The following is a 55905-nucleotide window of genomic DNA, read 5'->3' as shown; positions in this document are numbered from 1 at the left end:
CAGTAGCAGTCCTTTGAAGGGTTCCAAGTCGGTCTCCAGCGCGCGGCGGTATTCACTTTCAGCCAGCAAGACGCCCGCCAAAAAGGCGCCCAGTGCCATGCTCAAACCGACCCACTGCATCAGGGCGGCGGTGCCAATGACCAATAGAAGTGACGCTGCGGTGAAGATTTCTGGTGTGTTTGATCGGGCAATCCAGCGAAATAGGGGGCGCATCAGCAAGCGTCCTCCCAAGATGATGCCAGCGATTACTGCTATCACTTTAATAGCTTCAACTGCATGATTGACCGGGGATACGGCCTCATTTGTCATCGAAATGACGCCCAGCAAGGGCAATAAGGCCAGGATGGGGATGGCCGCCACGTCCTGAAACAGCAGAATAGACAGCGCAGCTTGTCCGCTTTTCGTGGGCATCAAATGACGCTCGTTGAGTGTCTGCAAGGCAATCGCCGTGCTGGACAGGGCCAGGCCGAGCCCGGCCACAGTGGCAATGCGCCAATTCACGCCGCAAGCCATGGCCACCCCGCCAATCAGTACGGCGCAGCCGAGAACCTGTAGGCCACCCCAGCCAAAAATCGGTCGACGCAGGCTCCAAAGGCGTTTCGGCTCCAGCTCCAAGCCGACCAGAAACAGCATCAGCACCACGCCGAACTCCGCAAAGTGCAGGATGTCCTGCACATTGGTGACGAACCCCAGTCCCCAAGGGCCGATGGCGATGCCGGCCGCTAAGTAGCCAATGATGGTGCCCAGGCCCAGGGCTTTGCTCAATGGAACGGCAATGACGGCGGCGCTGAGGTAAATAAAGCTGTTGATCAGCCAGGTTGAGGTGTGTTCCATGTCGGGGGTGAAGGGTTGAGCGGTTGGGGGGAGCAGTCTATCTTGGTGAGCTGGGCAAGGGCGGGCTAGTCGCAGAACTGACAGGCCTCAATGGAGGACGTTGTTAGAGTGAGCCGATGAAAACATTTGAAACACTGGCCGATTTGTCGGCTCTGGTCGGGCAAGAGGTAGCGGTCAGCGACTGGATCACGATCACCCAAGAACAAGTCAATTTGTTTGCGCAGGCCACGGGAGACCACCAGTGGATTCACGTGGATCCAGAGAAGGCCCGTGCCGGTCCGTTTGGTGCGCCCATTGCCCATGGGTTCCTGACCTTGTCGATGTTGCCGCGGTTCTTTGAGACCTCCATGCACATCGTTCAAGTTCGCATGGGTGTGAACTATGGGCTGAACAAGGTGCGTTTCACGGCGCCTGTGCCTGTGGGCAGCCGCTTGCGGGCGCGCATGACACTGCTGAACAGCGAGCCCGTGGACCAAGGAGGCGTACAAATGACTTGGTCGGTGGCGGTCGAGCGTGAAGGCGCCGCCAAGCCAGTTTGCGTGGCGGAATCCTTGGCCCGCCACTATCCCTGACCTCAATCGGGCCGATCAGGTCGAGGCTGGGTTGATGTCTGGCATGGCAAAGTCGTTTTGCCGCCAGGCTTCAAATACGGTCACCGCAACGGCATTCGACAGGTTCAAGCTGCGCTGGCCCGCCAGCATGGGCAACTTCAGTCCTTGTTCCGGGGGAAAAGACTGGCGCACGATGTCGGACAGTCCTTTGGTTTCCGACCCAAAGACCAGCCAGTCACCGGGTTGAAATTTTTGCTCATGCGCTCGGCAGGTCGCCCGTGTGGTCAAAGCAAACATGCGGCCGGGGGCGGGTTGCTCGGCGTCCAGAAAGGCTTGCCAGTTGGCGTGGCGCTTGAGTTGCGCATATTCGTGGTAATCCAGCCCGGCGCGGCGCATGTGCTTGTCATCCATGGAGAAGCCAAGTGGCTCAACCAGATGCAGGGTACAGCCCGTGTTGGCGGCCAATCGTATGACGTTGCCGGTATTGGGCGGAATTTCGGGTTCGACAAGGACAATATGAAACATGGGCCGATTGTCGTCGGCCCGCGCGCGGCCGAAAAGGCCTCACGCTGTGCGCGCCACCACAATGGCAGTGATATGGGCCGCGCCTGCGGTGCGAAGGGCAAGCGCGGCCGCAAAGAGCGAGGCGCCGCTGGTCATCACGTCGTCCACCAGCACCACTCGCGCCCCTTTGACCTCTGAAGTACGCAAGGGCTCGACGGCGAAGGCATCTTTCACGCTGCTGAGGCGCTCGGCGCGCGTCAGGCTGCTCTGGGGCGGGGTGTCCTTGATTCGCAGCAGCAGGGCTGCGTCAGCCTTCGGTTTGGATAAGGCCTGTGCAAGCACATGGGCTTGGTTAAAGCCCCTTGTACGCAGACGTTCTTTGGACAATGGCATGGGCAGTACGGTGTCAGCCGCGTCCAGCGCGGGTTCCACCCAAGGCGTGCTGCGCAGCATTAGTGCCAGTGTGCGAGCCAGGCCGGGTTGGGCCTGAAATTTGTATCGAACAATGATTTGAGACCACGGGTACCCATAAGACACTGCGGTGAGGCAGCGATCCAGCGGAGGTGGGTGCTGGAGGCAGGCGCCACAGTGTGGGACGTCGGCGGGCAAGGGCAGGGCGCAACTTTGGCACCGGTGCAGGGGCTGGACAAACCGACTCATGCACGCTTCGCAGATGGTCTGGTTCGGCCAGGCGCGGCAAACAAGGCACTGACTGGGAAGCGCATCTAAAACCCGTTTGAACAACGCGAATCGCATCCGGTCAATATACTCGTCCAAAGCACTTTCAGAACATGTCCCATCAGCGTCCCCCTTCCATTTCCCCAGAGGCCGCCCAGCGTTGGCAGTCCTTGCCCGTCACCCAATCCCCCTGGTTGCACGAAGAGGTCGCGCGCCGCATGGAGGAGCGCCTGGCGTGGATCAAACTCCAGCCAAGCGCCTGGGCTCACTGGTCGCCTCTGAAAGGCGGTCTGCAAGCACACGAGTTGCTCACCCGTCGCTACCCCGCCGCCGCCTGTCATGTGGTGGAGGCCGACGAAATACAAGCGAAATCAGCCAGAAAAATGCTGGAGAAGCCTTGGTGGGCACCCGCGAGGTGGACCGGCGCCGCGATGGAATTTTCCCCGCCTGCTGACGGTGCCGTTCAAATGTTGTGGGCCAATATGTCACTGCACATGTCGGCCGATCCCCTGTCCTTGATGGCCCAGTGGCACCGGGCGGTGGCCGTGGATGGTTTTGTGATGTTTTCCTGCCTGGGTCCGGACACGCTGCGGGAATTGCGGGCGTTGTACTTGGCCATGGGGTGGCCAGCGCCCACGCATGACTTCACCGATATGCATGACTGGGGCGATATGTTGGTCGCTGCCGGGTTTGCCGAACCGGTCATGGACATGGAGCGCATCACGCTAAGTTTTGACTCGCCTGAGCGCTTGTTGCAGGAGTTGAGAGGGTTGGGGCGAAACCTCAATGCGGACCGATTTTCGGGATTGCGCGGGCGCGCTTGGCATGCCCAATTGTTGAAGGCAATGGACTCGCCACTGCAATTGACCTTTGAGGTGATTTACGGCCACGCCTTCAAGCCAACACCCCGTCTCCCCATGCAGGCGCAGACCGAAGTCTCACTGGCCCAGATGCGAGAAACCTTGCATCAACGCAAGAGCTACCCACGCCCGGCTTGAGTACTGGGCTTGATAAGCGATTTTCCCTGTAGGTGTGGGCTACAATCTGCGGGATAAACATGGCTTGGCCGATGGTTTTTTTGTGCCTGCGTTCAGGTCAGGGGAGCCAAATACGGGTATTCAGCATGGTGCGTTGCCGGTTAAGGGTGCAAAGTGCTGTGTTGTTTGAGTCAAGTCACGATGTTCAGTGCGTATACGTTTGAGGGGTGATGAACCCTGACTCGCTAGATGCGGTTAATTTGAGGCAATGAAGAAGTGAACATGATCAAAAGCATTTTCAATAAACTGGGTGGTGCGCTTCTGGCTGCAGGTGCCATGGTCGGCTCTGCACATGCCGTCAATGACCTGCCCGGCGGTCCAGCGGTCAATCAACTGAACCTGGGACCCGCCGTGACAAGTATTGCTGCTGAGCAAGCTTGGCTGCATTGGTTTATGCTGATCCTCTGTACCGTGATTTTTGTCGCCGTTTTTGCAGTCATGTTTTATTCCATCTGGAAGCACCGCAAATCCAAGGGATACAAGGCGGCCAACTTCCATGAGTCTGTGACCGTCGAAATCATTTGGACTATCGTTCCTTTTGTGATCGTGATTTTGATGGCCTTGCCTGCCACCAAGGTCGTTGTGGCCATGAAAGACACCACCAATGCTGACTTGACCATCAAGGCGACCGGCATGCAGTGGAAGTGGGGCTATGACTACATCAAAGGCGAAGGCGAGGGCATTGCTTTCGTCTCTTCTTTGGATACGGCTCAACGTGAAATGTCCAATAACGGTGGCCCCAAGGCCGGCGAAGTGGTCAATGACTACCTGCTGAAGGTGGACAACCCTCTGGTCGTCCCGGTCAATAAGAAAGTGCGAATCATCACCACGGCCACAGATGTGATTCACGCCTGGATGGTGCCCGCCTTTGGCGTCAAGCAAGATGCGATCCCCGGTTTTGTGCGTGATACCTGGTTTCGCGCTGAAAAGACAGGCGATTTTTATGGTCAGTGCGCCGAGTTGTGTGGCAAAGAGCACGCCTACATGCCTATCCATGTCAAGGTGCTTTCGGCTGAAGACTACGCAGTGTGGGTCGACGGCGAAGTCAAGAAAATGGCTGCCAAGGCCGACGATCCAACCAAGGTCTGGACCATGGAAGACATCAGCCAGCGTGGCGCCAAAGTGTATGCCGCCAACTGTGCTGCCTGCCACCAAGCCAACGGCAAGGGCGCTGGTCCCATCAAGCCACTTGATGGTTCCGCAGTCGTGCTGAATGAAGACAAGAGCTTGCAGATTGCGGTCTTGCTGAATGGTCAGAACAACGGCACGATGCCTGCGTGGAAGCAGTTGAGTGACACTGAAATCGCCGCTGTGATCACCTACACCAAGAACAACTGGTCCAATCAAACCGGTCAATTGGTTCAGCCTGCTGACATCACTGCCGCCCGCAAATAAGCCGCTGCACCACGAAAAAGTATTGAGAAGGAAATCAGAATGAGTGCTGTTCTAGACCACCATGACCACGTTGACGGCCATGATGACCACCATGCCCCAGTGGGCTGGCGTCGCTGGGTGTTTGCTACCAATCACAAAGACATTGGTACCTTGTACCTGTTGTTCGCGTTCACCATGTTGATGATCGGCGGTGTACTGGCGCTGATGATTCGAGCGGAATTGTTTCAACCTGGTCTGCAGTTCGTGAATCCTGAGCTGTTCAATCAGCTCACCACCATGCACGGCCTGATCATGGTGTTTGGCGCCATCATGCCAGCCTTCGTGGGCTTCGCCAACTGGATGATTCCGTTGCAAATTGGTGCAGCAGACATGGCCTTTGCCCGCATGAATAACTTCAGCTTCTGGCTGATGATTCCTGCGGCCTTGATGCTGGTCAGCTCATTCTTCATGCCGGGTGGCGCGCCGGCTGCGGGCTGGACCCTCTACGCACCGTTGACCTTGCAAATGGGGCCTTCAATGGATGCTGGCATATTTGCCTTGCACATTCTGGGTGCCAGTTCCATCATGGGTTCGATCAACATCATCGTGACCATTTTGAACATGCGCGCCCCAGGCATGCCGCTGATGAAAATGCCTATGTTCTGTTGGACTTGGTTGATTACCGCTTACTTGCTGATTGCTGTGATGCCTGTTTTGGCGGGCGCGATCACCATGACACTGACAGACCGTCACTTCGGCACCAGCTTCTTTAACCCCGCTGGTGGTGGTGACCCGGTGATGTATCAGCACATCTTCTGGTTCTTCGGTCACCCCGAGGTCTACATCATGATTTTGCCGGCCTTCGGAATCGTCAGCCAGATCGTGCCAGCCTTTGCCCGCAAGAAGCTGTTTGGCTATGCCTCGATGGTGTACGCGACCTCCAGCATCGCCATCTTGTCCTTCATCGTGTGGGCGCATCACATGTTCACCACTGGCATGCCGGTGACCGGACAGCTGTTCTTCATGTACGCGACCATGCTGATTGCGGTGCCAACGGCTGTGAAGATTTTTAACTGGATTGCCACGATGTGGCAGGGTTCGATGACGTTTGAAACCCCGATGCTGTTCTCAGTGGGCTTCATCTTTGTGTTCACCATGGGTGGGTTCACAGGTCTGATTCTGGCCATGGCGCCGATTGACATTCAGTTGCAAGACACCTACTACGTGGTCGCTCACTTCCACTATGTGCTAGTGGCCGGCTCCCTGTTCGCCATGTTTGCGGGCTGCTACTACTGGTTGCCCAAGTGGACGGGTGTGATGTACAGCGAGAAACGCGGTCGTATTCACTTCTGGTGGTCGCTGATTTCATTCAACGTCACGTTCTTTCCGATGCACTTCCTGGGTCTCGCAGGCATGCCCCGTCGTTATGCCGACTACCCCATGCAATTTGCCGACTTCAATATGCTGGCGTCCATTGGTGGCTTCCTATTCGGATTTGCCCAAGTGTACTTCTTCCTGTTTGTGGTGCTGCCCTGCATGCGCGGCAAAGGTGAGAAAGCTCCACAGAAGCCTTGGGAGGGAGCTGAAGGCCTGGAGTGGGAAGTTCCTTCGCCAGCACCGTTTCACACTTTTGAGACACCGCCAAAATTGGATGTGACTGCAACCAAGGTGATCGGTTGATCTCTTACAAGGACACACTAAATGACGCCTGAACAAAAGAAAGCCAACTTGAAGCTGGCATTGATTCTCGGATCAGTGGCCATTGTGTTTTTCGTTGGATTTTTCGCCAAAATGGTTTTGTTAAGCCAGTGAGCATGAGTTTGCGGCAACAAAATATTCGGATGGTGGGCAAACTGGTAATCGTGACCGCTGGTATGTTTGCCTTTGGGTATGCATTGATACCTCTTTATCGCGCAATTTGTGAGGTGACGGGCATCAACATTCTTGCGCTGGGTGACCGGAATATTCCTGGTGCTCAGTCCAAGATGCCGCTAAACACACAGGTTGATACCAGCCGCACGATCACGGTCGAGTTTGATGCCAACGCCAGAGGACCTTGGGTATTTAAGCCGGCCAAGCGATCCTTGCAGGTTCATCCGGGCGAGATGGCGACGGTGATGTATGAATTCCAGAATGTGCAAGATCGGCGAATGGCCGCTCAGGCCATTCCGAGCTACGCACCACAACAGGCTAGTCCCTACTTCAACAAAGTGGAGTGTTTTTGCTTTAATCAGTACACGCTTGAGCCTGGTGAAAAGAAAGAGTGGCCAGTGACCTTTGTCATTGACCCAAAGATGTCTAAAGATGTGACAACGATTACTTTGTCCTATACCTTCTTTGAAGTCGGTGGCAAGGTTCCAGCGGCGCCGACGGCAGCCGTGGAGGCAACTGGGAAATCTGGGTCTGGCGCGTGAGTGACGAAGAGACTCGGTCCCCTGATCGGCCAAAGGCGTCTTTTTTTCGCAGCGTCAAGATGGTAGCGTGGTCGTTTTTGGGCATTCGAAAGAACAGTGAGTACAAGGACGATTTGGCTCAAGTCAATCCGTTTCACGTGATCATTGCCGGATTGCTTGGCGCGATATTGATGGTGGTTGGTTTGATTGTGTTGGTGAAGTGGGTTGTGGCCAGTTGAGGCGCCCCTGACACCCGGAAAAATATTAAAAAGTTTTGGAAAGACTGGAGCTGAAATGAGTTCAACAACACACGGTACAACACCGCACTACTTTATTCCCGGGCCGTCGCGTCACCCCGCGATGGGGGCGTTCGGCCTGTTTTTTGTCATCCTGGGCGCGGGTCAGTGGATCAATGGTACTGAATGGGGCAAGTGGTCGCTGGCATTCGGCATGGTGTGGTTTTTGACGGTTTTGTTCCAGTGGTTCAAGGAATCGGTCACCGAGAGTGAAGGTGGGCAATACGGGCACAAGATCGACCTGTCCTTCCGCTGGAGCATGAGCTGGTTCATCTTTTCCGAGGTGATGTTCTTTGGTGCCTTCTTCACCGCCTTGTGGTGGGCCCGTGCTCACTCGGTACCGGCGTTGGGAAGTTTGGACAACGCCTTGCTCTGGCCGGGTTTCAAGGCGGTTTGGCCGAGCGTCGCCGCTGGTTTCACCGCATCACCCGCCGGCATCGTGGAGCCCTTCACCACCATGACACCGTTCTGGTTGCCGACCATCAATACCGCTTTGTTGTTGACCTCCGGGGTAACTCTGACCATTGCGCACCATGCGCTTGTGGCAGGCAACCGCAGCAAGACCATTGCCTTTATGTGGATGACCGTGCTCCTCGGGACCGTGTTCTTGTTTGTGCAAGGTTATGAGTATTACCATGCCTACACTGAGCTGAACCTGAAGATGACCTCCGGCATTTTCGGATCGACATTCTTCCTTCTCACAGGCTTCCACGGCTTCCACGTGTTTGTTGGTATGTTGATGTTGCTTTTCATCACCTTACGTCTGCAAAAGGGACATTTCACCGCTGAGCGCCACTTCGGCTTCGAAGGTGCTGCTTGGTACTGGCACTTCGTTGACGTGGTTTGGTTGGGTCTCTACATCGTGATTTACTGGATGTAGTCGACTAACCGGCCAGCAAAAAGGCACCGCGCGCGGTGCCTTTTTGCTTGTTTAGGGCCGCACGCGAATTAAGCGCCCGTTGGAATGCCCGTAGGGTGAAGATAGCCAAGTTTCCAGCCGATCAAGATGGCCAGGAACAAGAGAATTGAAAAGCCGATACGCAACATTAACGCCCGCGCCATTTTCTTTCCCCCTTTTTGGTTGTCCGTCGTGTTCTTCATCATGAAAAAAAGCGCGGCAGCCAAGCTAGAGAAAATAAGCACAAAGCCAAACAGGACCATATATTTCATGACCGGGATTATCGCGTGACCACACCTGGATGGCGTTTTTGGCTAATCACCGCTGCGGCCATGTTGGCGACGCTCTCAACGATTTCTTTGGGGCGTTGGCAACTTAACCGTGCGGCAGAGAAGGTCGCACTGCAGGAACAACTTGACCAGCAAGGAACTCGCCCCGCGCTGGATGGTGCGGCCTTGGTGGCGCTCACTGATCTCACGGCCGATATGCACCGTCCGGTACAGATCCAGGGTCAATGGTTGCCCGATCGCACTGTCTTTCTGGACAACCGGCAAATGAACGCAAAGCCTGGCCTCTATGTCGTCACGCCATTGAAAATTGAAGGTTCTAGCGGCGTCGTGCTGGTTCAACGTGGCTGGGTCGCGCGAAACTTTGAAGACCGCACCCGCCTGCCATCTTTGACGACTCCGTCCGGTACCGTGACAGTGGAGGGTCTTATTGCCCCATCTCCCGCCAAGTTATATGCGATGGGCGGTGAGGACTCGGGCGTGATCCGGCAAAATCTGGAATTGGCCCAGTTTTCCATGGAAACCGGGTTGCCTCTGTTGGCCATGTCCGTTCAACAAGTCGGTGTTGCCAGTGAGGGCTTGTTACGTGAGTGGCCGGTCGTTGGTACCGGCGTCGAAAAACACTACGGCTATGCCTTTCAGTGGTTTGCTTTGAGCGTGTTGATCGCTCTTCTTTATGTCTGGTTTCAAATTGTTAGACGATTCTTCTCCCCGCGGCGCGCCTGACGCCGGATCCCGTTCGAAGCCTTCGGACCAGCCCTTGGGCCTGACGGTTCACGACCTGCCAACCCCAAGTCAGGCCATGCACGGCGCTGCGCTGCGCCCAGGCCCGGGTCGCTGGAAAATGATGTTGGTCCTGTTGGTGTGTGCAGCACCTGTGGTCGCGTCGTACCTCACGTTCTACGTCATCAAACCCGAAAGTCGCCAGAATTTTGGTGAACTGATTGAACCGCAAAGCCCTCTGCCCGATGTGAACGGGACAACGCCTGCCGGAGAGGTCGTTAAATTGCGCTCGCTCAAGGATCAATGGCTGCTGATCAGCGTGGCTGGTGGCGCCTGCGAGGTGGCGTGTCGAGACCGGCTTTACATGCAACGCCAATTGCGCGAGGGCTTGGGCCGTGAAAAAGATCGCCTGGATTGGGTTTGGCTGGTGTCGGACGATGCACCGATTGACCCTAGTCTGTTGTCTGGGCTGAGTACCGCGACCGTGTTGCGTGTGCCCGCCGCAGACTTGACGAATTGGTTGCAGCCCGCCAAGGGCCAACAGTTGGCAGATCATTTGTACATGGTTGACCCGTGGGGCAACTGGATGATGCGCTTTCCCGCCAACCTGGATCTTGCCAAGGCACCCAAGGCCAAGCGGGATGTGGAGCGTCTATTGCGGGCTTCAAACTCCTGGGACAAACCGGGTCGGGAAGGCAGTGAGTAAGTCAGTATGAGTGCGCAAGACCTTTACGATCTGTCCCCCTTGCTGCGCCTGCTGTTGGTCGGTACGCTGCTGGCCGGTGGGCCGCTGGCTTGGGTGTGGCTGCGCAATCGGCGTGGAACCCCACTTCGTCGGGCGCAAGTCCTGACTTTGCTCACGCTCTTTCTGACTTTCGATCTCGTGCTGTTTGGCGCCTTCACTCGCCTTACCGATTCCGGTTTGGGCTGCCCGGATTGGCCTGGCTGCTATGGTCATGCCAGTCCAATCGGTGCCAGCGTCAGCATTCAGGCCGCGCAGACGGCCATGCCAACCGGCCCCGTGACGCATGGAAAAGCCTGGGTAGAGATGGTTCACCGCTATTTGGCGAGCAGCGTTGGTTTCCTTATATTGGTGCTAGCCATCCTGGCGTGGCGCCGTTGGTCGAGTGACAAAGGCAAGGCAACTGGCTCACCAGTTTCCCCGTGGTGGCCCACATTGACCCTGATTTGGGTTTGTATCCAAGGGGCTTTTGGCGCCTTGACTGTGACCATGAAGCTGTTCCCAGCCATCGTGACCTTGCACCTGGCTGGTGGTGTTATTTTGTTGGTTTTATTGTGCATACAGGCGGTGCGCTATACCCAGTTTGAAAGTGGTCGGCCTCCCGTCGGTATTTCCGGCGGCGGGCGAGCCTTGTTGTGGATGGGGGCCATTCTTTTGGCCGTGCAGGTTTTGCTGGGCGGTTGGGTTAGTACCAACTACGCCGTGTTGGCCTGCAGCGAATTTCCGCGTTGTCAGGGAAGCTGGTGGCCGCTGATGAACTGGCAGCAGGGCTTCGAGATCTGGCGTGAGTTGGGCATGACCGGGGCCGCTGAAGTCATCGGTTTCTCTGCGTTGACCGCCATTCATTACGCACACCGCCTGGCGGCCTACTTGGTTTTGGCTGTTCTGGGCCTGTTGGCCTGGTACTTGAACCGGATACCGGCCTTGCGAATTCAGTCGCGGTGGCTGGCGGGGCTCACCGGCCTGCAGCTGGCTACTGGATTGAGCAATGTGGTGCTGGACTGGCCCTTGGTTGCCGCCGTGCTTCACACCGGTGGCGCCGCCGCCCTGGCCGTTACATTGACTTGGGCCATCGCCGCCAGTCGCGTTCGGACTTCCACTCAGGCACTGTCCAACCTGAATCCTTCTGAATCGAGATTTTCCGCATGAGTGCTACTTTGCTTACCGATGGGGCTTCTGTGTTTCGGCAGTTCTATGCCTTGACCAAGCCACGAGTGATCCAGTTGATTGTTTTTTGCGCCTTGATTGGCATGGTGCTCGCTGTGCCCGGTGTACCAACATGGCAGGAAGTTCAATTGGCCTTGATTGCCTGCGCGGGCATCTGGCTGGTGGCTGCTGCGGCCGCCGCATTCAACTGTATTGTCGAAAAAGGCATTGACGCCAAGATGAAGCGTACGGCTTGGCGGCCCACCGCCAAGGGCGAGTTGAACGATCGCCAGACCTTGCTCTTCTCCGCGAGCTTGTGTGCAGCGGGTTCCGCGCTGCTGTATTTCTGGGTCAACCCGCTCACCATGTGGCTGACCTTTGCGACCTTCGTCGGCTATGCGGTGGTTTACACCGTAATTCTTAAGCCCCTGACCCCTCAAAACATCGTGATTGGGGGCGCCTCTGGCGCCATGCCACCCGTGCTGGGCTGGTCCGCTATGGCGGGCAACGTTGGTCCTGAGGCCTTGATTCTGTTCTTGATCATCTTCTTGTGGACGCCACCCCACTTTTGGGCATTGGCCTTGTACCGCGTCGAGGACTATCGAAAATCAGGGCTGCCAATGCTGCCCGTGACGCACGGCAATGAATTCACCCGCCTGCAAATTCTGCTGTACACGTTTGTGCTATTTGCCGCCTGCCTGCTGCCCTTTGTTTACGGCATGAGTTCCTGGATTTACCTGGGCGTTGCCGTGGTTTTGAGTTTCGGGTTTTGCCTCTACGGTTATTGGCTGTGGCGCGAGTACTCTGACGCATTGGCGCGCAAGACTTTCCGCTTCTCCTTGATCCACCTGAGCGTGCTGTTCGCCGCTTTGCTGGTGGACCACTACGTACTGTGATTGACGATGAACAAACGAAATACTCTTAAATTGATAGCTTCCGCTGCATTGTGGACGGGGGCTACAGGTCTTTTAGCTGCATGTACTGACAGTGCGCCGAAGTTTGCGGCGGTTGACGTGACCGGCGCCGACTATGCCCATGATTTCGCCTTGACTGACCACAACGGCCAACCGCGGACGTTAAAAGACTTCGCAGGCAAGGTCGTGGTCATGTTCTTTGGTTTCACCCAATGTCCCGACGTCTGCCCCACCTCCATGAACGAGCTGGCTGAAGTCAAGAAGATGCTGGGTAAAGATGGCGACCGCCTGCAGGGGCTGTTTGTCACCGTTGATCCGGAGCGCGACACCCCTGAAGTGCTGAAGGCCTATATGGGTAACTTCGACCCGTCGTTTCTGGCGCTCTACACCACGACGACAGGGCAGTTGGCGGCGCTGGCCAAAGACTACAAGGTCTACTACAAAAAGGTGGATGGCACGACGGCGACCAGCTACACCATGGATCACTCAGCGGGCAGCTATGTGTATGACACGCAGGGAAAACTGCGCCTTTACACCCGCTACGGCTCTGGGGTGCAGCCGCTCGTCGACGACATCAAGCTCCTGCTCAAGTAGAGTCCAGCCACTGCGGCGAATACTCAATCGATGCTGGGTCGTTTCACCGCGGCAGTCAATTTTCAGTAAAAAAATGCCCCTGCTGGTGAAACCGGCAGAGGCACCTGTGAAGCAGGATCAGATTAGCTGTATTCGACCAGTGTCTTCTTCATCTTCTTCATGGCAGCGACTTCGATCTGGCGAATGCGCTCGGCGCTCACGCCATAGACCGCGGCCAACTCGTGCAGCGTCATGCCGCCTGAGGAGTCGTCATTGACCTTGAGCCAGCGCTCTTCCACGATACGGCGGCTGCGCTCGTCAAGAGCTTCCAGTGCCGTGGCAATACCATCGCTGGCCAGCACGTCGCGCTGTGTCGCTTCGATCATGGCTGTTGGCTCGTGGCGGGTGTCCGTCAGGTAGGCAATGGGGCCATAAGACTCTTCGCCGTCGGCAGAAGGGCCCGGGTCCAGCATCACATCGCCGCCTGACAGGCGCGTTTCCATCTCGATGACGTCTTCGCGCTTGACGTTCAGCGTTGCCGCCATGGCCTCGATCTGCTCTTCGTTCAGCGTCTCGCGGTGGGTGCCTGCATCGGCTTCGGCGTCGGCGGCCTTGAAACGTTGCTTCATGGAGCGCAGATTGAAAAACAATTTGCGCTGTGATTTGGTCGTCGCAACCTTCACCATGCGCCAGTTCTTCAGGATGTACTCGTGAATTTCCGCCTTGATCCAGTGCAGCGCATAGCTGACCAGCCGCACGCCGTGGTCGGGGTCAAAGCGTTTCACCGCTTTCATCAAACCCACATTGCCTTCCTGAATCAGGTCGCTGTGGGGCAGGCCGTAGCCAAGGTACTGGCGCGACACGGACACGACTAAACGCAGGTGCGACAGCACCAGCTTTCCAGCCGCATCCACGTTGTTGTCTTCTTTGAGCTGGCGGGAAAATTTTTGTTCTTCTTCGAGCGTGAGCATCGGCAAGCGGTTGGCGGCCGAAATGTACGCGTCCAAATTGCCCAGTGGCGGCACCATAGCCCACGGGTTGGCAACTGTCAGCGCGGCGCCGGATGCGCCTGTTGAATAAGTCATAAGGGACTCCTTTTCTTCCTAGACTTAATGTTAGCACTCTGTATGAGCGAGTGCCAATTCATAAGTTCAATCTCCCTCATAGTCAGCGCAAAGTTGTGCAAAGTAAGGTTAACTTACTGATTTTTTGAACTGCGTTCGTCGGATAAGCTGTGGGTTTATACCCGTTGATATTCCTCAACTCGTTGATTTGAAACAATTTTTCATCGAGTTGACTGTGTGATGGCCAGTTTTGCTATCGGCGCAGCTCAGTGGCTCAAGGTCCGCCTGAGTCTCAAAGCCCTCGTTGATTCAAGGGAGCCGGCGCCGGCCACTTACCGCGTCAACCACCGCCGGTAGCCAAAGCTCAGCGAATCCACCAGCGCCACCAGCAGCAGCATGGCGATGAGTACCGAGCTGGTTTCGCTCATCTGGAACAGGCCCATGTGGTACATCAGCATTTGCCCGAGGCCGCCGGCACCTACCACGCCAAGTACGGTGGCCGCGCGGATGTTGTTCTCCCAGCGGTAAAGCGTGTAGCTCATCAATTGCGGCAGCACCTGAGGCAGGGTGGCGTACAGGAACACACGGCTTTCGCCCACGCCGCGCATTCGCAGCGCAAAGGCCGGCTCAGGCGGGGCGTTTTCAATGGCTTCGGCAAACAGACGACCGAGCACGCCCGAGGTGTGCAGGCCCAGCGCCAGCGTGCCGGCAAACGGGCCCAGACCTGCGGCAATCAACAGCAAGACCGCCCAGACCAGTTCAGGCACGCTGCGCAAGGCGTTCAGCACCAGTCGGGTTGCCGTGCGCCAGCGCGCCGGGTCCTCGGCGTTGGTTTTGCTCGCCGGCAACGCCAGGGCCAGGCCCAGCACCACGGCCAGCACTGTGCCCAGCGCCGACATGGCCAGCGTCTCCAGCGTGGCCCACAACAATTTGCTCAGGAATGCGGGGTCGGTTTGCGGCACCAGCAACTCGCCCAAAAAACGGCCCATCTTGACTAGGGCCCTGGCAGACAGAAACTGCGCCCACTGCAGGTCCAGCGACCAGAAGCTGGCGACGATCAAAGCCAGCACCGCCAGCACGAACCAGCAGGCTTTGCAGCGGGCATCGAACAGTTTGGGCGGCAGCTTGTAGGCCTCGTTGGCCGCCGGTTTGGCGTTGGTTTTCATGCCAGGCCCTTGCGCAACCAGGCGCTGATGCGGTCCGCCAGCCAGACCAAGGCCATGAAAACCAGCAGCATGGTGGCCACTTCCGAGCCGTTGAACATCTTCATGGAGGCGTCCATTTGCTGGCCCAAGCCGCCTGCGCCGACAAAACCGAGCACGGCAGAGGAGCGAATGGCGCATTCCCATCGGTACACGGTGTAGCTGGTCAGCTCACCCGCGTTTTGCGGCAAAAGTGCGTAAAAGAACGCCTGCACGCGGCCAGAGCCATTGCGCAGCAGGCTGGTGGTGGCATGGGTGTCGCCACTGTCCAGAATTTCGGCGTACACCTTGCCCAGCATGCCGCCGTAGGTGAGACCAATGGCCAGCACGCCCGAGGTGGGCCCCAGGCCCACCACGCGCACAAACACCAGCGCCCAGATCAACTCCGGCACGCTGCGCAGCACGATCAGCACCCAGCGCACAATTTGCCTCACTACGGTTGGCAGCAGCGCCATGCGCCCGCTCAGGGCCGAAACGGAAAGTGCCCGCACCGACAGCAGCGTCAGCGGCACCGCCAGCACCATGGCTAGTGTCAGCCCGGCAGTGGCAATGGCCACGGTGCGCCAGGTTTCTCGGGCGACCATGCTCAAAAAGTCGGGGTTGAGCTTGGGTGGGAAAAAATCACTCACGAAGCGCAGCGTGGGCCGCAAAGACTCAGGGTCCAGCAAGAGCCAGGGTTTGAATTCGGTGAGCACCAGCGCTGGCCATAGCAGCACCAAGCCACCCAATGCCCAAAACACCCGCGATAGCCAGGCAGGGTCACGCAGCGCCGGTGCCGGGTTGGGTCCAAAAGGTAGGGGCGCGGAGGGCGGCATTGGGCGCAATGCTTATCGGCAGTGCATAACCACCGGCGCTGGCGTGGTGCGCGCCTCAGACGGCGGTGGGGGCGTGGTTTGAGTCAGCTCGTCCAGATGCTGGTCGTACAACGCCTGCAGTCGGGCGGGGGTGACTTCGGCAGAGGGCAGGTCAAAGGCCAACGCGCCGTCACGCAGGCCAATGATGCGCGGAAAGTGCTGCAAGGCCATTTCAACATGGTGCAACGTGGTGACCAAGGTGGCTCCGCGCTCACGCGCGGCCTGGGTGAGCGAAGCCATGGCTTGCTGCGCCCGGGTCGGGTCCAGCGCGGAGAGGGGTTCGTCCACCAAAAACAGACTGGCTTGCGTGGCCAGGGCGCGGGCCAGGCCGACACGCTGGCGCTCGCCGCCAGACAGTCGGTCGACCCGCTCAAACAACTTGTCGCTCACATCAAAATGCGCCAAGGCGCGCTCGGCCATGGCGATGTCGGTAGGGTAAAACAGGCTGCGCACGCTGGCCCACAGGCTCTCATTGGGCAGTCGCCCGGCCAGTACGGCGATCACCACACGCTGGCGCGGCGGCAAAGGCGGTACTTGCGGGGCTAGAAACAACTCGCCCCGCAGGGCCTGCAACTGTCGGCGCGGCAGGGTCCAGGGCGAGCGATCGCCCAGTTGGAGCACGCCGCTGGCGGGTTTCAAGGCGCAGGCCAGCAGGTGCAGCAAGGTTGTTTTTCCCGCGCCTGAGGGGCCAATCACGGCCAGTTGTTCGCCCGGTGAGACCTGCAGACTGAAATCGCGCAGCGCCGCCGGTGCCGAAGCCCGGGCGGCTGGGTGCCAGGCGTTGCAATGCTGCAAGGTCAATTTCATAAGCGAATAATGGCTGTGGCGCCCGTTTTAGCTGCGCAAGCAGCTATTGTTTCAGTAGCGGTTTAAATTTACTTCAGCAAACCGGCGCTGCGTGCCGCAGCTTCAATGCCGTCATAGTTGGAGGCCTTGGTGGCCACAAAACGCGTGGCCCGTTGTAACTCCAGAATCTCTTTACCTTCAGGCGTGGCCGGGCTTAAGGCCAGGAAGGCTTTGGTCAGCTTCTCGCGCTGGGCCAAGGGCATGTCCGCATGCACGGTCCAGTTGTAGTCGTAGTAAGTGGGGGTGGTGAAGATGACCTTTACTTTGTCAGTGTCAACCTTTTTGTCGGTCACAAACTTTTCCCACACCGAGATGTTGAGGGCGCCCGCGTCCACCTTGCCAGCAGCTACGGCGGCAATGGTGGCGTCGTGCGCGCCTGAGAAGGCAACGCGTTTGAAGTCTTTGTCGGCGTCAATATTGGCTTTCATCAGATAGCTGCGCGGCATCAAATGACCGGAGGTGCTCGATGGCGAGCCAAAGCTGACAGTTTTGCCTTTCAGATCGGACAAGCCTTTAATGGCCGGGTCGCCGCTGATGAACACGGAGCGGAATTTCTCGTCTTCCTCGCGCTGAACCAGTGGCACTGCCTTGCCGCCAGAACGCACATTGGCCTGCACAAAGGTAAAGCCACCAAACCAGGCCATGTCGACCTGCTTGTTGGCCAGTGCCTCGACAGCGGCTGCGTAATCAGACACCGGGGTGAACTCCACCTTCATGCCCAGTGTGGTTTCCAGGTACTTGACCAACGGTGCCGCTTTGCGGGCCAACTCGGTGGGGGACTCGTCAGGAATGGCAGTGATCTTGAACACGGCCTGTGCCTGCGCCAGGCCGCCCAGGGCGACGATGGCCGTGGCAGCCACGGTTTTTAGAAAGCGGGCGCAGGTGAAGGGGGTGAAAGTAGCCACTGATAACTCCATGAATGTATATTGGGGAGTCTGCAATTAGACGCGAAGTTGGAGCAGCCTGCTGGCAGGCAGCGGGCAGCTCCAGGCACTTGAGCAGAAACAGCGCACGAGTCTTTTGACTTGCCAAGCCGCTGACCAACCCGAGACCCGTGCGCCATGACCCTGCCTCATTTCATTCAGCTTGATCACGAAAACGCCGCAGCCACCCAAGCCGAACTGGCTGCGGGCCTGCTGGCCACAGCCGCGTCGATCGCCCCCAAGTACTTTTACAATGCGCTGGGCTCCCGGCTGTTTGACGCCATTACTGCCTTGCCTGAGTACTACCCCACGCGCACCGAGGCCCGTATTTTTGACGCCCACGCAGCGGACATGGCAGCTCAGCTGCCCGGCGGCTGGCCGCTGATTGATCTAGGTGCGGGCAACTGCGCCAAAGCGGCTCGCCTGCTGGGGGTACTGCGCCCTTCGCGCTATGTGGCGGTCGACATTTCAGCTGCCTTTCTCCAGGACGCGTTGGGTCAATTGCAGCGCCAGCACCCGGATTTGCCGATGGTCGGCGTGGGCATGGACTTCTCCCATCATCTGGACTTGCCGCTTGAGGCTGGTGACGGGCCCCGGCTGGTTTTTTACCCCGGCTCCAGCATTGGCAATTTCACCTCTGAGCAGGCGGTGGATTTCCTTAGCCAAATCCGCCTGGCCGCACAGGGTGGGGCGCTGTTGATTGGCGTGGATTTGCTCAAACCGGCCTCCTTGCTGGTGCCCGCCTATGACGATGCGCTGGGCGTGACCGCAGCCTTCAATCGCAACATGCTTTTGCATCTGAACCAGCGGCTGGGCAGTGATTTTCAGGTGGCGCAGTGGCAGCACATTGCGCTGTTCAACCAGGAGGCTTCGCGCATTGAAATGCATCTGCAGGCCGCGCAAGATCTCACGGTGCGTTGGCCCGGCGCCGAGCGGCGTTTTCGCGCGGGGGAGCGTATTCACACGGAGAACGCCTACAAATACACCCTGGCCCAGTTTGAAGGTCTGCTACGCGAGGCCGGGTTTGTGAACACGACCCATTGGTCCGAGGCGCTACGCCATTTCGCCGTGTTTTTGGCCCGTGCTTGAAGGAGGATCTTATGAATGCTTCCAAAATAATAGCGGCTTGCACCGAGCGTACAAGGAGTGGCGCCCAATTTGTTGTAAAAATGGAAGCTATTGAGCGAGGACACTGACACCATGAGCAAACCCCATGTCCTGATCATTACCCCGGCGCTGGCGAAAGCCAACAACGGCAACTGGCAGACGGCGTTGCGCTGGTCACGCCTTTTGCAGCCGGCGTTTCGAACCACGATAGGCAACCGCTGGCAAGGCGAGGGCGCCGACGTGATGCTCGCCTTGCACGCCCGCAAATCCGCCCCCGCCGCACTCGCTTGGGCGCAGGCCATGGGCCCCCAGAAGCTAGCCGTGGTGTTGACCGGCACGGACCTCTACCGAGACATCCAGACCGACACGGACGCGCAACACGTGGTGCAAGTTGCCGGTCATTTGGTGGTGTTGCAAGAGCGCGGGCCCGACGCCCTGCCACCCGGCCTGCGGCCCAAAGCCCAGGTGATTTTTCAGTCCACCCCCCGGCGCGTCACGCTAAGCAAGCCCAAGGGCCACCTGCGCGCGCTGATGGTGGGGCATTTGCGTGATGAGAAAGACCCGCTGACTTGCCTGCGGGCGGCCTCTCGCCTGGCCGAGCGGTCTGATGTGTTGCTGGACCATATCGGCGAGGCGCTGGAGCCGCACTGGTTGCAGGCGGTGCAACATGCCGCCCGGTGCTGCCCGGCCTACCGATGGCTCGGCGGGCTACCCCATGCCGACACCCGGCGGCACATTCAGCGCGCCCATGTGCTGGTGCACCCCAGCAAGATGGAAGGGGGTGCCCACGTTATCCTGGAGGCGGTGCAAAGCGGTACACCCGTGCTGGCCTCGCGCATTGACGGCAATGTGGGCATGCTCGGGGCCGACTACGCGGGCTATTTCGACCTGGGTGACGACGCCGCCCTGGCCGAGTTGCTGTTGCGCTGCCGGGACGACGCTGCTTTTCTGCCGCTGCTGCGCGAGCAATGCGAAGCCCGCGCCACTTTGTTTGAGCCCGCGCGTGAACAGGCGCTGCTGCACCAGCTGGTCAAAACCATGCTGGCCGCCTGAGGCGCCCATCACCTCTAAACTCGACCCTTCACTGGAGATTGACATGACGACACCGACCCCCCCCTCACATCCCGCCGCGAATTTGCCCACCGAGCCCCGCCTCACCAGCCTGTCACACGGCGGTGGCTGCGGCTGCAAGATAGCGCCCGGCGTTTTGTCTGAAATTTTGAAGGGCATCACGGCCATGCCTATGCCCAAAGAGTTGATGGTCGGCATTGAAACGGCAGACGATGCCGCCGTCTACAAGCTCAACGATGAGCAGGCGCTGATTGCCACCACCGACTTCTTCATGCCCATCGTGGACGACCCGTTTGAGTTTGGCCGCATTGCCGCCACCAACGCCATTTCTGACGTGTACGCCATGGGCGGCACGCCCATCATGGCGCTGGCGCTGGTCGGCATGCCCATCAACGTGCTGTCAACCGCCACCATTGCCAAGGTACTTGAAGGCGGCGCCTCGGTCTGCCGCGCGGCGGGTATCCCGATTGCGGGCGGCCACACCATTGACTCGGTCGAGGCCATTTATGGGCTGGTGGCGATGGGGCTGGTTCACCCCGCGCGCGTCAAGCGCAATGCTGACGCCCGCGTGGGCGACCGGCTGATTCTGGGCAAACCGCTGGGCGTGGGCATCTTGTCGGCCGCGCTCAAGAAAGAAAAACTCAGCGCCGAAGGCTACGCGCAGATGATTGCCGTCACCACCAAGCTGAACACCCCCGGCCCTGAACTGGCCGCACTGGACGGCGTACACGCCCTGACGGATGTGACCGGTTTTGGACTCGCCGGCCACACGCTGGAACTGGCGCGCGGCGCCCAATGCACCGTGCAAATCGACTGGGCCCGTGTGCCACTTCTGAGCGGTGTGCGTGAGCTTGCCGCCCAGGGCATGGTCACCGGCGCATCGGGTCGAAACTGGGCAGGTTATGGGCACGACATTCAGTTGGCCGCTGGTTTTGACCCCGTCAACCAGGCCTTGCTGTCCGACCCGCAAACCAGCGGCGGCTTGCTGGTGTCCTGTGCACCAGAGGCGGTTGACGCCGTGCTGGCCATCTTCAAGGCCCACGGTTTTGACGACGCCGCCGAGATTGGCGAAATTTTGCAGGGTGAAGGCGCTGGCAAATTGCGGGTTCGCTAAGACGGGCCCATGGCGGAGATTGGTGTGACAACCTTGGGGGGCGTGATTGCGCTCACCCTGTTGGCCGGCTTGGCCATGCCGCTGGGGGCGGTGTTGGCCCATGTGGAGAAAATTCGGCCGTTGTGGCTGGAACGGGAGTTTCGGCACAGCATTTTGGCCTTTGGTGGCGGGGCCTTGTTGGCTGCCGTCATGCTGGTGCTGGTGCCGCAGGGCATGGCCCACTTGCAGCCGGCCTCAGCCGGTTTTTTTCTGATCCTGGGCGGGTTGCTGTTCATGGCGCTGGATTGGGCGCTGTACCGTCAGGGCACGCCAGCCAGTCAGTTTCTGGCGATGCTGGCCGATTTTTTGCCTGAGTCTATTGCCTTGGGCGCCGTTTGCGCGGTGGTCGGCGAGCATGTGATTTTGCTGGCCGCGCTGATTGGCATGCAAAACGTGCCCGAAGGTTTCAACGCCTACCGTGAGCTTCGTCAATCAGAGGCCTTTGGCTCTCGCAAAATCATTCTCATGTTCGCGCTCATGGCGTTGTTGGGGCCAGTCGCGGGCGCAGCGGGGTATTTGTGGTTGTCGGCTTACCCGCAGGTGGTGTCAGCCGTCATGCTGCTGGCCACGGGCGGAATTTTGTACTCGGTGTTTCAGGACATCGCGCCCCAAGCCAAAATGCGCCGGCGCTGGGCACCGGCCATGGGTGCCATACTGGGCTTTTCGGTCGGCGTGGTGGGGCAGATGCTCGAAGCGCTTTAAGGCATCTGCGCCTCTGCTTAGTCTTCCGGGTCGGAGAAAAAAGCGGCCCGGCTGTCGGGCTTGTGGCGGGAGCGGGTGCGCAGCACGCGCTGAAAGAAAAAGTTGTTGGGCACGTTCAACACCGACGGCCTGTCGGGCGAATCACCTTCAGCCACTGGCAGCGTGAGGGTGGTGAACATCAGGTTCATGTCGGTGACTTCCCCGCCCATGGGTTCCCCCGTGGGGTCCATCAACTCCACCGTGTCACCGATGCGGAACGGGCGAAGAATCAGCACCAGCACCGCCGAGGTGGCATTGCTCAAAATGCTCCAGGCCGCCACAAAGCCCAGCGCCACGGCCAGCAGCGCCGTTGAAAGGAATGCCCAGGCGTTGTCAAAAACACCGGCTATTTGCATCAGCACCAGCAAGGTAATAAAAATGATCGTCCGTTGGCGAAAATTTTGCAGGCGCTTGGCCATGGTGGACGAGAGGCTGTGCGATTCCCGCAGAGTGTTGATGACCCGGCGCAACACGCGTGAGATCAGAAAGGCAACAAGAACAACAATCGCACCCGCCCCCAATTCGCGGGCGAAGGTTTTCAACATGATGATGTAGTCAGGCATAGACAGAAGCAAGGCAGGCAATCCAGGGAATTCAAAGGGGATGACGTTAACACGGGCTTTGGCGGCTCGTCTATGGTCAATAAAGTAGGGGGCAAGCTGCTTTTACAGCGCGTTGACCGGCTTCGATGCGGGCGAAAGAGAGGGTGTAAGAAGTTTTGTGTAAACGGTTATTTGGCAGGAAACTGCTGTCTTGCATGGAGCCGAGATGACCGTAGAGATGAAACCCTTACCCGCCGAGCTGATTGACGCCCTGTTGGCCGACTACAAAAAGCCCGAAGACCTGATTGGCCAGAATGGCCTCTTGACGCAGCTCACCAAAGCCTTGGTCGAGCGAGCTTTGCAAGCCGAATTGACCGGCCACCTGGGTCACGGCAAGAACCAGTTGGTTGCCAATGAAGCGGGCAACACCCGCAACGGGTGCAGCAAGAAAACGCTCAAAGGCGATTTTGGCCAGCTACCCATAGAAATCCCCCGTGACCGCGCCGGCACCTTCGAGCCCCAACTGATTGGCAAACACCAGACCCGCTGGAGCGGCTTTGACGACAAGATACTGTCGCTGTATGCCCGAGGCATGACGGTACGCGAGATTCAAGGCCATCTGCAGGAGATGTACGGCGCCGAAGTGTCTCCTGCCCTGATTTCATCCGTGACCGACGCCGTCATGGACGAGGTCAAAGCCTGGCAGTCGCGCCCCTTGGAGGCGCTGTACCCCATCGTCTACATGGACTGCATTCACGTCAAGGTGCGCGACAACGGTACTGTGCGGGTCAAGGCCCTGTACTTGGCCATTGGCGTCAACCTGGACGGCCTCAAAGAGGTACTGGGCCTGTGGATGGCCCAAACCGAAGGGGCCAAGTTCTGGCTGCAGGTGGTGACTGAACTGAAGAATCGGGGCGTGGCTGACATCTTTATCGCCTGCGTAGATGGGCTCAAAGGTTTCCCTGACGCCATTGAGGCAGTCTTCCCCAAGGCGACGGTGCAGCTTTGCATTGTTCACATGGTGCGTCACAGCCTGAACTTCGTGGGGTGGAAACAGCGCAAGGAAGTCGCCGCGGATTTGCGGCTGATTTACGCTGCGCCCACTGAATCCGAAGCTGAGCGACAACTCACGGCATTCGAGGTCAAATGGGACGATTCCTTCGCTCCGATTGGGCGCTCCTGGCGGCGCAACTGGACACACTTGATACCGTTCTTTGAATACCCGCCAGACATCCGAAAAGTGATTTACACGACCAACGCCATTGAGTCCGTGAACATGAGCCTGCGCAAAATAACCAAGACCCGCGGCTCGTTCCCATCTGAGGACGCAGTGTTCAAGCTGTTCTATCTGGCACTGAACAACATCAGCCAGAAATGGACGATGCCGATTCGGGATTGGAAGGCTGCTCTGAACCGCTTTACCATTCAGCTTGACGAGCGCATGCCGCGCGTCTAACTTAACCGCCGTTTACACAAAATTCGGGACACCCTCGCGAAAGACCGTTGACATAAAACTTCTTGCACCCTCGTCAGTCGCGCCTGTCGCCCGGTTTTCTAATGTGGGCAATAGCGAGTCGCCCAGGTTGCATACGCCAGGTCAAACTTTTTGGTATTGCCAGCTTATTGGCTTACCAGGGGCCGAAAAGGTGGTTGTTACACTGATTTCTCAGATCATGAGAATCCATTGTGAAGTGACGCTCGGATGCGCTTTGACCCTAAGGTCGTATTCACTTCGCGACGAAAGACTTGCCAGGCGGGTTTTGCCTGCAATCCGAGAATGAAAAAAAGCAGCGCCGATCATTGAAACGACTCCGCACTTATGAATCGACTAGCTCTTTCCGCAACAGTTGCAATGACCTATGCCGTCGTCGGTCCTTGCACATCAACACAGGCCGTCGCTCAGAATCTCGACTCAATTGAGATTAAGGACAATTCGGTAGCGCCTGAAAGTAGTCAAACTATGTATACGTATGTCGAAGTTGGGCATACGGTATTCATCTGATGCCCCGAATGTCTATTTATCTTGGTCGAAAGGTCGCATTGCTGACCCAGCACGGTAAAGAACAAGTCCTCGCACCAATTCTGGACTCGGGTCTAGACTGCGCTATTCACCATGTCACTGGCTTCGACACCGACCAACTCGGCACGTTTACGCGGGAAACCCCTCGCCTTGGCACGCAACTCGACGCCGCCCGGCGCAAGGCCCGCAAGGGTATGGAGCTGTCAGGACTGTCAATCGGTATGGCCAGTGAAGGAAGTTTTGGTCCTGACCCATTCACTGGGCTGTTTCCGTGGAACGTTGAGCTCCTGGTCTGGATCGACGATTGCCTAGGCGTCGAGGTCGTTGGCATGGCGCAGGGAGCTGCGCGCAGTGGTCATTTGCAGACCAGTGACTGGGGTGAAGTCGAGACCTTTGCAGCAAATGAGGATTTTCCGCAGCACCAATTGGTATTGCGGCCTCAGAACCAGGAAGACTCGCGTATCTACAAAGGCATTGCCGATTGGGAACACCTGAAGTCCTGTTTCCACGATTGCATCGCTCAAGCGAGCAATCGGCAGGTCTGTGTCGAGACGGACCTGAGGGCCTTCGCCAACCCTAGTCGAATGCAGATCATCGAGCAAGCAGCGCGAGATTTGCTTCAGCGCATACAGTCTTGTTGCCCCGCCTGCGATTCCCCTGGCTATTGGGTGACCGAGCGACGGCCTGGACTTCCGTGTGCAGCCTGTGGACTGCCGACCTCCGGGTATCGAAGTGAGGTATGGACCTGTCTGTGTTGCGAGCACAAGTCCGTGCAGCCAAGGACAGACTGTGCCGTCGCGGAGCCCAAGCATTGCCCGCGCTGTAATCCGTGATCGGTTTCCATCAAATACATCCAGCAACCCAATCGAATGCATGGGCTTTCACCGGTCTGCTTAGACAGTGCTGGCTAAGACCTACTCATAGGAGAAAACGAGAGGCATTCCCCGTTTTCCTCCCGAATTCAAGCTCTTTAGCGGTATCTGATTTTGCCTTGGTGACTGACTACGGCCCGGAAGGACGGCTGTAGCGCTTGATAAACCCCCGGTCAATCCAGTCTTTCAACCACCAGACCCAGCGCCCTTGGGCGTTGTAGTCGCCCCAGGTGGCGATGGCGTAGTGGTCGCCGCAGGACAGCAGATTCAGCGTATTTTTGGGTGGCAGGTGGGCCACAAGGGACACGCGGGCCAGCGCGGCATAGATGCCGCTGCCAGCGTGCGGCAATCAATCGGCTGCAGTCAATTTTCTCGGGCGCAGCGTCACGTTATCGGCATTCGTTGGGCTGCGGCGACGTCAAGCGCTCCGTGAGCGTGCCCTTCAAGCGATTGACCGTCGCGCATATTCAGCCGCAGAATACTTATTTCGCCCACGGGTGCAAACTTGACCACTTCCGACGGAAGTACACCCTGGCCGAACAACTTCTCCAGCCGGTGATCAGCCGCTCAGTTCAAATTCATCCAGTGGCTTTCGAGCTTTTTCCAGTATTGCTCGACGGCCCTTCTCCTCTGACTTGACTCTGGAAACCATGAAAAAAAATACGGCCGTCGCCGCAATTCACTTCCCTTATCGATTCGACAAACGTTGGAGCGCGTTGTTCTTGGCACTTGGCGTTCGCAAGGACGATGGCGTGTCGATCTGCGACAACGGCGATCTCGTCGCCACCTTTGGACGGTTCAAGGTGAAAACGACGAAAGACAACGTTCGCCGCACGCTTGTCACCGGTCCGCACCGTTGGTACACCGCTGTTGGACTTCGGCTGAGCTTGACTGACGACAGCATCACCTTTGGCACCAATCATAAAAAGGGGCTGAGCATCGAGTTCGTCCAAAAAGTGCCCCGTGTCATTGGGTTCAGAAAGCACTCGAAGCTATGGGTGAGCGTCGCCGATCCTGAAGGACTTGCCGCCGCTATCGAGAAGTAGCCGTGGTTGTCACTGCTTGGCCGCAGTGCCGAATTCTGAGCAAAGCAGGCACCGGAGCCGATGCCACTGCCTTGGTGGGGCTAACGCAGCCTTATACGCCTATTGATTGCGTTGACGCGATACTTGCATTTTTTGGGTCGTTGTCTCCGACTCTGTCATGCTGGACGCCCAACAAAAGACATGTCACTTCATTGGTTGGCATGTCTCAAGCGATTTTGGCCATGATCCCCCTTTAGCGCCCTCAAGGCCGGCTGTAGCGCTTGATAAATCCCCGGTCAATCCAGTCTTTCAGCCACCAGACCCAGCGGCCTTGGGTGTTGTAGTCGCCCCAGGTGGCGATGGCGTAGTGGTCGCCGCAGGACAGCAGATTTAAGGTGTTTTTGGGCGGCAGATGGGCCACGGGGGGCACGCCGGCCAGCACGGCGGTGAGGTTGGTTAGCAGGGCGGGGCCGGCTCGCACGGCGTAGACGCCGCTGCGGGGCAGGGGCTGGTCGATGCGGGTGCAGACGTCGCCGGCGGCAAAGATGTGGTCGTGGCTGGGTGATCGCTGAAAAGCGTCCACCGCCATGAAACCTTGTTCGTCCAAAGTGAGCCCACTGGTGGCGAGCCAGGCGGGGGCTTGGGCGCCGGTGGCAATGATGGGCACGTCGCAAGCCAGGGTGGCGCCGCTTTCCAGCGTAACCTCGCCGGCCTGAATGCGGCTGGCTCGTTCAAGCAGGACGATGATGCCGCGTGCTTTCAGGGCCCGGCCAACGCGCTGTCGCACGCCTTCGGGGTAGGTCGCGGCCAGTTCGCCACTGCCGTTGATGAGGGTGACCGAGGCTTTGGGCAGGCGCTGGCGCACCGCCATGCACAATTCAATGCCAGCGGCGCCGCCGCCAATCACGGCCAGGCGCAGGGGTTTGGTTTGGGCCATTTCCAGCACTTGGGGCCACAGGGCGCCGAAGGATTCGATGGGGCGCACAAACAAGCCGTGCTCGCGGGCGCCGGGCATCATGGCGTCGGTCTTTTGGCGGTCTTGCACCGGCCCGGTGTTGACAGATATCCAGTCAAAGTCGACGGTGCTGCCGTCGTCCAGGGTGACGGTTCGGGCGTTGGCGTCCAGTGCGGTTACGCTGCGGGGCAGCCAAGTGATGTCGGTGCCTTTGAGCAGCGGTTCAAGCTGAATGACGCACTCGTCCAACGTGTAGTGGCCAGCCACAAAACCCGGCACCATGCCAGAGTAGAGCTGGCGCGGAAACGGCGCCACCAGCGTGACCTGCACGCCGGGCAGCGGCTTGGCCGCCAAAGTCGAGAGAACGTGCACATGGGCGTGACCCGCACCCAACAACACCAGTTTTTTCATGTCAACAATATCCGTATCAAGGCCGATAAGCGCGGCGGGTTGCCGCGACTTGAATTCATCAGGGCAACCAGCGCAGCTGGCTGATGTAGGCCAGGCTGTGCCCCCGCGTATTGTCGCTGTCGGCCCCAATCGCCACATCGGTGACGGGCGGGGTGCGGGGGCTTTCTTTGCCGAAAAGGCGTTGAAAGTCATCTGCCACCCGGCGCGTCTGGGTGGTCCATTGGCCCAGCGTGGCGCCGGGGCCGCCCAGCACGATGTAGCGCACGCGTGCCGTGTAGGGGTTGGCGCCCAGTGTGCCTTCGCTGTAGCGCTGGTCCCACACGTAGCAAAGCGTGGCGTTGGGCAGGTCTTGACCAGTCACCGACTTGGCAAGGGCCAGGCCGGTTCGCTGGAAAAAGGGGATTTCTGAGGTGGGTTGGTCGAACATCACACACACTTTGAGTGCCGCGTCGTCGCCGGCCTTGGCGCTCAGATCAGCGCCCGCCAGGGGCTGATCCACCCGCCAGCGCCAACTCAAGGTCGCGGGCGTGGCGCCGTGCCAGGCATGGGACAAGACGCCGTAGGACGCATCGGTGCTGACCTTGAGGCCGGCCACGCCGTCCACCACCGCTCGCTCGAAGCGGCTGGGCGCAATGCCTTTGTCAGCGGGCAGAACGCTTAGTCGCCAGGCGGGGTTCAGGTCCTGCTGGCCTTCGCCCTCAAAAGAAGCCAACTGGGTTGGGACTGATTTTTCCAAGGAAAAAGAGGTGCTGCCGCCCGTCAGTAATGCGCAAGCAGCTATTAAATGAATAGCATCTCTATTTAGACGGTGGGGCGTCATCAGCAGATGTCGATTCAACCGCGCTTCCAGTCGTGGTACTTGGCGACCCATTCCAGCAGTTTTTTGGGTTGGTGGGCGCGCTTCCACTCCCCGGCGGCGTACTTGTTGGCCTCGGCCAGCGTTGGGTAGGTGTGGATGGTGCCCAGAATCTTGTTCAGGCCCAGGCCGTGTTTCATGGCCAGTACATACTCGGCCAGCAAGTCACCGGCATGAGTGCCGACGATGGTGACGCCCAAAATCGTGTCTTTGCCAGGCACGGTGAGCACCTTCACAAAGCCGTGGGCTTCGCTGTCGGCAATGGCGCGGTCCAGGTCGTCGATGCCGTATTTCGTCACCTCATAAGGCACGTTCTTCTCTTGGGCGTCGGTCTCGTTCAGGCCCACCCGGGCGACCTCGGGGTCGATGAAGGTCGCCCAAGGGATGACACGGTAGTCGGCCTTGAATTTCTTGAAGTCGCCAAACAGCGCGTTGACTGCCGTGTACCAAGCCTGATGCGAGGCCACATGGGTGAACTGGTAAGGTCCGGCCACGTCGCCGGCAGCGTAAATGTTGGGGTAAATGGTTTGCAGGTACTCGTTGGTGGGCACGGTGCGCTGGGTTTCAATGCCAAGTTCTTCCAGTCCGTAGCCGGTGAGGCGGGCCACGCGGCCTACGGCGCACAGCAGGGCGTCAAATTCGAGGCGAATCTCTTGGCCTTCGTGTTCCACGATGATGGTTTTGACATCCCCCACTTTTTCACAGCGCAGTGCCTTGTGGCCGGTGAGCACCTGCACGCCATCGGCCTGCAGGGCAGCTTTGGCCAGGGCAGAGACCTCTTCGTCTTCACGCCCCATGATGCGCGGCGCCATCTCTATCTGCATCACTTGCGCACCCAGGCGGGCAAAGCTCTGCGCCAGCTCGCAGCCAATGGGGCCACCACCCAACACCACCAGGCGCTTGGGAATGTCGTCCATCTTGGCAAATTCGTCCCACAGGTTGTCACTGGTCACGTAACCCACGTCGTCCAGACCGGGGAGCGGCGGCACAAAGGGGCGAGCACCAGCAGCAATCACGATCGCGCGGCCGGTCAGCACCTGCTTGCTGCCGTCGTTCAGGGCAATTTCCACTGTCCAAGGGTTCACAATTTTTGCGTAGCCCTGCAACACTTCGACGCCCAGGCTGGTGTAGCGCTCCACGCTGTCGTGCGGCTCAATGGCGGCAATCACATCGTGAATACGCTGCATGACGCCCTTGAAGCTGAAGCTGGGTGTGGTGTCGGACAAGCCGTACCGGGCGCCGTGCTTCATCTGATGGGCCAGCTTGGCGCTTTTGATGAGCGCTTTGCTCGGCACGCAGCCGTAGTTCAGGCAGTCACCGCCCATCTTATGCGCTTCAATCAGGGTCACCTTGGCCTTGACCGCTGCGGCAATGTAGGCCGACACCAGTCCGCCCGCGCCGGCACCAATGACGATCAGGTTGCGGTCAAACGACTTGGGTTTGAGGTGGGCCCACCGGGCATAGACTTTACGGCCTTTCAATGCCTCTGTGACTTTGCGAGCCAGCAGGGGAAAGATACCCAGCAGCACAAACGAGCCAATCAAGCCGGGGCTCAAGATGCCCTTGAGGGATTCCAGCTGGGCCAACTGCGTGCCAGCATTCACGTACACGGCGGTGCCGGCCAGCATGCCGAGCTGGCTCACGCCGTAGAAGGTGAGGGTCTTCATCTTTGTCAGACCCATCAGCAGGTTGATGACAAAGAAGGGCACCAGCGGCACCAGGCGCAGGGTAAAGAGGTAAAACGCACCTTCCTTTTCAACGCCTTTGTTGAACTCGGTCAGGCGCGCGCCAAAGCGGGCCTCAATGCTGTCGCGAAGCACAAAACGCGCGGCCAGAAAAGCCAGTGTGGCGCCCAGGCTGGAGGCAAACGACACAATCACCGTGCCCCACAGCGTGCCGAAAATGGCACCACCGGCCAAGGTCATGATCGCGGCGCCCGGGACGGACAAAGCGGTCACGGCGACGTAGATGGCGAAATAGGTGCCCGCCACGATCAGGGGTTTTTCAGCGTAAATGGATTCGAACGCGGACTGGCTGCTTTTTATGTAATCCAGACTCAAATAACGGCCCAGGTCCAGGACGAAGAACGCAGCCAGCAGGGCCAGCAGCACAACGATCAGACCGATTTTTTTCTTATTCATCATTATTCACTCGGTTGTAGAAAAGGGTCACGCAAAGGCGCGCCATCCCCACCAGAGACGGGTAGCGATGGTGACGACGCACAGGGCGGCAAAAACGTAGGCCAGTGTGGCGAAGTGCTCAGGCCAGACGCACATGGCTGCGAAGAAGGCCAAGGTTTCGGTGGCTTCGGTCAGTCCGCCCAAAAAGTAAAACGATTTGTCGGGGTAGTCCAGACTGTTCAGACCGCGCTTGGCGGCAATGGCCGCAAAGGCCAGAAAGCTGGTGGCGGTGCCAATGAACGCGGCCAGAAGCACGGCGGCGGGCAGGGCGTTTCTGGGTGGATCGGCCACCGCGAAGGCCAGGGGAATGCTGGCGTAGAACAAAAAATCCAGCGCAATGTCGAGAAAGCCACCTTGGTCTGTGGCCTGGCTCATGCGGGCCACGGCACCGTCCAGTGCGTCCAGAAGTCTGGAGGTCAATAGGGCCACAGCGCCCAAAACGTATGCACCATTAGCTATCAAAACCGCAGAAAAAATACCTAACGCGAAGCCGGCCACTGTGATCTGGTTGGCGGTGAGTCCGACACGGAACAAGACCGTGGCCATTCCTTGTACGGCGGGCTTGATCAGGGCGGTGGCAGTTCGGTCGAGCATGGGTGGCTTAAAGCTGGGTCAGGTGGCTGGGGTCGGCGATGTCAGAAACATCGTGTGTGACCATTAGTACGGGGATGCTGCGTTTTCTTACAGTTTTGAAGACAAAGTCACGCATGCGTTCGCGCAAGGCAGCGTCCAGCTTGGAAAACGGCTCATCCAGCAGCAGTGCCTGGGGCTGGGCCAGCAGCGCCCGCATCAAGGCCACCCGGCCTCGTTGCCCACCCGACAAGGTGGCTGGGTCGGCCTGGGCAAAGGCGGCCATCTCCAGATCTTCAAGACCTTGCGTCACAGCGGCCGCACGCTGGGCCTTGGGGCCGGGAGGCAAGGCAAACAACAGGTTCTCAAACACTGTCATGTGGGCAAACAGCAAGTCTTCTTGAAACAGGATGCCCACCTGGCGTTTCTCGGTGGGCAGGGTATCAATGCGGGTGCCGTTGAGGGTGATGGTGCCCTCAAACTGAACGGGGTCGGGCAGGGTGCCGCACACCGCAGCCAGCAGGCTGGACTTGCCGGACCCGCTGGCGCCCATGACGGTGTGAATCACGCCGGGGGGCACCTGCAGCGTAAAACCCCGGAGCAGGGTGCTGGTGGGGGTGCGAAGCTGGATCAGCGCGATGTCAAGACTCATGAGGCTCTCGTTGGAGGGGGAAGGGACTGTGCGCGCCGGCAGGGCTGAGAACCGGCAGGCTTGGCAGGAGGATAATGGTTTCACGCCCGGCCATTCTGGATCGGGGCATTTATGTGGATTTACCTTTCGGGAGAACAGCAAATGAAAAAATTGATCGTATTGGCCATGGTGCCCTTGATGGCCCTGAGCGGTGTCGCTCAAGCTGAATCCAGCGCCGCAAAAAAAGAGCTGGTGACCAAGTTGTTGCAACTGCAACAACCCGGCATCGAAACGGCAGCCCGCGCGCTGGCCGAGCGCCCTGCTGCCGTGATGGTGCAACAAGCCGGCCTGGCCTTGCAGGCTCGCGTGACCTTGGACAAGCGTGAAGCCGTGGCCAAAGACATGCAGGCTGACCTGAAAAAATACTTGGATGAAGCTGTGCCTTTGGTGACCGAGCGCGCCCTGAAGCTGGCACCTTCTACCGTTGGCGCTCTGATCGAAGAAAAATTCTCCGAGCAGGAGCTCAAGGAGTTGATCGCCATCATCGAGTCACCGGTGAACCGCAAGTTCGTGGCGCTGGGCGGCGACATGCAAAAAGCACTGGTTGAAAAACTGGTGGCTGAAACCCAGGATGTGATCAACCCGAAAGTCAAACTTCTGGAGCAGTCACTCTCCAAGCGCCTGGGCATCACGCCTGCCAAGTCGCCCGCCATCAAGTAAATCGGCTGGCCACGCGGCGCGGTGGTCAGGTCTGGCTGGTGTCAGACTGACCGCAGCGGCCGCTGACAAAACTTTCAAAGGCGGACGGGGTCAAGGGCCGGCTGAAATAATAGCCCTGCACCTCGTCACAGCCCTCACTGCGCAGAAACTCCAACTGCCCCTCGGTTTCCACCCCCTCAGCAATGGTTTGCATGCCCATGCTGCTGGCCAGACTAATGATGGCGCCCACAATCGCCTTGTCGTCCGGGTCGGTGGTGATGTACCGCACAAAGGTCTGATCAATCTTGAGTTTGTAAACCTTGAATCGTTTCAGGTAGCTCAGTGAGGAGTAGCCAGTTCCGAAATCGTCAATGGACAAGCGAACCCCTCTCTGGTGAAGGTCGTCCATGACCGCGATGGCTTTCTGGGGGTTGTTCATGGCCACCCCTTCGGTAAGCTCCAGCTCCAGCAGCTCGGGGGGCAGACCGGCATCGCTCAGGATGCGCGACACCAGTTCTGGCAGCTCTGCGTGCCTGAATTGAATCGCCGACAGGTTCACCGACATGGTGAGCGCTTGCATACCCCCCTTGAGCCATAGCGCGAGTTGATTCACGGCCGTGCGCACCACCCACTCGCCGATGGAAAGAATGTGTCCGTTGCTCTCTGCAATCGGTATAAATTCTGCCGGTGAAACCGGACCCAGCTCAGGGTGGTGCCAGCGTAGCAAGGCTTCGGCGCCAATGACCCGATTTGTTTTTATGTCTATTTGAGGCTGGTATTGGAGCGTCAATTGGTCGCGTTCCAGCGCTCGGCGCAACGCGTTGTCCAGCATCAAGGTGCGGTCTGATACGGCTTGCAGCTCGGAAGTAAAAAATCGGTAACTGTTGCGACCTTCCTCCTTGGCCCGGTACATGGCGGCATCGGCGCATTTGTACAAAGTGTCCAGGTCGGCCCCGTCTTTGGGGTAGATCGCAATACCGATTGAGGGAGTCACCGTGAGATCGTGCTGTCCAATGTGCAGCGGCTTCATGGCGGACTGAAGCAACTTGTCGGCGACGTGAGCCGCCCCCAGCATATCGGCGTTGGGCAATAGCAAAATGAACTCATCGCCGCCAAAGCGGGCCACGGTGTCCTGATCGCGCACATTGGCTTTCAGGCGCTGCGCCAGTTGGACCAACACCTCGTCGCCCACATGATGGCCAAGGGAGTCGTTGATGTTCTTGAAGTGATCCAAATCAATGAACATCAAGGCCACGGACCGCTGGCCGCGATCGGCCAGGCTCAGGGCTTGAACACAACGGTCTTTGAGCAGCAGGCGATTAGGCAAGCCGGTCAACGGGTCGAAATGGGCGAGTTGTTGAATTTTTGCTTCAGCCGCTTTTTGCTCAATGGCCCTTTGCTCCAGTTCCGCAACGGTTCGGCTGAGTTCTTGCGTGCGGCTTTCCACCAGTTTTTCCAGACTGTCACGGGCGTCTTCCAGAGCCAGTTCTGCTTTTTTTCTGGCATTCACGTCCAGCACGATCCAGATGGAGCCTTTGCTCAAATCATGGGGGTCAATGGCTTTGGCGTTGACCGCACAATGAACGGGCGAACCATCCTTTTTGCGCAGCACCATTTCGTCCTCAAATGTCTTGCCTGCCGCCATGGGTGCGTAACACCGGGTGCCGGCGTCCAGCCATTCTTGCTCGCTTAAGTACCACGCTCGCGAGGAGAATCCTTTCAACTCGCCCGGCGCGTAACCGAGCATGGATTCAAACTGGCCGTTGCTCCGGGTGAGGTGTCGGTCATGCAAAAACACAATGCCGACCATGGCGTTGTCCAAAATCAGGTTCTGTTCAGCAAGGCTGGCCTGGAGCCGCTCCTGGGCCTTTTTTTCTTCATGAATGTCATCGATGATCCAGATCGAACCCTCGGCGGTGTCGGCCGGGTTCACCAGCTTGCCAGTCAAGTGCGACCAGAACAGCGAGCCGTCAATGCGACGCATCAACACCTCGGACTTGTAGGTCAGCCCCTGGGTCATCACGGTAAACGCAGATTTACCCAAGCTGTAAAAGGATTCAGTGTCGGGGTAGAGCGAGACGCTGGTCCGGCCCAGCATGTCGCTGGCCTCGGCGTGGCCATAAATCTGCGCAAACCGCTGATTGCAGCGAATCACCGTTCGCTGTTTGATGAACACAATGCCGACCCCGGCGGTCTCCAGAATGACGTCTTGCTCGCGCAACGCCAATCGCAACTGGTCAGGCGCACCAGATGGAATGGCGTTGGGGGACGGATTTTCAAGCATTGAGAATGAGCGGTCGTTTGCCCTGTATTGTCCCGCATGTGAATCCCACCCGCCAGTGGTCGGCGATAGCAAAAACATGGGGACTTTTTTTCTGACTCTCACCTGTAATTAGGCATCGAGCTTGGGCCGGATTATTCACACATCAAGGGTGCGTGGCGTTGGCGGTTGTCGAAAGCGGCGCGCCTGCCCCAGCCAGGCAGCCAGACCAAACACCAATACCGGTAGGATCCACTGCAGCCAGGCGTAGGAAGCGGTCAGGGACCGCTGTGCGCCTGCAGCCAGCGTGATTGCCTCGGTGGTCACCGTGCCGAAGCGTCCGGCACCCACAAACAAGGTCGGCAGGTACTGCGCGACGCTGACCGAAAAACCAATGGCGAAGGCTGCCGTGAGCGATGCCCGCAAGAGCGGCCATTTGACTCGCCACAAAAACGTCCAGCGGCCCTGCCCAAGGGAGGCGCACAGTTGGCGAAAACGAGGGTCAAAGCCGGTGTAGGCCGGGCTCAGTGCAATCAACACATAGGGCAGTGCGGCCAGGGTGTGGGCCAGCCACACACCGGTCCAGGTGGCATCCAGCCCCCAAGTCAACGTGAGGCCATGCACCCCCACGACCCACAGCACAGGAGGCAGGATGAGTGGCAGGTATATCACCCGGCGCATCGGCTCAATCCATCGTGGCGGGGCGCACTCCAGCCAGGCGACCGACCAGGCCAGGGCGGTCACCGCACTGGCCATCGCCAGGGTCAAGGTGGTGCCTACAGTGTCCAGACTATTCCACACCGAGTTCCAGGCCCGCCACGTCCATGTTTCTGGCAGAAGGGCCGGGAAGGGCCAAAACCCCGACACGCTGCCCACGGCCAGCGCGAGCATGACGGCCAGGTACAGGCCGAGCACACCGCCCCAAGCGAAACGCCCCATGCTCCCCCGAGTCGGCGGCGAGGCGCCACGAGCTCCGTTGGTGCACCGATTGCGCCAATGCGCGAGTCGGGGCAAGGGCCACAGCAGCAAGGTCAAGCTGACTACCAAAGCGGCCAGCAGCCAAGCAGCGGCTGTGCCCTGGGCGTTGCGTGCCACGTCGGCGTCCAACAACCATTGCCAGGCCAGCACAGCCAATGTCGGCGGTGAAGTGGGTCCAATCACCAAGGCCATGTCCACTACCGTGAGGTTATAGGCCAGCACGGCCAGCATGGGCCAGCGCAGGCGTGGCCATAGTTGCGGCCAAAGCACGCGCCACCAGGCGGTGCGAGGTGAGTAACCCATGCTGCGGGCGGCTTGCAGTTCGCGCATCCAGGTGTGGGCCACATCGGCACGCTGCAGCTGCGTAGCGGCTGCCCAGAGCAGAAAAGGCACCTCTTTGGCCACAAGCACCATCACCAAGCCCAGGCCCCAAGGGTCTTGGGTGGTGGGCCACGGGGGCGGCGCGTCAAGTCCGCTGGCCCACGGGGACAGGGCCCGCAAAAACCAGCCGCTGGGAGCAATCAGGAAGGCCAAGCCAATGGCGAAGGCCGCGTGGGGAACCGCCAGCAGCGGCCCCAAGGCTCGCACCAGTCGGGCCCAGTGGCGACCCGGGAAATGGTGCGACAACAGCCAGGCCGCCAACGCCATGGCCAAGCCACTGGCCAGCAAGCCCGTGACCAGTGTCAGGTAAACGGCGGGCCAAGTCTGGGTGTCGGCCCACAAATCATGCCAAGCCGTCAGGTCAAAAGCCCCGCGAAGAGCCGCCAGGATCGACCAAAGCAATGGAACGGCCAGCGCCACCAGAAGCACCAACGCCACCCGCAGGTCTGTACGGCGGACCGGCGTGGTGCTCATTCTCAGTGGGCGCCAGCGACGTGTCCAGCCCAGGCCAGACCGGCAGCGACGCCGCCAAAGCGGTCGCCTTTGACCGTTTCTGCGCCGGGAAAAGCGTGTTGCAGTCCCTGCATCAACGGCGCCAGTGCCGATGAGCCACCGGTAAGGTAAACCACGTCGATGCTGGGTACGCCAGCCAGTGCGACGCAGTCCTGGGCACAACGCACGATGGCTGCCAAAGGCTGGACCAGCAGTGACTGCAGGGCCTGAGGCGACAACTCGGCTGTCAACGCCGACTCGATGCAGTCCAGATCAATGCCGGCCGACGCGTTTGACATGGAACAATCGATTTTGGCGTTTTCGACGTGCGTCAGAATTTGATGGCCCTGACGCTCCTGCAGCACATGCATCAGGCGTTGGTGAAGATGCCGGTCAGAGTACGAGCGCCACAACTCGGTGGCATGGTGCATGCTCTTGCGTGAGTAAGCGTGGTGAATCAGGTGCCACGTCGACAGGTCAAAGAAGACGCTGTTGGGTACCTCGCGCCCATTCGGCCCGGTGTGGGCGAGGCCTAAAAACGGCATCACGCAACCCAGATTCAGCAGCCGGTCAAAGTCGGTGCCACCCAAGTGCACGCCGGTGGTGGCCATGATGTCTTGACTGCGGTTGCTTTGTTGCTGCCGGTCGGGGCCCAGTTGAATGACGGTGAAGTCCGAGGTGCCCCCGCCAATGTCCACCACCAGCACGGTGGTATCGCGGGTGACCCGGCGCTCGTAGTCGAAAGCGGCCGCAATGGGTTCCAGTTGAAACGCCACTGACTGAAAACCCGCCGAATGGGCCGCTTTGGCCAGTGTCAATTGGGCGAGCGCATCACGCTCCGGCTTGTCGTCGACAAAATGCACCGGGCGACCCAGCATGGCTCGGTACACCGGTTGACCGACATGGGCTTCGGAGCGTGCTTTCAGTTCCTTGAAAAACAGAACCACGATGTCAAAGAAGCTCAGCAACTCTCCGTTGACCAGGGTTTGCTCGTCCATCAGCTTGCTGCCCAGCAGGCTCTTGATGGAGCGCATCAAGCGCCCCCCCATCACCTGTTCCTGCGCGGCCTTCAGGTAGGTGGCCAGAGCCACTGACCCGTATTCAATGCGTCCGTCTTCTTGTGAAAAATACAGCGCCGTGGGCATGGCGTTGGTGTGCCCCTCCAGGGGAATCACGTTCAGCTGACCGTCAGCGCCAATCAATGCCGCTGCGGAGTTGGAAGTGCCAAAGTCGATGCCCAGCACCGCTTCATTGCCTTGATGTGTCATGTATCTCGAAGGCACCAATCAGTGAGGGATCGGGCGCTGGGCCAGTACGGTCGTCAAAAAGGTGGAAATGTCAGCCACTTCCCGAGGATGCACGCTGTGCGGCATGGGATAAGTGTGCCAATGCACAGCGTAGCCCAGGCTGCTTAGCAGGTCGCGAGAGGCCTCGCCACGGGCGGGCACCACCACCGGGTCCTGGCTGCCATGGGCCATGAAAATGGGCGTGGCGGCGTTGGCCGGATGGCGCTCGGCCGCAAACGTCTCGGCCAATGGCAGGTAGCCCGATAAGGCCATGACACCGGCCAAGCGCTTCGGAAAACGCAAGCCGGTGTGCAGGGCCATGGCGCAGCCTTGTGAAAATCCGGCCAGCACAATGTTTTCTGCCGCAATGCCACGAGATATTTCATTCTCAATCAAGGCCGAAATCGCGAGTGCAGATTTTTGAATGCCTTCAGTGTCCTGACGGCTGACGAGGTCGGCCCCGCGAATGTCGTACCAAGCTGGCATGACATAGCCGCCATTGATGGTGACGGGCAGGGTCGGGGCGTGGGGAAACACGAAGCGGATCGGTGGGCAGGCGCTCAAATCCAGTTCAGGAACCAGGTTGGCAAAGTCGTTGCCGTCCGCGCCCAAGCCGTGCAGCCAGATAACGGCAGCCGTGGGTTGGGGGGCACTTTCAATTTCAATTCGGGGCAGCAGGGTATTCATGGCGGGCAAGTGTACCCAGTTGACCCGGCCCGCATCGTCAAACCACAGGGTTAGGTCGGGATTGCTGGCCAGTCAAACTCCGGCCATTGGGCCAACTTGCCGTCACTAGAACAGCTCGATGTCACCTTCGTTCGCGGTTTGTTCGAGCAGATCGCCGCGTGCGACCATCGAGCCATGGCTGCACACCTGGTTGCGGCCGTGCTCTTTCGCGAAGTAGACGGCTTTGTCAGCCCGCTCAAATGCGCCGCTGGGGGTGTCGCCCGATCGGACTTCAGAAAATCCGACGCTGATGGTGATGCGGCCCACCTGGGGAAACAGGTAGCCTTCAGTGGTCGTCCTGAGTCTCTCAAGCGCACCAGAAGCTTGCTCCTCGCCGTTGCAACGCATCAACACGACAAATTCCTCACCGCCGAAGCGATAGAGCTGGTCATTGAAGCGAAACGTCGCGCGCATGATTCGTGCCAACAACAGCAATACCTCGTCACCAATGAGGTGCCCAAAGGTGTCATTGACTCGTTTGAAGTGGTCAATATCAATCATCGCCAGCCAATAGCTGCCCGCCGGACCGGTTTCGCGGCGCTGACCTACTGCATCAGGCAACACTTGCTTTTGCTCTACCGTGGCCTTGAGGAAGGCGCCATCAAATGTTTTGCGATTCAGGAGCTCAGTGAGCGCGTCACGCTCGCCGTAGTCCAGCAGGCTATGGAAGTTGGCATACAGGCGCAGAACACCCTGAATGACCCGAATTGTCTCGTCAGTCAAGGGGTCCTGCGTCTCCAATTCCAGAACGCCGGCTGAGCCCGGAGCACCAATAACCGAAAAAGTGGTTGTATCCGGTTGAGTGGACGCACGGGTCATCTTTCCAGTCAGGCTGGTTTGCTGGCGAAGTGGGTAGTCGGTCAGGAGCGGCAGGGTCTCCAGATTCGTCCAGGTCGAGTCAAAGGTGGGAACCGCTTGTTCGCTCGACATTTTGGCGCTGGACAGCCAACGTTCTCGGCCCTCCTCACCGACCACTTGGTAAATGGCAGTTGATTGGGGTTGAAGCAAGTCATTGATGGCACTGACGAGGGCAATATCCAGCGCGTCCCGATCTCGCAGCGACGTTAAATTGGCAAGTGAGTCGACTAGTTGAGACATAAGTGGAGTGTAAGCATGCGACCGCTTTTCCGGTCTAGTGCTTTTACCTACCGTAACGCTTTAGCCACTCCTGCTCCAGCGCGCTGACCCAACTGCCGTGCGGTTCAGGCAAGACCGGCGCCACTTGGGTGACTTGGCCTGGCACCGGTTTGCCGGTGAAGCGCGCCCGCTCTGCTTCGGGCAGCTTGTCCAGCGCCAGCACCGTGGGGTCTCCCCACTGGGTGATATCGGCCTTGCGGGCTTGGGCTTCGGGGCTGAGCAGGAAATTGATCAAAACCTGAGCGCCTTCTTTGGCTGGGGCGTTGAAAGGAATCGCCAGAAAGTGCGTGTTGCCGATGGTGCCACTATCGAATTGATAGCTGACTACACTTGTCGGTAGACGGCTGGCGGCAATTTCGTTGGCCGCTTCGTTGGGGTTGAAGGTGAGAGCCAGCATGAGCTCGCCGTCAGCCATCATCTGACGCACCGCGGACGCGTTTTGCGGGAACTGCTTGCCCGAGCGCCACAGGTGAGGGTGCAGTGCGTCCAGAAAAGCCCACAGCGGAGCCCCTGCTTTGGCCAGCGCCTCGGGCGTGACAGGTTTGTAAATCGCGCTGCGGTCCGGGTTGGTATCCAGCAGGGCCTGCTTGATGAACGTGGTGCCATGAAAGTCTGGCAAGCGGGGGTAGCTGATGCGGCCCGGGTTCGCCTTGGCAAAGCTCAGCAGCTCATTCATGCTGCGCGGGGGGGAGGGGACGCGCTTGCTGTCGACAAAGAAGGTCAGTTGTGCCATACCCCAGGGCGCTTCCAGTCCTTCAACCGGCTCGGAAAAATCCAGCCGTGTGGTTGGCTTGCCCTTGACGTCAACGTAGACGAAGTTCGGCAAGCTCTCGGCAAACGGTCCAAACAGAAGGGCTTCGCGCTTCATGGTGGCAAAGTTCTCGCCGTTGATCCAGACCATGTCCACCGATCCATCGGTCAACTTGCCCGCCGCTTTTTCACTGCGCACCCGCTTCACCACTTCAGCGGTGTCAGTGATCTTGACGTGCTCCAGCTTTACGCCGTAGCGTTTCTGGACTTCCGCGCCCGCCCATTGCAGATAGGCGTTGATGTTCTGGCTCCCTGCCCAGGCGTTGAAGTACACCGTTTGGCCGCGGGCCTTCTTCTCAATGGTGGTCCATACCGGCGTCATCTGGGCCCACAAGGGCGTAGACAGCGAAGCGGCCAACAGGGTTAGCGCGCCGCGACGGTTGATTGAATCCGCGGCAGTGAGAGTGCTGGGTAGGCGAGAGGTTGGGGTCATGGTCAATTCACAAGTAGTGGGGCAAGCGATGAGTCGCCCCATGAGCCGATTTCTTACAGTGGTGGTGAGGAGCCGAGTCAGGCCAGCAAGGCCTGCGCAAATTCCCGGGCGTTGAAAGTCTCAAGGTCTTCGAGCTTCTCGCCGACGCCGACGAAGTAAACAGGAATGGGTCGTTCGCGCGCAATGGCGGCCAGCACACCACCTTTGGCAGTGCCGTCCAGTTTGGTCACGATCAATCCGGTGAGTTGCAGCGCGTCGTCAAAGGACTTGACTTGGGAGAGCGCGTTTTGTCCGGTGTTGCCGTCAATGACCAGCAGCACCTCGTGGGGCGCGGAGGCATCTGCTTTTTGCACCACGCGCTTGATCTTGCGCAACTCTTCCATCAGGTGAAGCTGGGTGGGCAGGCGCCCGGCCGTGTCCACCAGCACCACATCGCGGCCACGGGCCTTGCCGGCAGCGACGGCATCAAAGCTGACGGCGGCGGGGTCACCGCCTTGCTGGCTGATGATCTCGACCGTGGTGCGCTCAGCCCAGACGCTGAGCTGCTCCCGTGCCGCGGCCCGAAAAGTATCGGCCGCAGCCAGCAGCACCGAAGCCCCTTGGCTGGACAGATGGCGGGTGAGCTTGCCAATCGAGGTGGTTTTGCCCGCGCCGTTGACGCCCGTCACCATGATGACCGTGGGTTTGAATTCACCCACTACCAACTGCTTCTCAAGTGGCGAGAGCAATTGGGTGATAGATTCAATCAACAAGCCCTTGACGGCGGCCGGATCGGTTGCCTTGGCTTCTTTGACCCGGCGTTTCAGGTCTTCCAGCAGGTGTTCGGTGGCTTTGACACCTGTGTCTGCCATCAGCAGGGCCGATTCCAGATCTTCGTAAAGTGCATCGTCAATCTTGGTGCCGGTGAAGACGCTGGCGATGCTGGCGCCGGTCTTGCGCAGACCCGCCTTGAGTTTGCTCAGCCAGGATTGACGCTCGCCCGTACTCAAAGGCGTCACAGCGGCCGTTGGCAGGGTGAGTGTGGACGTCACCACAGCGGGCACAGTGGGTTCGTGCGGCTTGACCGGGGAAGGGGTTGCCGCAGGAGGCGATGGGGTCGTCTGGGTTGGGGGAACGGGCGTGGCAACCGCTGGGGTTACCTCAGTCGGCGCGGTGGGTGGCGTCGGGGCAGGGGGCTTTTTTTTGAAAAAACTGAACATTTGGTGGGTTTTTAGAATCACACCATTCTATGAAACGACCACTCCATCACCTACTGCCTTTTTTACCTTTGTTTTTCAGCCTGTGGTTCAACCCCACTGCGCAGGCACAAACGCCTCCTCCGGTTCAGCAATTCACGCTCTCCAACGGTTTCACCTTGATCGTCAAGCCCGACCGGCGTGCGCCCACGGCCGTGCACATGCTCTGGGTGAGGGTGGGCTCCATGGACGAGGTCGACGGCACCTCCGGCGTGGCGCATGTGCTGGAGCACATGTTGTTCAAAGGCACCAAAACCTTGAAGCCGGGTGAGTTCTCACGCCGGGTGGCGGCCTTGGGGGGGCGAGAGAACGCCTTCACCAGCAAGGACTACACCGGCTACTACCAGCAGATTCCAGCCAACAGGCTGGAAGACGTGATGCAGTTGGAGGCAGACCGCTTTGCCAACAATGCGTGGAGTGATGAAGAGTTTCGCAAAGAGCTCGAAGTGGTCAAGGAGGAGCGCCGTCTTCGCACCGAAGACAACCCCCAGGCACTGATGAATGAAGCGTTGAATGCGACGGTGTTCGTGGCCTCGCCTTACCACCGCCCCATCGTGGGTTGGATGAGCGACCTGGACGCGATGACGCCCGATGACGCCCGCGCTTTCTACCAACGGTGGTACGTGCCGGCCAACGCGGCCATTGTGGTCGCCGGTGACGTGGACTTGGCCCAAGTGCGGCAATGGGCTGAAAAATACTATGCGGCCGTCCCGGCCCGGGCAGTACCCGCGCGCAAGCCGCGCACCGAACCCGAGCAGGTCGGCATGCGGCGCCTGGCGTTCAAGGCCCCGGCCGAGCAGGCTTCTTTGACGCTGGCCTTCAAGGTGCCGGGCGTGCATTCTTTGCCCGAGTCGGCCGCCCCGTGGGCTGCGGACGATTGCGACGCCTTGGCGCTGACGGTGTTGGCCGCCGTGCTGGATGGCTACAGCGGTGCCCGTCTGGAGCGTGCATTGGTCCAGGGCGAGGGGCGGGTGGCTGACCGGGCTGGCGCCTACAACGGCCTGTGGGGCCGGGGACCGCAACTGTTCATGCTGACCGGCGTGCCGGCAAAAGGCAAGACTGCGGTGCAGGTGGAGCAAGCGCTGCGAGCGCAGGTCACCCGCATTGCGACCGAGGGTGTGTCTGAGGCGGAATTGGCGCGGGTCAAAACCCAATGGGTCGCCAGTGAAATCTACAAGCTGGACTCGGTGTTCAACCAGGCCCGCGAACTGGGCAATCAATGGATTCAGGGCCTGCCGCTGGACGCCGGGGAGCGTCTGGTTGAGCGCCTCAGGGCGGTGACTGCCAACCAAGTTCAGTCGGTGGCCGCACGGTATTTTGGTGACGACCAGTTGACCGTCGCCGAGTTGCTGCCGCAACCCTTAAACACCCAGCGCCCCGCCCGAACGCCCACAGCCAGTTTGCGCCATTGAGACTTGAGTGACGATATGAATACTATTAAAAAGATAGCTGCTCCCGCAATAGCTGCCTTCGCGATCGGCCTAATTGGCTCACAAAATGCCATCGCTGGCATTCCCATTCAGCACTGGGTTCAAGCCAGCGGTGCCAAGGTGTTTTTGGTGGAAAGCCCGGTGATTCCCATGGTGGACGTGCAACTAGACTTTGACGCCGGCAGCCGGCGCGATCCGCGCGAGCAAGCCGGATTGGCCAGCACCATGGCCGCCATGAGTGACAAAGGGGTGCTGGCTCAGCAGGGCAACGCTGCGCTTGATGAAAATGCCTTGAGCGAAGCATGGGCCGACCTCGGGGCTGGTTTTGGCGCCACGGCCACGCAAGATCGGCTGAGTTTCTCATTGCGCTCGCTCACCTACCCGGACCTTTTGCCCAAAGCCGTGCAGCTTGCGGCCCGTCAGCTGAGCGCCCCGGCCTTTCCCGACCCTATTTGGCAGCGTGAGCGCGAGCGTTTGAGCGCCGCCATCCGCCAAGCCAACACCCGCCCTGCCACCTTGGCACAGCAGGCCTTTTCGACGGCCGTGTACGGCACGCACCCCTATGGCTTACAAGTCACGGAAGCCAGTCTGGCACGCATTAATACGACTGACATACGCGAGCGTTACGCGCGGTCAGTGCTTCCCTGCCGTGCACAGATCACCGTGGTGGGGGGTGTGAATCGGGTGCAAGCCGACGCCATGGTGACTGAGCTCTTGGCGGGCCTGCCCGGCGCCGACTGCCCGGCTTTGCCCGCGGTGGCTGAGGTTGCGCCCTTGGAGAAAGCCAGCGAGCAGCAGATTGCATTTGACTCGGCCCAGGCTCATGTGTTGATTGGGCAACCCGGTGTTCGCCGGGATGACCCGGACTACTTCGCCCTCACCGTGGGTAATTACATTTTGGGTGGCGGTGGATTTGTGTCGCGTCTGACGAATGAGGTGCGCGAAAAGCGGGGTCTGAGTTATGGCGCGTACAGCTACTTTTCACCTGCGCTGCACGCCGGCGCCTTTACCGTGGGCCTGCAAACCCGGCCAGACCAGGCCGCGCAAGCCGTGCAGCTGGCGCGGGACGTGGTCGCCCAATTTGTGGCCGACGGGCCGACTGAGGCCGAATTAAAGGCCGCCAAAGACAACCTGATCGGCGGCTTTGCGTTGCGCATTGACAGCAACCGCAAGCTGCTGGACAACGTGGCCAATATCGCCTGGAACGACCTGCCACTGGACTACTTGGATACCTGGACGCAAGCAGTGGCCAAGGTCAGCGTGGCGGACATCCGGCGGGCGTTTGGCCGACACCTGCAACCCGAGCGCATGGTGACAGTCGTGCTGGGCGGGACCGAGGCCGCCCGTTAGCCAATGTGCAGGGGTTTGCGCTCTGGCTGCATCTGTGCTGGAATGTTTGGTCCCGCAGCGGCAGGAGTGTGTCTACGCAGCGGGCCTGCTACTTAGCTTAAAGGAGCGATGTGATGACCCCCAATGCAGTCGGTTGGTTTGAAATCTATGTGCAAGACATGAAGCGGGCCAAACCGTTCTATGAAGCCGTGTTTCAACGAACCCTGGAAAAGCTGGACAGTCCGGGCATGGAAATGTGGGCGTTTCCCATGCTCATGGATCGAATGGGTGCCGCGGGGGCGCTGGTTCAAATGGATGGCGTTCCTTCTGGCGGCAACAGTACCCTGGTTTATTTCAACTGTGTGGATTGCGCGGTTGAGGCGGCTCGTGTGGCGGGGGCCGGTGGTCGGGTTGAGCGGGACAAAACTTCCATTGGTCAATACGGCTTTATTGCGCTGTGCTTTGACACGGAAGGCAATAAGTTCGGCCTGCACTCCATGGCGTAGGGTGAACGATGCGTGGTCCGGGTTTGATTTTTTGGCGTGCCGTCTTCGGTAAGCTATAGGTATGAAGCAAAAGAAATCTGAATTACCTCGCAAACCCCGCGTCCCGCGCCATGCCACGCCATTGGCCAATGAAATTCGCATCATTGGCGGTGATTGGAAACGCACCAAACTGGCCGTGGCAGACCGCCCCGGCCTGCGCCCCACGCCGGATCGGGTGCGTGAAACCTTGTTTAACTGGTTGGGCCAGGATTTGACTGGCTGGCGTTGTATTGACGTGTTTTCCGGCACGGGCGTGCTCGGCTTCGAGGCGGCGTCGCGCGGCGCCAAAGAAGTCCAGTTGGTGGAGTTGGACACCGCCTTGGTTGCGCAACTCAAGCGCACCCAGATCCAATTGGGAGCGAATGCAACGCAAGTGGTCCGGGGTGACGGCATCGTTACCTTGAAGCAGATGAATCCCGCCAGCATGGACGTGATCTTTCTGGACCCGCCTTTTGATTCGGTGCTGTTCGAGCCTGCCTTGGCGGCGGCCGGTCGGGCAGTGGCGCCAGACGGGTTTGTGTATCTGGAAGCGCCCATTCTGTGGAAGGATGAGCAACTCAAAGACCATGGTCTGATGGTCTACCGGCATCTGAAAGCCGGGGCGGTTCACGCGCACATTCTCAAGCGACTGGCGCCATTACCGGCTGCCTGATCGTTCCTTTTCAACCCAATACCTGCGAGTTATTTCAACCATGTCAAACAACGTTATCGCTGTGTACCCGGGCACATTTGATCCGATGACACTTGGCCACGAAGACGTGGTGCGACGAGCCACGCAGTTGTTTGGGCGCGTGATCGTGGCCGTGGCGGCGGGCCACCACAAAAAAGCCATGTTCTCCCTGGCGGAGCGCATGGAGATGGTGAGCGAATCGGTCAAGGACTACCCCCATGTCGAAGTAGCCAGCTTTTCCGGCTTGTTGCGTGACTTTGTGCTTGAGCGCGGTGGCAAGGCGATGGTGCGTGGCTTGCGCGCGGTGACCGACTTTGACTATGAGTTTCAGTTGGCAGGCATGAATCGCACCCTGATGCCGGACGTGGAAACGGTGTTTCTGACGCCCAGCGACAAGTACCAATTCATCTCCAGTACCTTTGTCCGTGAAATTGCCACCCTGGGTGGCGAGGTTGATAATTTTGTCTCACCGGCAGTGCATGCCCGTTTGCGTGAGAAGGTGCTGCAATTAAAGGGGTCCTGATTTGCGACGGCTGTCCACGCCTGACGCGCTGACGTATATTGACCCAAGTCATTTTGGACTTCTTACCTCTGGGTTAACCTGAAGCCAGTTCTTAAGCCTACTCATCGGAGAAAAAATGAAAATACTGTTACCCATTGATGGCTCGGATGTGTCGCTAGAAGCGGTTCGTGTGATGATTCGCCTGTCAAAAGACGGGTTGGCAACCAGTGCGGTGCTGGCCAACGTACAGGAAGCGGCCACTTTGTATGAATTGGTGGTGGCACACGACCCCGCGGTGATTGAGCAGGTGAGCGCGGCCGCTGGTGCGCACACTTTGCAACCAGGCGAGGCCTTGTTGAACGAAGCCGGAATTGCCTATGAAACCGAAGTGGCCTCGGGCGACCCGGCTCACACCATCATCGATATTCTCGAACGCTATGGCTGTGACATGGTCATCATGGGCGCCCGTGGCATGAGCACGTTGCGCGGCGCTTTGCTGGGCTCGGTGTCCAACGAGGTGTTGCACACCGCCAAGGTGCCGGTAATGATTGTCAAACTGGTCGACGCATCGTCCGAAGACAGCGCCATCGACGGCTGAGTGATGAGTTCGGGTCACCGTTTGGCGTGAGGGGTGCGCCTGGTGGTCACCCTGATGGGGTAAGGGTGTTTCGCCGGATGTGGCTGCGCGTCGATAATGCCTCCATGACCTTTCGCCTGAATTTTTTCGAACTCCCGCGGGGTGAGCAGCCATGGCGCTGATCATTACTGACGAGTGCATCAACTGCGATGTCTGCGAGCCCGAGTGTCCCAATGAGGCCATTTACCTGGGCCAGGAGATTTACGAGATCGATCCCAACAAGTGCACCGAATGCGTCGGCCACTTTGATGAGCCTCAATGTGTGCAGGTCTGTCCTGTTGCCTGTATCCCGGTGAACCCCAATTGCATTGAGGATCAGGAAACTCTGTGGCAGAAATACCGCCGTTTGCAGGCCGCATCAACATAGACTGGTTTGAGTCGATGCCGTTCCTTAATGCGCGTCGATCTGGCTGCTGATGGGTCTAAGAGTCAGTAGACGAGTCAGCTTTCTTTTTGGTGTGTTTTTTGAGCGGTGTAGTCCCCGGTACGACTGCTCGAAACTCTTCCTTTTTTCCTTGGAAGGTGTTTTTCTTCGGTGCCGGGACTGGTTTTTCCTGAGTTGCGGACTTTGGCACCGGTCGCTTGATGTCTGGCGAGTTGGAGGCAATCTCCTTCTTCTCCTGAATCAGGCGAGATTTCTCCATGCGGTCGGCGGTCAATGTGTCGCGGCGAGTCGCTTGATCTGCCGCGCTTCGTTGAGCTACATCGGGGACGGGCGTCGCCGGCAGCGCGGCGCCATCAGGGCATGGCTGCTGGGTGTAAGTTGTCCCACATTTGTAGATCTTTTGAGCTGAAGCCCCCGTGGACACTGCAGCAAGCGCTATAAAAAAAATACTAATCAAGAGACGAGTGTGCATGGTGGGTCCTTTGGTGGCTGAGGCCTGTCAATGTCGATCTGCGCTGGTGTGTTGGCAGGCTTTGCCGGTTTGGGGCGGGGCGGCTTGCTCGTATGAATCTGCATCGTCGCCTTTTCCATCTCGTTCGAAAAAAAGTGAGGCAAAGCTTTGACGGCCCGGTCAATGGTTTGATCAATGGCGATGCGGTGGTCCAGTGACGGTTTCTTCAGAACCCAGTTCACCACTTCCGCCTTGAGTCCTGGGTGCCCCACCCCCAGCCTCAACCGCCAATAGCGGTCTGAACCCAACTGCGCATGAATATCGCGCAATCCATTGTGGCCCGCATGGTTGCCTCCCAGTTTGAGTTTGGCCTCGCCAGGGGGGAGGTCCAACTCATCGTGGGCCACCAATATTTCTTCCGGTTGAATCTTGAAGAAGCGCGCAAGCCCGCCCACTGACTTGCCAGACAGATTCATATAGGTCTGAGGTTTAAGTAGCCAAACGGTTTGTCCATCAACAGTGGTTCTGGCAAGCAGGCCATGATAATTTTTATCCATGGAAAGCGTAGTTTTAAGCGCTCGCGAGACTTCGTCTACAAACCAAAATCCCGCGTTGTGGCGCGTGCCTTCATATTCAGGGCCGGGGTTTCCCAAGCCAACAAAGAGTCTGATCATGTCGCAATTATCATGGCGCGGCTACAAAAAAAAGGCCCACTTGCGTGGGCCTTTTGGCAAGAAGCGAATCTAAAGCAGATTATTTCTTCTTGGCGGGAGCAGCTTTGCCACCTTTGCCGGCTGGTGCGGCAGGCGCAGCAGCGGCAGCGTCACCTTCAGCTGGCAACTCGGTACCGGCCACAACCATCACGGAAACCAGTACGGGGTTGTTGTTGCCGCGGGTGATGACGGTTACGCCTTTTGGTAATTTGATGTCCGACAGATTGAGTGTGGTGCCCTTTTTCAGCCCGCTCAAATCGACGGCGATGAACTCTGGCAAGTTACGTGGCAGGCACATTACGTCCAACTCGGTCATCACGTGCGATGCAACGCAATGGTCAATCTTGACCGCAGGAGACTCTTCGTCACCGCTGTAGTGCAATGGCACTTTCAGGTGCAACTTGGTGCCGGCTGTTACACGCTGAAAGTCAACGTGCAAAATCAGCTGCTTGTAGGGGTGCATTTGCACGTCGCGCAAAACGACGCGAGAAGCCTTTCCGTCGACTTCCATGTCCAGAACGCTGGAATGGAAGGCTTCCTTTTTCAGGGCGTGCCACAAAGCGTTGTGATCGACTTCGATCTGTTGAGCTTCGACCTCACCGCCGTAAACAATTCCGGGTGTGCGACCGGTGATGCGGAGACGGCGGCTCGCACCCGTGCCCTGCTTAGCGCGCTCAAAAGCGACAAAATTCATAGTAATACTCCTAGAGAAGTCCACCGCGACCAGTGTGACTCCGATTTTTAAAAGACTCGCAGCACGCTTGAGGCAGCTGCGGGCCCACTTTTGCTCAAATCAAAAAAGATTTTCCTGATCCGAGAACAAACTCATGACTGACTCGCCTTTAGCAATGCGCTGGATTGTTTCCGCAATCAGCGGCGCCACAGAAAGCTGACGGATTTTGGCGCACGCCTGTGCTTCAGCGCTCAAGGGAATCGTATTGGTGACCACGACTTCGTCGAGTGCGTCACCACTGGCAATGCGCTCAATGGCGGGTCCCGAGAAAATGGGGTGCGTGCAATAGGCGTAAACCTTTTTGGCGCCACGATCCTTCAACACCTCAGCAGCTTTGACCAGCGTACCGGCGGTGTCGATCATGTCGTCCATGATGACGCAATTGCGTCCTTCGATCTCGCCGATCACATGCATCACTTCGCTGACATTGGCTTTTGGGCGACGCTTGTCGATGATGGCCAAGTCGCAGTTCAGCTGTTTGGCCAACGCTCGGGCACGAACAACACCGCCAACGTCAGGGGAGACAACGATCAAATCGTCGTAATTCTTTAGGCGCAAATCACCCAGCAAAACGGGTGACGCATAAATATTGTCAACGGGAATGTCGAAAAATCCCTGGATCTGATCGGCATGCAAATCCATGGTCAAAACGCGGGCGACACCCACAGCTTGAAGCATATTGGCCACGACTTTTGCCGTGATTGGCACACGGCTGGACCGAGGACGACGGTCCTGGCGAGCATAGCCAAAGTAGGGAATCACGGCACTGATGCGCTCGGCGGATGCTCGTTTCAAGGCATCGACCATGATGAGCAGTTCCATCAATGAGTCGTTGGTGGGAGAGCAGGTGGACTGAACCACAAAAACGTCGCGAGCGCGTACGTTTTGGTTAATCTCGACGGTGACTTCACCGTCCGAGAATCGTCCGACTGTGGCGGCACCTAAGGTAATGTTCAGGTGGCGGGCAATGTCAGCCGCCAAGGCGGGATTGGCATTGCCAGTAAAAACCATGAAATCAGGGGGAGGAGCAGCCTGCATGAGAATTCCAGCGATTGAGTGACGATTGTGGTTGTGAGCCCTTTGTCTGGACAACACAGCGAGATATTTGGCAGGGGAAGAAGGACTCGAACCTTCGCATGCTGGAATCAAAATCCAGTGCCTTAACCAACTTGGCGACTCCCCTACACGGGTTAGCAACAGAAGCTGCTAACCGATAACCTTAACTCTTTGCCCATCCCGACAAAGGGTGGACGTCCAGCATATTACATGCCTTGATTTGAAAGCCGCTTGGTGCGCCTCTCAAATCCAAATTCTTTGGCATATGTGCAAACACTGCACTGCCTGATCCTGTCATTCTTCCACGTAGCCCGATCGTTGAAAGCCAGCCAATGGCTTCTTGAATCCCCGGGCATAGCCTAAGAGCAACATCTTGCATGTCGTTTTGACCAAAATCAAAATCTTCTTCAGCGAAGCCTGAAATTATAGCGCGCTTTGTGTCTCTTTTTAAAGAGGTGTCCATAAAAATTGCTTTTGTCTCCACTCCGTTTTCGGGTTTGATCACCAAAAACTGGGCGGGCGTCAGCTTGACGGGTGAGATTATGTCACCGATTCCTTCGACCCAGGCATTGCCCCCACTCAGAAAAAAGGGGACGTCTGCTCCCAATTGGAGTCCAATTTGCATGAGATGCTTGACGGAAAGTTGAGTGTTCCACAGTTGATTTAAGGCAAGCAAGGTCGAAGCCGCATCAGATGAGCCACCACCCATTCCTGCTTGAGCTGGAATTTTTTTCTCAATTCCAATGTGCGCACCCAGCGATGTCTTGGTGGCGGCTTGCAAGGCACGCGCAGCTTTGACAATCAGGTCATCTGGAGGCAACGCTGTGCAAAGATCCTCGCGGGTAATTTTTCCGTCAGCACGAGTTTCCATATGTAGTGTGTCGCACCAATCCACCAGCATGAACACTGATTGAAGTAAGTGGTAACCATCGTCGCGGCGACCGGTGATGTGTAGAAACCGGTTGAGCTTCGCGGGGGCGCAAATATCGTAGATCGCTTTCATGACCGCAAGAAATTGGTTTATTTATCCAAGACGACCCGCAGTTCGGCGGAGGGTCCAGGTGTGGTTCGCTGTGCCGTGATTCGCCCGTTGGCGTGGCCCGATAGATCAGCCGTCCACCCGTCGGCTGACGCGGCAGTTCCATTTAGCCATGCAAATAGGGACTCAACAGGAATGGGCGTTCCAACGATGTGATTGATTAAGGCTTCCAACGATGGGAAGTGACGTTGATCCGAGGGAGATGTTAGTGAGGCGTCGTTTTTGGACCATGCCAAGACCGCTGCGGTGCCACCAATGGGGGTGAAGAGGGTGAGTCCACCCTCTTTGGTGTTACCTGTCAGTTCAAACCCTGCTGATACCGAGCGCGCAGCGCCGTTTTGCTCGTCGGCAGCAATGCGCACGGCCAATCGACCTCGCCAAACTGGCAATTCAGGGTTCAAGTTCGGTGACAAGGGGGGCAGAGCACATCCGGTGGCCAACAATGCCGATGAATAGAGAAACGATTGAAGGATTCGTCGCCTGCTTCGACTTACCACTTCACACCCAAGCGTTTCAGCGTGTCAGTCAACGTGTCGTTCTTGGGGTTGATTTGGTTGCCTTGTTTCCAAATCTCAATGGCTTCTTGTCGCTTGCCCATCGTCCACATCACCTCTCCAAGGTGCGCGGCAATTTCCGCATCTGGTTTTGAATTGAATGCGCTTTGGAGTATGCGTATTGCTTCTTCATGGTTGCCGCTTCGAAACTCGACCCACCCCAAGCTGTCCATAATGAATGGATCTGCTTTGGCGTACTCCAGCGCCTTCAAGATGAGTTGCTTTGCTTCGGGAAGCAGGTGGCCTCTGTCCGCCAGTGAGTAGCCGAGTGCGTTGTAGGCGTGGTGGTAATCGGGTTTGCTCGCAATGATGGATCGCAAAAGGCGCTCCATTTCGGCCAAATTCCCCATTTTTTCAACAACCATGGCCATGTCGTACACAAAATCCCAGTCATTTGGGTTTTGCTCAATGGCGCTCTTTAGAACTGAATAGGCGGCAGCAAATTGCTTCTCTTCCCGAAGAATTTGTACCTCAGTTGCAATCTTCATTCGAGCATCCGAATCGGAGTCTTCGCTTTGATTGTGAATGAGTTGCAGCGCGGCGTTCACCTGGCCTTGCTTTGCCATCAAAACAGCACGACGCAATTGAGCACTGAGGACACTGTCTTTGCTATCGATGCGGTTCAACCATGCATCTGCGATTTCATATTGTTTTCGCTGCTCCGCGATTTGAGAGAGTGATAGGTAAGCTTGCGTCAAGCCCTTGTCAGACTCGGATTGATTGTTTTGACGTCGCTGGACCAAAGAAATATATTGTTGAAGCGACCTTTCCGCGGCTTCCAGATTGCCTTCCTGAGCCTGCAAAACACCTTGAATAAGCCATGAGTCCTGGAAGTCGGGGTGCGCCGTCGTCATAATTTGAAGTTGCGCCTGTGCTTCAGCGAAACGTTGCGCGCCCAGTAAAGTTCTCGCATAGTCCATTCTAATTTCCGGAGTGGAATTTCTCTCTAGGTGTAGCAGGACCAAGGCCTCAGCATGCGGCACTTGCTCTCTCATCAAATACAGACTGAGAAGTACGGGGCCCTTAGCAGCTGGGTCGGCGTTTTGGGCTTTGCGTGTCGCGTCGATCGCGCCATCAAGATTTCCTGCATCAAACCTCATCCGCGCAATGGTTGTCCAAGATGCTGACGCTTCTGTCGGATCGCTCAGGTGCTTGGACAGGGCTTTTTCAACAGTGTCCGCCGCCAGTTTTTTGTCACTGGTTCGGACATAGTATTGAGGAATAGCCGCAATAAACTTGGGGCGGTTCACTGCCGGTGTGGACACCAGTTCCTGCTTTAGCGGCTCAAGCGTGTCACCAATTCGGTTGAGTCCAATCAGAATTTGAAATAGAAAACCATTGGCCTCCTTGGAGTCAGGAAGTACTTGCTTCCAAGCCTGTGCTGCCTGAAGAGCCGATGGGCCCGATCGGGCTTGCAACGCAATTTCGACTGCGCGCTGGAATAGCTGAGCACTTTCGGTTTTTCTCGCGGCGTCCAGAACTAAGGAGTATGCCGCGCCTGCGTCGCCCGCGCGTGCGTTCAGCTCCCCCATTAGCAACTGATAGAACAAGGGGCCGGTCAGTTGAGAGGAATGGGGGTGGGGAGCCTGGTTTTCTGCGGCCAAATTTTGAGCGTTTACGCCCAGAGCACAGGTCAAAGTAACAAGAATAGCAAGACGGTTAAAGCGCAACATCGGATCATAATAATGCAAGCCAATAAGTTTGTTTTGTTATGCCGGAATTACCAGAAGTTGAAGTTACTCGGTTGAGTTTTGTCGAGCGCATCGCCGGGGCTTCTGTGCAAGCGGCGCGCCTGGGCAAGCCACTGCGATGGGCTTTGGGGTGCACGCCTGAGTCTTTAGTTGGGAAAAACGTGCTGACCGTGCGGCGCCGGGGCAAGTACCTTCTACTTGATTTCGACCATGGCGTGCTGATATTGCATTTGGGGATGTCAGGGAGCCTGAGATTTGAGCCAGACCTGCCGGCGCCAGGTAAGCATGATCATTTCGATCTCGTAACGAGTCGTGGCACGCTTCGACTTCACGATCCCCGGCGGTTTGGGGCCGTCGTATATGCCAATTCGGATGATCATCCGACCGCAACCAGGCTACTGGGTCGCTTGGGTGTTGAGCCGCTTTCTGATAAATTTGATCTCGCTGTCTTTCATGCCGGGTTGAAAGAGCGTCGGGCGCCGATCAAGCAAGTCTTGCTGACGGGGGATTTGGTCGTTGGCGTGGGCAATATATATGCGTCGGAGGCCTTGTTTCTGGCGGGCATCAGGCCAACGGTACGCGCAACGAAATTGAGCGGCCCTCGAGCAAAGAAACTACATCAGGCGATTCGCGATGTGTTGTTTCGTGCAGTAGATTTAGGCGGCAGTACCCTGCGCGACTTCTCGAGCGCAAAGGGGGAAAGTGGCTATTTCCAACTCGAAGCCATGGTGTATGGGAGAGCAGATCAGCCGTGCCGGACTTGTCAATCTACGATCAAAGTGATTCGTCAAGGGCAGAGGGCTACGTTTTACTGCCCTGTTTGTCAAAAAACCTGAGTGCCTTCAAGGGTGGCAATGCTATATTGAGTGACTGACTCCGGAGGATACTTGCAGACTTCATTCAATGACCGATTTGACCAACACGGCGCGTGGCGGCGTGACTTTGCCCTGCGCTTAAAGCTGTTGGGCGAATGGATGAAGGATCACGATTTGGTGGATTCCGCGCTAGAGGAGCGCTTGCAACGGCTGGAGACGCAGGTTCGATCCGACAAGGTGATGGTGGCATTTGTTGCCGAGTTCTCCCGCGGAAAGTCAGAGCTGATCAATGCGATATTTTTTGCCGGATATGGTCGGCGGATCATGCCTGCTGCCGCAGGGCGAACGACCATGTGTCCAACGGAATTGGGTTACGACGCCAATGTGCCGCCTAGTTTGCGCCTGCTGCCAATTGAAACCCGCCTAAGACCGCAGTCACTGATGGAGTGGCGAATGGTTCCCGAGAAGTGGACTCGCATCGACCTGGATGTGAATGATCCCAAACGATTGGCGATTGCGCTCGAGAAAGTGGCTGAAACACGACGAGTTACGCCTGAAGAAGCTCGATTGCTGGGTTTTTGGAATGGTCAGGCGCCTGAAGAGAACCCCCCCTTGGATTCACGTGGATTAGCTGAAATCCCGATGTGGCGTCATGCGCTGATCAACATCGCGCATCCGTTGCTAAAGCAGGGCTTGGTCATTTTGGATACACCGGGCCTTAATGCCATTGGCGCCGAGCCCGAGTTGACAGTGAGCTTGATACCTCAGGCGCAAGCCATCGTCTTCCTATTAGGGGCGGACACAGGGGTCACCAAATCTGATCTTGCAATTTGGCGAGAGCACTTGATAGGTGACGGCCATGATGAAAGCACTCGGCTGGTTGTGTTGAATAAAATTGATACGCTTTGGGATGCCCTAAGTACAACCGCACAGGTGCAGGATCAA

General features: G+C 58.2%; 60 protein-coding genes and 1 tRNA gene (2 of these 61 running past the window's edge). 30 read left to right on the top strand and 31 right to left on the bottom strand.

The genetic code is table 11. From position 1 onward, the window contains the following. Positions 1-834 carry the beginning of a glutathione-regulated potassium-efflux system protein KefC gene (kefC, locus tag J8G15_RS10745; protein WP_210541902.1) on the bottom strand. It extends 984 nt beyond the left edge of the window, so 834 of the gene's 1818 nt are visible here — the first part of the coding sequence; it begins with the start codon at positions 832-834; its stop codon lies off the left edge, out of view. Positions 835-950: 116 nt separating this feature from the next. Here kefC and J8G15_RS10740 point away from each other — a divergent pair, with 116 nt between their 5' ends. Further along, the gene (locus J8G15_RS10740) at positions 951-1406 is read left to right on the top strand and encodes a MaoC family dehydratase (RefSeq protein WP_210541900.1); all 456 of its coding nucleotides are present in this window, start codon (positions 951-953) and stop codon (positions 1404-1406) included. 15 nt (positions 1407-1421) lie between these two features. Here the strand turns inward: J8G15_RS10740 and J8G15_RS10735 are convergent, their stop codons facing one another. Both J8G15_RS10735 and J8G15_RS10730 read right to left on the bottom strand, forming a co-directional pair. Beyond that, positions 1422-1910, bottom strand: a complete 489-nt coding sequence (locus J8G15_RS10735) for a tRNA (cytidine(34)-2'-O)-methyltransferase (protein WP_210541898.1) — start codon at positions 1908-1910, stop codon at positions 1422-1424. A 39-nt stretch (positions 1911-1949) separates the two neighbouring features. Further along, complete coding sequence (locus J8G15_RS10730) at positions 1950-2498, bottom strand: ComF family protein (RefSeq protein WP_370627412.1); 549 nt, start codon at positions 2496-2498, stop codon at positions 1950-1952. A gap of 182 nt (positions 2499-2680) precedes the next feature. On the opposite strand from J8G15_RS10730, the gene J8G15_RS10725 reads away from it, so the two are divergent. The 7 genes from J8G15_RS10725 to J8G15_RS10695 all read left to right on the top strand — a co-directional run bounded on the left by J8G15_RS10725 (position 2681) and on the right by J8G15_RS10695 (position 8547). Continuing rightward, positions 2681-3565: a class I SAM-dependent methyltransferase gene (locus tag J8G15_RS10725; RefSeq protein ID WP_210541895.1), complete on the top strand. Its 885-nt coding sequence runs from the start codon at positions 2681-2683 to the stop codon at positions 3563-3565. A 264-nt stretch (positions 3566-3829) separates the two neighbouring features. Further along, positions 3830-4999, top strand: a complete 1170-nt coding sequence (gene coxB / locus J8G15_RS10720; RefSeq protein WP_210547547.1) for a cytochrome c oxidase subunit II — start codon at positions 3830-3832, stop codon at positions 4997-4999. Positions 5000-5038: 39 nt separating this feature from the next. Next, positions 5039-6658: a cytochrome c oxidase subunit I gene (gene ctaD / locus J8G15_RS10715; protein WP_210541893.1), complete on the top strand. Its 1620-nt coding sequence runs from the start codon at positions 5039-5041 to the stop codon at positions 6656-6658. A 21-nt stretch (positions 6659-6679) separates the two neighbouring features. Further along, the gene (locus tag J8G15_RS10710; protein ID WP_210541891.1) at positions 6680-6790 is read left to right on the top strand and encodes a cytochrome oxidase small assembly protein; all 111 of its coding nucleotides are present in this window, start codon (positions 6680-6682) and stop codon (positions 6788-6790) included. A 2-nt stretch (positions 6791-6792) separates the two neighbouring features. Beyond that, positions 6793-7392: a cytochrome c oxidase assembly protein gene (locus J8G15_RS10705; RefSeq protein ID WP_210541889.1), complete on the top strand. Its 600-nt coding sequence runs from the start codon at positions 6793-6795 to the stop codon at positions 7390-7392. Further along, the gene (locus J8G15_RS10700; RefSeq protein ID WP_240538241.1) at positions 7389-7610 is read left to right on the top strand and encodes a DUF2970 domain-containing protein; all 222 of its coding nucleotides are present in this window, start codon (positions 7389-7391) and stop codon (positions 7608-7610) included. The genes J8G15_RS10705 and J8G15_RS10700 overlap by 4 nt, the downstream gene beginning before the upstream one ends. Positions 7611-7665: 55 nt before the next feature. Continuing rightward, positions 7666-8547, top strand: a complete 882-nt coding sequence (locus J8G15_RS10695; protein WP_210541887.1) for a cytochrome c oxidase subunit 3 — start codon at positions 7666-7668, stop codon at positions 8545-8547. Positions 8548-8615: 68 nt separating this feature from the next. On the opposite strand, the gene J8G15_RS10690 is transcribed toward J8G15_RS10695, so the two are convergent. After that, positions 8616-8837 carry a DUF2909 domain-containing protein gene (locus tag J8G15_RS10690; protein WP_210541886.1) on the bottom strand — a complete coding sequence of 74 codons (222 nt, stop codon included), beginning with the start codon at positions 8835-8837 and terminating at the stop codon, positions 8616-8618. A 60-nt stretch (positions 8838-8897) separates the two neighbouring features. On the opposite strand from J8G15_RS10690, the gene J8G15_RS10685 reads away from it, so the two are divergent. The 5 genes from J8G15_RS10685 to J8G15_RS10665 are packed head-to-tail and all read left to right on the top strand — an operon-like array spanning position 8898 to position 12971. Beyond that, entirely contained in the window at positions 8898-9578 is a 681-nt protein-coding gene (locus J8G15_RS10685; protein WP_210547545.1) for an SURF1 family protein, read from the top strand. Continuing rightward, a complete protein-coding gene (locus J8G15_RS10680) occupies positions 9529-10281 on the top strand; it encodes a hypothetical protein (RefSeq protein ID WP_210541885.1) in 753 nt (250 codons plus the stop codon). Before J8G15_RS10685 ends, J8G15_RS10680 begins: the two co-directional genes overlap by 50 nt. A gap of 6 nt (positions 10282-10287) precedes the next feature. Continuing rightward, on the top strand, positions 10288-11466 hold the full coding sequence (locus J8G15_RS10675) for a heme A synthase (RefSeq protein WP_210541884.1): 1179 nt from the start codon (positions 10288-10290) through the stop codon (positions 11464-11466). Further along, positions 11463-12359 (top strand): heme o synthase, encoded by an 897-nt coding sequence (gene cyoE, locus J8G15_RS10670; RefSeq protein WP_210541883.1) that lies wholly within the window; start codon positions 11463-11465, stop codon positions 12357-12359. The genes J8G15_RS10675 and cyoE overlap by 4 nt, the downstream gene beginning before the upstream one ends. Before the next feature lie 6 nt (positions 12360-12365). After that, positions 12366-12971 carry an SCO family protein gene (locus J8G15_RS10665; RefSeq protein ID WP_210541882.1) on the top strand — a complete coding sequence of 202 codons (606 nt, stop codon included), beginning with the start codon at positions 12366-12368 and terminating at the stop codon, positions 12969-12971. A 122-nt stretch (positions 12972-13093) separates the two neighbouring features. On the opposite strand, the gene rpoH is transcribed toward J8G15_RS10665, so the two are convergent. From rpoH to J8G15_RS10640, 5 genes are all read right to left on the bottom strand, one after another. Continuing rightward, positions 13094-14035 (bottom strand): RNA polymerase sigma factor RpoH, encoded by a 942-nt coding sequence (gene rpoH, locus J8G15_RS10660; RefSeq protein WP_210541881.1) that lies wholly within the window; start codon positions 14033-14035, stop codon positions 13094-13096. 311 nt (positions 14036-14346) lie between these two features. Then, on the bottom strand, positions 14347-15180 hold the full coding sequence (gene phnE / locus J8G15_RS10655; protein WP_210541880.1) for a phosphonate ABC transporter, permease protein PhnE: 834 nt from the start codon (positions 15178-15180) through the stop codon (positions 14347-14349). Continuing rightward, on the bottom strand, positions 15177-16031 hold the full coding sequence (locus J8G15_RS10650; RefSeq protein WP_210541879.1) for an ABC transporter permease: 855 nt from the start codon (positions 16029-16031) through the stop codon (positions 15177-15179). The genes phnE and J8G15_RS10650 overlap by 4 nt, the downstream gene beginning before the upstream one ends. Positions 16032-16043: 12 nt before the next feature. Then, positions 16044-16877: a phosphonate ABC transporter ATP-binding protein gene (locus J8G15_RS10645; protein ID WP_210541877.1), complete on the bottom strand. Its 834-nt coding sequence runs from the start codon at positions 16875-16877 to the stop codon at positions 16044-16046. 68 nt (positions 16878-16945) lie between these two features. Continuing rightward, positions 16946-17776, bottom strand: coding sequence for a putative selenate ABC transporter substrate-binding protein (locus tag J8G15_RS10640; RefSeq protein ID WP_240538557.1), 831 nt, complete (start codon positions 17774-17776; stop codon positions 16946-16948). A gap of 201 nt (positions 17777-17977) precedes the next feature. On the opposite strand from J8G15_RS10640, the gene egtD reads away from it, so the two are divergent. The 4 genes from egtD to J8G15_RS10620 all read left to right on the top strand — a co-directional run bounded on the left by egtD (position 17978) and on the right by J8G15_RS10620 (position 21872). Then, positions 17978-18928, top strand: a complete 951-nt coding sequence (gene egtD, locus J8G15_RS10635; protein ID WP_210541874.1) for an L-histidine N(alpha)-methyltransferase — start codon at positions 17978-17980, stop codon at positions 18926-18928. Positions 18929-19039: 111 nt separating this feature from the next. After that, the gene (senB, locus tag J8G15_RS10630; protein ID WP_210541872.1) at positions 19040-19999 is read left to right on the top strand and encodes a selenoneine biosynthesis selenosugar synthase SenB; all 960 of its coding nucleotides are present in this window, start codon (positions 19040-19042) and stop codon (positions 19997-19999) included. 43 nt (positions 20000-20042) lie between these two features. Next, a complete protein-coding gene (gene selD / locus J8G15_RS10625) occupies positions 20043-21131 on the top strand; it encodes a selenide, water dikinase SelD (RefSeq protein ID WP_210541871.1) in 1089 nt (362 codons plus the stop codon). 9 nt (positions 21132-21140) lie between these two features. Further along, a complete protein-coding gene (locus tag J8G15_RS10620) occupies positions 21141-21872 on the top strand; it encodes a ZIP family metal transporter (protein WP_210541870.1) in 732 nt (243 codons plus the stop codon). Between the two features lie 17 nt (positions 21873-21889). Here the strand turns inward: J8G15_RS10620 and J8G15_RS10615 are convergent, their stop codons facing one another. Beyond that, on the bottom strand, positions 21890-22474 hold the full coding sequence (locus J8G15_RS10615; RefSeq protein ID WP_210541869.1) for a mechanosensitive ion channel family protein: 585 nt from the start codon (positions 22472-22474) through the stop codon (positions 21890-21892). 205 nt (positions 22475-22679) lie between these two features. Between J8G15_RS10615 and J8G15_RS10610 the strand changes: the two genes are divergently transcribed. Both J8G15_RS10610 and J8G15_RS10605 read left to right on the top strand, forming a co-directional pair. Then, positions 22680-23909 carry an IS256 family transposase gene (locus tag J8G15_RS10610; protein WP_210541868.1) on the top strand — a complete coding sequence of 410 codons (1230 nt, stop codon included), beginning with the start codon at positions 22680-22682 and terminating at the stop codon, positions 23907-23909. A 554-nt stretch (positions 23910-24463) separates the two neighbouring features. Next, the gene (locus J8G15_RS10605) at positions 24464-25306 is read left to right on the top strand and encodes a DUF6671 family protein (RefSeq protein WP_210541867.1); all 843 of its coding nucleotides are present in this window, start codon (positions 24464-24466) and stop codon (positions 25304-25306) included. A gap of 169 nt (positions 25307-25475) precedes the next feature. Here the strand turns inward: J8G15_RS10605 and J8G15_RS10600 are convergent, their stop codons facing one another. Next, on the bottom strand, positions 25476-25694 hold the full coding sequence (locus J8G15_RS10600) for a hypothetical protein (RefSeq protein WP_210541866.1): 219 nt from the start codon (positions 25692-25694) through the stop codon (positions 25476-25478). A 301-nt stretch (positions 25695-25995) separates the two neighbouring features. Here J8G15_RS10600 and J8G15_RS10595 point away from each other — a divergent pair, with 301 nt between their 5' ends. Next, complete coding sequence (locus J8G15_RS10595) at positions 25996-26391, top strand: hypothetical protein (RefSeq protein WP_210541865.1); 396 nt, start codon at positions 25996-25998, stop codon at positions 26389-26391. Between the two features lie 241 nt (positions 26392-26632). On the opposite strand, the gene J8G15_RS10590 is transcribed toward J8G15_RS10595, so the two are convergent. The 5 genes from J8G15_RS10590 to J8G15_RS10570 form a co-directional block, all read right to left on the bottom strand. Beyond that, entirely contained in the window at positions 26633-27736 is a 1104-nt protein-coding gene (locus J8G15_RS10590; protein WP_210541864.1) for an FAD-dependent oxidoreductase, read from the bottom strand. A 58-nt stretch (positions 27737-27794) separates the two neighbouring features. Beyond that, positions 27795-28472, bottom strand: a complete 678-nt coding sequence (locus J8G15_RS10585; RefSeq protein ID WP_210541862.1) for a DUF3047 domain-containing protein — start codon at positions 28470-28472, stop codon at positions 27795-27797. A gap of 98 nt (positions 28473-28570) precedes the next feature. Continuing rightward, positions 28571-30733 carry an FAD-dependent oxidoreductase gene (locus J8G15_RS10580; RefSeq protein WP_210541860.1) on the bottom strand — a complete coding sequence of 721 codons (2163 nt, stop codon included), beginning with the start codon at positions 30731-30733 and terminating at the stop codon, positions 28571-28573. Between the two features lie 27 nt (positions 30734-30760). Further along, positions 30761-31366 carry a CDP-alcohol phosphatidyltransferase family protein gene (locus J8G15_RS10575; RefSeq protein ID WP_210541859.1) on the bottom strand — a complete coding sequence of 202 codons (606 nt, stop codon included), beginning with the start codon at positions 31364-31366 and terminating at the stop codon, positions 30761-30763. Positions 31367-31373: 7 nt separating this feature from the next. Then, positions 31374-31994 carry an ATP-binding cassette domain-containing protein gene (locus J8G15_RS10570; protein ID WP_210541858.1) on the bottom strand — a complete coding sequence of 207 codons (621 nt, stop codon included), beginning with the start codon at positions 31992-31994 and terminating at the stop codon, positions 31374-31376. Positions 31995-32135: 141 nt separating this feature from the next. Between J8G15_RS10570 and J8G15_RS10565 the strand changes: the two genes are divergently transcribed. Then, positions 32136-32693, top strand: a complete 558-nt coding sequence (locus tag J8G15_RS10565) for a hypothetical protein (RefSeq protein WP_210541857.1) — start codon at positions 32136-32138, stop codon at positions 32691-32693. A 25-nt stretch (positions 32694-32718) separates the two neighbouring features. Here the strand turns inward: J8G15_RS10565 and J8G15_RS10560 are convergent, their stop codons facing one another. The 7 genes from J8G15_RS10560 to ftsY form a co-directional block, all read right to left on the bottom strand. Next, positions 32719-34956: an EAL domain-containing protein gene (locus J8G15_RS10560; RefSeq protein WP_210541856.1), complete on the bottom strand. Its 2238-nt coding sequence runs from the start codon at positions 34954-34956 to the stop codon at positions 32719-32721. A 135-nt stretch (positions 34957-35091) separates the two neighbouring features. After that, a complete protein-coding gene (locus tag J8G15_RS10555; RefSeq protein ID WP_240538240.1) occupies positions 35092-36765 on the bottom strand; it encodes an ABC transporter permease in 1674 nt (557 codons plus the stop codon). Between the two features lie 2 nt (positions 36766-36767). Then, entirely contained in the window at positions 36768-38051 is a 1284-nt protein-coding gene (locus J8G15_RS10550) for an Hsp70 family protein (protein ID WP_210541855.1), read from the bottom strand. 18 nt (positions 38052-38069) lie between these two features. Next, complete coding sequence (locus J8G15_RS10545; RefSeq protein ID WP_210541854.1) at positions 38070-38756, bottom strand: alpha/beta hydrolase; 687 nt, start codon at positions 38754-38756, stop codon at positions 38070-38072. Positions 38757-38861: 105 nt separating this feature from the next. Then, complete coding sequence (locus tag J8G15_RS10540; RefSeq protein ID WP_210541853.1) at positions 38862-39893, bottom strand: GGDEF domain-containing protein; 1032 nt, start codon at positions 39891-39893, stop codon at positions 38862-38864. A 43-nt stretch (positions 39894-39936) separates the two neighbouring features. Then, the gene (locus J8G15_RS10535; protein WP_210541852.1) at positions 39937-41175 is read right to left on the bottom strand and encodes an ABC transporter substrate-binding protein; all 1239 of its coding nucleotides are present in this window, start codon (positions 41173-41175) and stop codon (positions 39937-39939) included. Between the two features lie 77 nt (positions 41176-41252). Further along, positions 41253-42374: a signal recognition particle-docking protein FtsY gene (gene ftsY / locus J8G15_RS10530; RefSeq protein ID WP_210541850.1), complete on the bottom strand. Its 1122-nt coding sequence runs from the start codon at positions 42372-42374 to the stop codon at positions 41253-41255. Between the two features lie 29 nt (positions 42375-42403). On the opposite strand from ftsY, the gene J8G15_RS10525 reads away from it, so the two are divergent. The 7 genes from J8G15_RS10525 to J8G15_RS10495 all read left to right on the top strand — a co-directional run bounded on the left by J8G15_RS10525 (position 42404) and on the right by J8G15_RS10495 (position 47890). Continuing rightward, entirely contained in the window at positions 42404-43822 is a 1419-nt protein-coding gene (locus tag J8G15_RS10525) for a pitrilysin family protein (RefSeq protein WP_210541848.1), read from the top strand. 15 nt (positions 43823-43837) lie between these two features. Further along, entirely contained in the window at positions 43838-45190 is a 1353-nt protein-coding gene (locus tag J8G15_RS10520) for a pitrilysin family protein (RefSeq protein ID WP_210541846.1), read from the top strand. Positions 45191-45303: 113 nt separating this feature from the next. Next, positions 45304-45675 carry a VOC family protein gene (locus J8G15_RS10515; RefSeq protein ID WP_210541844.1) on the top strand — a complete coding sequence of 124 codons (372 nt, stop codon included), beginning with the start codon at positions 45304-45306 and terminating at the stop codon, positions 45673-45675. A gap of 61 nt (positions 45676-45736) precedes the next feature. Beyond that, on the top strand, positions 45737-46366 hold the full coding sequence (gene rsmD / locus J8G15_RS10510; protein WP_210541842.1) for a 16S rRNA (guanine(966)-N(2))-methyltransferase RsmD: 630 nt from the start codon (positions 45737-45739) through the stop codon (positions 46364-46366). A 40-nt stretch (positions 46367-46406) separates the two neighbouring features. Continuing rightward, on the top strand, positions 46407-46907 hold the full coding sequence (gene coaD / locus J8G15_RS10505; RefSeq protein ID WP_210541840.1) for a pantetheine-phosphate adenylyltransferase: 501 nt from the start codon (positions 46407-46409) through the stop codon (positions 46905-46907). Positions 46908-47022: 115 nt separating this feature from the next. Next, the gene (locus J8G15_RS10500) at positions 47023-47484 is read left to right on the top strand and encodes a universal stress protein (protein WP_210541838.1); all 462 of its coding nucleotides are present in this window, start codon (positions 47023-47025) and stop codon (positions 47482-47484) included. A 151-nt stretch (positions 47485-47635) separates the two neighbouring features. Beyond that, entirely contained in the window at positions 47636-47890 is a 255-nt protein-coding gene (locus J8G15_RS10495; protein WP_210541836.1) for a YfhL family 4Fe-4S dicluster ferredoxin, read from the top strand. A 55-nt stretch (positions 47891-47945) separates the two neighbouring features. Here J8G15_RS10495 and J8G15_RS10490 read toward each other — a convergent pair whose 3' ends face one another. From J8G15_RS10490 to J8G15_RS10455, 8 genes are all read right to left on the bottom strand, one after another. Further along, a complete protein-coding gene (locus J8G15_RS10490) occupies positions 47946-48380 on the bottom strand; it encodes a DUF4124 domain-containing protein (RefSeq protein WP_210541834.1) in 435 nt (144 codons plus the stop codon). Then, positions 48362-49033, bottom strand: coding sequence for an aminoacyl-tRNA hydrolase (gene pth / locus J8G15_RS10485; protein WP_210541832.1), 672 nt, complete (start codon positions 49031-49033; stop codon positions 48362-48364). The genes J8G15_RS10490 and pth overlap by 19 nt, the downstream gene beginning before the upstream one ends. Before the next feature lie 79 nt (positions 49034-49112). After that, positions 49113-49766, bottom strand: a complete 654-nt coding sequence (locus J8G15_RS10480; protein ID WP_210541830.1) for a 50S ribosomal protein L25/general stress protein Ctc — start codon at positions 49764-49766, stop codon at positions 49113-49115. A gap of 99 nt (positions 49767-49865) precedes the next feature. Continuing rightward, positions 49866-50843 (bottom strand): ribose-phosphate pyrophosphokinase, encoded by a 978-nt coding sequence (locus J8G15_RS10475; RefSeq protein ID WP_210547401.1) that lies wholly within the window; start codon positions 50841-50843, stop codon positions 49866-49868. 68 nt (positions 50844-50911) lie between these two features. Continuing rightward, positions 50912-50988 (bottom strand) — tRNA-Gln (locus tag J8G15_RS10470). 36 nt (positions 50989-51024) lie between these two features. After that, on the bottom strand, positions 51025-51864 hold the full coding sequence (ispE, locus tag J8G15_RS10465; RefSeq protein ID WP_210547400.1) for a 4-(cytidine 5'-diphospho)-2-C-methyl-D-erythritol kinase: 840 nt from the start codon (positions 51862-51864) through the stop codon (positions 51025-51027). A 17-nt stretch (positions 51865-51881) separates the two neighbouring features. After that, positions 51882-52301, bottom strand: a complete 420-nt coding sequence (locus tag J8G15_RS10460; RefSeq protein WP_210547399.1) for a lipoprotein insertase outer membrane protein LolB — start codon at positions 52299-52301, stop codon at positions 51882-51884. 89 nt (positions 52302-52390) lie between these two features. Next, entirely contained in the window at positions 52391-54145 is a 1755-nt protein-coding gene (locus J8G15_RS10455) for a lipopolysaccharide assembly protein LapB (protein ID WP_240538521.1), read from the bottom strand. Positions 54146-54165: 20 nt separating this feature from the next. Here J8G15_RS10455 and mutM point away from each other — a divergent pair, with 20 nt between their 5' ends. After that, the gene (gene mutM, locus J8G15_RS10450) at positions 54166-54981 is read left to right on the top strand and encodes a bifunctional DNA-formamidopyrimidine glycosylase/DNA-(apurinic or apyrimidinic site) lyase (protein ID WP_210547398.1); all 816 of its coding nucleotides are present in this window, start codon (positions 54166-54168) and stop codon (positions 54979-54981) included. A gap of 51 nt (positions 54982-55032) precedes the next feature. After that, on the top strand, positions 55033-55905 hold the 5' portion of the coding sequence (locus tag J8G15_RS10445) for a dynamin family protein (protein ID WP_210547397.1). 1089 nt of this gene lie beyond the right edge of the window; the window shows 873 of its 1962 coding nt (coding positions 1-873); the start codon lies at positions 55033-55035; its stop codon lies off the right edge, out of view.

Origin of the sequence: Rhodoferax sp. PAMC 29310, from assembly GCF_017948265.1 — a bacterium.
GTDB lineage: Bacteria > Pseudomonadota > Gammaproteobacteria > Burkholderiales > Burkholderiaceae_C > Rhodoferax.
The sequence above is the reverse complement of the archived record's forward strand: the minus strand, read 5'-3'. Positions and strand labels throughout refer to the sequence as shown.

Coding starts and splice junctions, on each gene's coding strand:
- J8G15_RS10540 (WP_210541853.1), bottom strand. CDS start 39,893: ATGTCTCAACTAGTCGACTCACTTGCCAATTTAACGTCGCTGCGAGAT.
- J8G15_RS10680 (WP_210541885.1), top strand. CDS start 9,529: ATGTCTGGTTTCAAATTGTTAGACGATTCTTCTCCCCGCGGCGCGCCT.
- senB (WP_210541872.1), top strand. CDS start 19,040: ATGAGCAAACCCCATGTCCTGATCATTACCCCGGCGCTGGCGAAAGCC.
- J8G15_RS10525 (WP_210541848.1), top strand. CDS start 42,404: ATGAAACGACCACTCCATCACCTACTGCCTTTTTTACCTTTGTTTTTC.
- J8G15_RS10710 (WP_210541891.1), top strand. CDS start 6,680: ATGACGCCTGAACAAAAGAAAGCCAACTTGAAGCTGGCATTGATTCTC.
- J8G15_RS10705 (WP_210541889.1), top strand. CDS start 6,793: ATGAGTTTGCGGCAACAAAATATTCGGATGGTGGGCAAACTGGTAATC.
- J8G15_RS10590 (WP_210541864.1), bottom strand. CDS start 27,736: ATGAAAAAACTGGTGTTGTTGGGTGCGGGTCACGCCCATGTGCACGTT.
- J8G15_RS10500 (WP_210541838.1), top strand. CDS start 47,023: ATGAAAATACTGTTACCCATTGATGGCTCGGATGTGTCGCTAGAAGCG.
- J8G15_RS10565 (WP_210541857.1), top strand. CDS start 32,136: ATGAAAAAATTGATCGTATTGGCCATGGTGCCCTTGATGGCCCTGAGC.
- J8G15_RS10545 (WP_210541854.1), bottom strand. CDS start 38,756: ATGAATACCCTGCTGCCCCGAATTGAAATTGAAAGTGCCCCCCAACCC.
- ftsY (WP_210541850.1), bottom strand. CDS start 42,374: ATGTTCAGTTTTTTCAAAAAAAAGCCCCCTGCCCCGACGCCACCCACC.
- J8G15_RS10595 (WP_210541865.1), top strand. CDS start 25,996: ATGAAAAAAAATACGGCCGTCGCCGCAATTCACTTCCCTTATCGATTC.
- J8G15_RS10605 (WP_210541867.1), top strand. CDS start 24,464: ATGTCTATTTATCTTGGTCGAAAGGTCGCATTGCTGACCCAGCACGGT.
- pth (WP_210541832.1), bottom strand. CDS start 49,033: ATGATCAGACTCTTTGTTGGCTTGGGAAACCCCGGCCCTGAATATGAA.
- J8G15_RS10735 (WP_210541898.1), bottom strand. CDS start 1,910: ATGTTTCATATTGTCCTTGTCGAACCCGAAATTCCGCCCAATACCGGC.
- J8G15_RS10570 (WP_210541858.1), bottom strand. CDS start 31,994: ATGAGTCTTGACATCGCGCTGATCCAGCTTCGCACCCCCACCAGCACC.
- J8G15_RS10515 (WP_210541844.1), top strand. CDS start 45,304: ATGACCCCCAATGCAGTCGGTTGGTTTGAAATCTATGTGCAAGACATG.
- J8G15_RS10535 (WP_210541852.1), bottom strand. CDS start 41,175: ATGACCCCAACCTCTCGCCTACCCAGCACTCTCACTGCCGCGGATTCA.
- rpoH (WP_210541881.1), bottom strand. CDS start 14,035: ATGACTTATTCAACAGGCGCATCCGGCGCCGCGCTGACAGTTGCCAAC.
- ispE (WP_210547400.1), bottom strand. CDS start 51,864: ATGAAAGCGATCTACGATATTTGCGCCCCCGCGAAGCTCAACCGGTTT.
- J8G15_RS10475 (WP_210547401.1), bottom strand. CDS start 50,843: ATGCAGGCTGCTCCTCCCCCTGATTTCATGGTTTTTACTGGCAATGCC.
- rsmD (WP_210541842.1), top strand. CDS start 45,737: ATGAAGCAAAAGAAATCTGAATTACCTCGCAAACCCCGCGTCCCGCGC.
- J8G15_RS10685 (WP_210547545.1), top strand. CDS start 8,898: ATGTTGGCGACGCTCTCAACGATTTCTTTGGGGCGTTGGCAACTTAAC.
- selD (WP_210541871.1), top strand. CDS start 20,043: ATGACGACACCGACCCCCCCCTCACATCCCGCCGCGAATTTGCCCACC.
- J8G15_RS10675 (WP_210541884.1), top strand. CDS start 10,288: ATGAGTGCGCAAGACCTTTACGATCTGTCCCCCTTGCTGCGCCTGCTG.
- J8G15_RS10610 (WP_210541868.1), top strand. CDS start 22,680: ATGACCGTAGAGATGAAACCCTTACCCGCCGAGCTGATTGACGCCCTG.
- egtD (WP_210541874.1), top strand. CDS start 17,978: ATGACCCTGCCTCATTTCATTCAGCTTGATCACGAAAACGCCGCAGCC.
- mutM (WP_210547398.1), top strand. CDS start 54,166: ATGCCGGAATTACCAGAAGTTGAAGTTACTCGGTTGAGTTTTGTCGAG.
- J8G15_RS10575 (WP_210541859.1), bottom strand. CDS start 31,366: ATGCTCGACCGAACTGCCACCGCCCTGATCAAGCCCGCCGTACAAGGA.
- J8G15_RS10725 (WP_210541895.1), top strand. CDS start 2,681: ATGTCCCATCAGCGTCCCCCTTCCATTTCCCCAGAGGCCGCCCAGCGT.
- J8G15_RS10690 (WP_210541886.1), bottom strand. CDS start 8,837: ATGAAATATATGGTCCTGTTTGGCTTTGTGCTTATTTTCTCTAGCTTG.
- J8G15_RS10665 (WP_210541882.1), top strand. CDS start 12,366: ATGAACAAACGAAATACTCTTAAATTGATAGCTTCCGCTGCATTGTGG.
- J8G15_RS10740 (WP_210541900.1), top strand. CDS start 951: ATGAAAACATTTGAAACACTGGCCGATTTGTCGGCTCTGGTCGGGCAA.
- J8G15_RS10620 (WP_210541870.1), top strand. CDS start 21,141: ATGGCGGAGATTGGTGTGACAACCTTGGGGGGCGTGATTGCGCTCACC.
- J8G15_RS10520 (WP_210541846.1), top strand. CDS start 43,838: ATGAATACTATTAAAAAGATAGCTGCTCCCGCAATAGCTGCCTTCGCG.
- J8G15_RS10650 (WP_210541879.1), bottom strand. CDS start 16,031: ATGCCGCCCTCCGCGCCCCTACCTTTTGGACCCAACCCGGCACCGGCG.
- coaD (WP_210541840.1), top strand. CDS start 46,407: ATGTCAAACAACGTTATCGCTGTGTACCCGGGCACATTTGATCCGATG.
- J8G15_RS10695 (WP_210541887.1), top strand. CDS start 7,666: ATGAGTTCAACAACACACGGTACAACACCGCACTACTTTATTCCCGGG.
- J8G15_RS10480 (WP_210541830.1), bottom strand. CDS start 49,766: ATGAATTTTGTCGCTTTTGAGCGCGCTAAGCAGGGCACGGGTGCGAGC.
- J8G15_RS10580 (WP_210541860.1), bottom strand. CDS start 30,733: ATGAATAAGAAAAAAATCGGTCTGATCGTTGTGCTGCTGGCCCTGCTG.
- J8G15_RS10645 (WP_210541877.1), bottom strand. CDS start 16,877: ATGAAATTGACCTTGCAGCATTGCAACGCCTGGCACCCAGCCGCCCGG.
- phnE (WP_210541880.1), bottom strand. CDS start 15,180: ATGAAAACCAACGCCAAACCGGCGGCCAACGAGGCCTACAAGCTGCCG.
- J8G15_RS10555 (WP_240538240.1), bottom strand. CDS start 36,765: ATGAGCACCACGCCGGTCCGCCGTACAGACCTGCGGGTGGCGTTGGTG.
- J8G15_RS10490 (WP_210541834.1), bottom strand. CDS start 48,380: ATGCACACTCGTCTCTTGATTAGTATTTTTTTTATAGCGCTTGCTGCA.
- J8G15_RS10560 (WP_210541856.1), bottom strand. CDS start 34,956: ATGCTTGAAAATCCGTCCCCCAACGCCATTCCATCTGGTGCGCCTGAC.
- cyoE (WP_210541883.1), top strand. CDS start 11,463: ATGAGTGCTACTTTGCTTACCGATGGGGCTTCTGTGTTTCGGCAGTTC.
- J8G15_RS10495 (WP_210541836.1), top strand. CDS start 47,636: ATGGCGCTGATCATTACTGACGAGTGCATCAACTGCGATGTCTGCGAG.
- J8G15_RS10550 (WP_210541855.1), bottom strand. CDS start 38,051: ATGACACATCAAGGCAATGAAGCGGTGCTGGGCATCGACTTTGGCACT.
- ctaD (WP_210541893.1), top strand. CDS start 5,039: ATGAGTGCTGTTCTAGACCACCATGACCACGTTGACGGCCATGATGAC.
- J8G15_RS10615 (WP_210541869.1), bottom strand. CDS start 22,474: ATGCCTGACTACATCATCATGTTGAAAACCTTCGCCCGCGAATTGGGG.